Genomic DNA, 56,448 nt, shown 5'->3' on the forward strand with positions numbered 1-56,448 from the left:
CTGGGTCATCGGAACTTCCTTGTCAGGCCCTGCGGCACCGGCCCGCTCCCCCACCCGGCCACCCATAGAATACACTGTCGTTGGGTGGCCGGGTGGGGGAGTGGGCCCGTGCCGCAGCCGATCCAGTTTACTGGATCGATCAACTAAGGGACGCCGATTCAGGACAGAGACGAGCACTCGTGCCGATGAAGCTGCGCCCCGGCGGGCACAGCTTGCCCGCGGGTCAGGTCGTCAGTGTGACGACGCCTCGGTTAAGGGTTGCTGGCTTGCTCATGGCGCGGGGCATTAACCGATCTGGGCCGAACTCGAAAGGGTCGAAATCTGACGCCATGGGCGCGGGCGGCGCAGCACATGGTCCAGCGCGGTGCAGCCGTTGCCGCAGCGGTGCCGCTCGATCCGGGAGAACAGGGTCGCCGTGCGCCCCGCGACCAACTCCAGCGCCTCGACATATGCCCCGCTCGTGAGGAACCGGTCGGACGCGCGCACCCCATTGCCACGCCGTTCGAACAGGTCCGCCTGCGCCGCATCGGAGACCAGCCGGTAGACAGTGGAGCGCGAGATGCCGAGCATCCGCGCCAGATCGGCCATCGGGACGAACGCGCGTTCGGCCGCGTCCGGCACCGTATCGACCCGCGCAAAGGGGGCACTCCCCGGTGGCAATTCATTGAGATGCGCGACGCTCGCGGAACAAACGAAATGAACCAGGAGCAGTTCGGTGTAGCGTAGCCGAAAATGGTTCGACGTCCCCGCCATGATCAAAAACAGGTCGAGTGCGGCAAGCGTGCAGCTATTGTCGCACGATCCACGCTCGAGCGACATTGCATCGGTCGCACCCAGCGTTTCCATCGTCGCGGCGGCGCGGCGCAGCCTGCGCCCCAGATCGACGCACCATTCGGCCAGCGCACGCGGCATCGGTACGGGCAGCGAGACTCCGCCACCCGGACCGATTGCGAGCCAGCCCAGATCGGCCATGCGCTGCACATTGCGGCGCACCGTTTCAAACGGCAGGTCGAGCGAGGCGGCAATTGCGTTGATCGACGGGCCCCGTGCAACGATGGGACCACGCATCCTGCGATCGATCATGTCGCGCGTCGCCGAAATCAGGATCGGAATACAGACCATCCGCGCACGCGCGAGCTCAGTCGGGAGTTGGTTACCCAAATCGAGAGTCGCGGCGAAGACTTCTTCGCCAAGCACACGCGTGACGAGGCGGCAATTGAGACGCATACGGTCAAGTTGCGTCGACATTGGCACCCCCTTTCCACCAGGAGACGAGGCCTTGCTGGCTCCTGAACTTCCTGATCCTATTTTGAGTATAGGTATTTTCCGCTGCCGGGCACTCCGTGCAAATACGGGAGTATCGGCAGATTGCTGCGCGCGATCCGTGTTTCGGGCGCTGGCTACTTTGCGCGTCGGGCGGGGGATTCTGCGGTGCGCACGGGTCGCCTCCTAACTCCCTGTTAACCGTAGCGATGCCATGACCGTCGGGACGTGTGGGGGCGCCCGTGGACGATCTGTTACAGGAATTCATTGCCGAGACGCGGGAAACGCTGGAGGCGCTGTCAGGCGAGATCGTCGCCTGGGAGGCGTCGCCGCACGACCGTGAGCGGCTCGATGCGATCTTCCGCTTCGTCCATACGGTCAAGGGCAGCTGCGGCTTTCTCGATCTCCCCCGACTTGCGCGGCTGAGCCATGCGGCGGAGGACGTGCTGGCCGATGTGCGCGCGGGTGAGCGCATGCCCGATCGCGCGCTGGTCAATGCCGTGCTGGGCGTGGTCGACCGGATCGGTGAGATTGTTGAGGCAATCGATGCCGGCGCCGCGCTCGACGATACCGGTGAGGATCTGCTGATCGCCGCACTCGCGGGCGGAACCGCCGAAGTTGTGCAAGCAGCCGCGCCGGTCGCGCAGCGCGCACAGAGCCGCAGCGTGCGGCTGAACGTCGACCTGCTCGACCGGATGATGAGCGGCATGTCCGACATGGTGCTCGCGCGTAACGAACTGTCGCGTCGGCTGCGCAGTGCCGAGGTCGATCCGCAGGTCGAGGCGGCGCTGGAGCGGATGTCGGCGACCGTCGCCGACCTGCGCGACACGGTGACGCGCACGCGGATGCAGAAGATCGACGCATTGTTCTCTGCCTTGCCGCGCATGGTGCGCGATACGGCGGCGGGGCTGGGCAAGTCGGTGCTGCTCAATGTCGAAGGTGCCGAGGTCGAGCTCGATCGCGAAATGATCGAGGTGCTGCGCGATCCGCTGGTCCACATCATCCGCAATTCGATCGACCATGGCATCGAACATCCGGCCGAGCGGCGTGCGGCGGGCAAGCGCGAAAATGGCCGCCTGACCGTTTCCGCGCGCCAGTCGGGCAATCAGATCGTCGTCGAAGTCTCCGACGACGGACGCGGCATCGATGTCGAGCGAGTGATCCGCAAGCTCGCCGACAATGGCCGCGACGAGCGCGAACTGCGGTCGCTGGGCGAGCGCGCCAGGCTGGCGCTGATCTTCGAACCCGGCCTGTCGACCAAGGACGAAGTGACCGAGATTTCGGGGCGCGGCGTCGGCATGGACGTGGTGCGCGCCGCGATCGAACAGATTGGCGGGCGGGTCGAGCTGCACAATGATCCCGGCCGGGGACTGCGCATCCTGATCCATGTGCCGCTGACCCTGTCGATCATCCCGACCATCGTCGTCGGCGCGGGCGGCCAGTCCTTTGCGATCCCGCGCCAGGCGATCGAGGAGATTGTCAGCGAGCGCAGCGACGCGATCCGCGTCGATCGCATCGGCAGCGCGTGGGTGGTGACGCTGCGCGACCGGCGGCTGCCGATGATCGTGCTGGCCGACCAGCTTGGGCTGAAGCCGGTGGCGAGCAGCGGCTATCCGATGGTCGCGATCGTGAGCATGGGCGAGGGCAGCTACGCGCTGCGCGTCGACGATGTGCTCGACAATGAGGAATTGGTGATCAAGCCCGCGGCGCCCGCGATCATGGCAACGGGGATTTATGCCGGACAGACTCTGCCCGATAGCGGCTGTCCGATGCTGCTGCTCGATTGCGCGGGGCTGGCGCGGGACGCCGGTCTTCAGTTCGAGCGCGCGCGTGAGGCCGAGGTCGAAGAGGAAAGCGAGACGCTTGCTGATGGCGCGCTGGCGTTGGTGTTCGCCGACCTCGACGGCGCGCGTCGCGCGGTGCCGCTGGAGGTCGTCGACCGGATCGAGAAGGTCGGTGCGGGCGCGATCCATCGCAGCGCGGGTCGCCTGCGCCTGACCATCGACGATCGCATCGTGCCGGTTGCGGCGGTTGAGGGCGCCGATCCCAAGCGCACCGGATCGATCCTGCGCCTGCGCGACGGGATGACCGAGATTGCCTATGCCATCGCCGAACCGGCGGACATAGTCGCGATGCCGGCGGAGATGGCGCCGGCGACGACGCCCGGCCCGATCGCGGGCGTCGCGCTGATCGATGGCGAGCCGGTCGAGATGCTCGATCCTTTGTGGCTGTTCGGCGAACATGGCGAGGCGGATGCCGATGACGCGGTCGCGCCGGTATGCCTGCTCGGCGGTGGCGACACCGGCTGGTTAGGTACCTTCATCCAGCCGCTGCTCGAAAGCGCGGGCTATCGCGTGGTCAGCGCATTGGCCCCGGGCGAGGCGGCGCAAGTGGTGCTGACGCTCGACGCCGAGCCGGAGGGTGGGGCGGCCGCGCCGGTGGTGCGGCTGCGCAGCCGCAAGCGCGGCGGCAGCGACGGGACCATCTACCGCTATGACCGGGAGGCGCTGCTCGGCGCGATCGCCGCCGTGGCGCAGGGAGGCGGGCGATGAGCGAGCAACTCTTCCTGATCGCGCATATCGCCGGGCAATCGGTCGCGATCGACGCCAATCAGGTCGAATCGGTGGTCGATATCGGCAATATCGTCGCGGTGCCGCGCGCGCAGGGCCATGTTCGCGGGCTCGCAGCGCTGCGCAGCCGGGTGGTGACCGTGATCGACACCCGCGCCGCGCTGGGGCTGGAGCCGGGCGAGGCCGCTGGCGGTCGCGCGGTGATCACGCCGGTTGACGGTCATCATTATGCGATGCTGGTCGATGCGCTGGACGATGTCGCGGCGTTCGAGCCGCAGCCGCTGGCCTCGGGGGTGCCGCTGGCGGGGATGTGGCAACAGGCCGGGCGCGGGCTGATCGAGCGTGATGGCGAACCGATCCTGACGATCGACCTCGCGGCGCTCGTCCCCGGTGCAATTGCGCCCACCACATGACCGGCAATTAACGTCCTACTTACGTATTTCTTCCATAGTGAATGTCAGTTCCGCAGAACCGGGAAGCGTCTTGTATGAAAACCTGCCTCGTCGTCGATGACTCCAAGGTGATCCGTAAGGTCGCCCGGCACATCCTCGAGACGCTCAACTTCGAGGTGCGCGAGGCCGGCGACGGGCGCGAGGCGCTTGAGTCGTGCCTGGAGGCATCGCCCGATGTCGTCCTGCTCGACTGGAACATGCCGGTGATGAGCGGGATGGATTTCCTGCGCGCGCTCAAGGACAGCGGCATCGCCAACAAGCCCAAGGTCGTGTTTTGCACCACCGAAAACGGCATGGCCTATATCCGCGCCGCGATCGACGCGGGTGCCGACGAATATGTAATGAAGCCGTTCGACCGCGAAACGCTGGAGAGCAAGCTTCAGATCGTCGGCGTCGCTTAAGGAATAACGTCAATGTCTGGCAGCTCTTTGGCGGCCGGCATTCAGCCGGATCCGCGCGACGATGGCGTTCGCATCCTGATCGTCGATGATTCGGCCGTCGCCCGCGCGGTGCTGAGCCGGATGATCGAGGGGATGCGCGGCTTTGCCGTGGTCGGGGCAGTCAGCAATGTGCCGGGCGCGCTCGCCTTTCTGGCGTCAAATCGCGCGGATGTGATCCTGCTCGATCTCGAAATGCCCGGGGTACATGGCCTGACTGGCCTGCCTGATCTGCTGGTTGCGGGGCAGGGGGCAAAGATTCTGGTCGTGTCCTCTGCCGCCGAACGCGGTGCTGCGGCCGCCGTCCAGGCCCTGGCGCTGGGTGCCGCCGACACGCTGGTCAAACCGGGCGTGGGCAGCTTTGCGGGCAAGTTCGCCAATACGCTGGAAGAGCGGCTGAACCGTCTCACCGACCGCTCCCATGATGCGGTCGGGCCGAACCTGGTCCCGCTTCCGGTGCCGCAGGAATTCGATATTGTTGCGGTCGGGGCGTCGACCGGCGGCATCCATGCGCTCAGCCAGATGCTGCGCGCGATCCCGCCGAGCTTCGAGGTCCCGATCCTGGTGACCCAGCATCTGCCGGCATCGTTCATGAGCTATTTCGCGGCGCAGCTTGCGGTGCTTGCTGGGCGGCCGTGTGAGGTGGCCGAGGATCATATGCGGGTGCGCCCCGGCCGGATGCTGGTCGCGCCCGGCCATGCGCATCTCCGCTGCGTGCGCGCCACCGAGGGCGTCGCGATCCGGCTGTCGGACGAGCGCGTGGTCAGCGGGTGCATGCCCTCCGTCGACCCGATGCTCGAATCTGTGGCGGACGTGTTCGGCAAACGCGGTCTCGGCGTGATGCTATCAGGAATGGGCCGCGATGGATCGATCGGCGCGCGGAGCCTGATCGACGCGGGTGGCGCAATTCTGGCGCAGGATCGTGCGAGTTCGGTGGTTTGGGGTATGCCCGGCGCGGTCGCCGCGAGCGCCAGCGCGGTGCTGCCCCCCGACGAGATCGGGCGCATGGTCGCCAGCCAGCGGCGACCGCGCTGATGTCGGCCACCCAGCCCTTTGCTTCGTCCGGCGCGATCAACATTGTCGGCGCATTGCTGGAGCAGCGCACCGGCCAGCAGATCGCGGCGAACCGCGCCTGGCGGATCGAAACCGCACTGAAGACGGTGCTGCGCGCGCATGGCCTGGACAGCGTCGATGCGTTGATCGCGCGGCTCACCAGCGCTGCCCCCGGCCCGCTGGCCGATGCGGTGGTCGACGCCTTGCTCAACAACGAAACGTCCTTCTTCCGCGATCCGGGCGTGCTGGAGCTGGTGGTCGAGGCCGCGGCGGCGATGGTGGCGGAACAGCCGGGGCGGCGGTTGCGCATCTGGTCGGTCGGCTGCTCGACCGGGCAGGAACCCTATTCACTCGCGATGCTGTTCGAGGAGGCCTATGTCGCGCGCGGCCTGCCATTTCCGGAGATCGTCGCGACCGATGTCTCGGCAGCGACGGTGGATCGTGCGCGTTCGGGCCGCTTCTCGCAGTTCGAAATCCAGCGCGGCTTGCCGATCCGGCGCATGATGACCTGGTTCGATCAGGAGGGCACCGAGTGGGTGGTCCGCCCCGAGCTGGCCCGCCGCATTCAGTTTCGCCGCCACAATCTGGTGCAGGACTCAGCGCCGCCGGGCAAGTTCGACCTGATCCTGTGCCGCAACGTGCTGTTCTACTTCCCCCCGGCAATGCGCGCCCGTGCCTATCAGACGCTGCGCAGCGCGGTCCGCGATGGCGGGGCGCTGTTGCTGGGGGCCGGGGAGACCGTGATCGGCCAGACCGATGCATTCGTGCCGTGCGCGCGGATCCGCGGCCTGTATCGCGCCGACACCGCGCGCTGCGTCCCGCCGGTGAGCGCGTTCGGCTGACGCCGGGTTCAACCGGCTTGCGTTTCGGCGCGCGCCGCCGCATCCCTGCACCCCATGCAGGACCGGGCCGAGCTCAACATCATCGACGCGCCCTCGCCCAATTTCGGCGAGCGGCTGTTACCCGTCAGCATGATCGTGCTGCACTATACGGGCATGCGCAGTGCCGAAGAGGCGATCGAGCGGCTGCGCGATCCCGCCTTCGGGGTCTCCAGCCATTATCTGGTGGCCGAAGACGGCCAGGTCGTGCGGATGGTCGATGAGGCCAAGCGCGCCTGGCACGCGGGCGGGTCGCACTGGCGCGGCGTCACCGACGTCAATTCGGCGTCGGTCGGGATCGAGATCGTCAATCCCGGCCATGAATATGGCTATCGCCCGTTCCCCGACGAACAGATTGACGCGGTGATCCGCCTGGTTGCCGATATCAAGGATCGCTACGGCATCACGCGCGGCAATGTTGTAGGCCATTCGGATATTGCGCCAGCGCGCAAGCAGGATCCGGGCGAGCTGTTCCCCTGGGGCAAGCTAGCGCGACTGCGGTTGGCGCTGCCACGTCCGACCAAGAATCTCATGGATCCGGGCTGGACCGATGCCGGCTTCCTGCTCGCGCTCGAACGCTTCGGCTATGACGTGCGCGATCCGCTGGCCGCTACGGTGGCGTTTCAGCGGCGCTTTCGCCCCGAACTGATCGACGGAACTATCGACGCCGAATGCCGCATGCTGCTGCTCGCGCTGCTGCTGCCCAAACCTCAGGGCGACGACTGATGTTTTCGAGCGTGCCCGAAGGGGCGCCGGTGCTGACCGCCGCCGCGATGCGCGCTGCGGAGGAACGCGCGATTGCCGCCGGGTCGAGCGTCACCGAACTGATGGAGCGCGCGGGGACGGGTGTCGCCGAATGGGTCCATCGCCTCGCGGCGGGCAGCGAAGTGCTGATCCTGTGCGGGCCGGGCAATAATGGCGGCGACGGCTATGTCGCGGCACGGGTGCTAGCGCAGCGCGGGATGGCGGTGCGGGTGGCGGCGCTGGGGGAGCCGAAGACCGAGGCAGCGGCTGCGGCGCGGGCGGCGTGGGGCGGGGCGGTGCAACCCTTTCCTGACCTGCTCCCTTCCGAGGGTTACTATGCGCCGGTGCTGGTCGATGCGGTTTTTGGCACCGGGCTGACCCGCCCGCTCGATCCACCGGTTTCTGGCGCGATAGAAGCGCTGCGGGATCGTGCGCGACTGGCCATAGCGGTTGATCTGCCGAGCGGGGCGGAGACAGACACGGGCGGCAATTTCGGCTTCCCGCAGATCGCGAATTTCGATGTGACACTGGCTTTGGGTGCGCTGAAGCCTGCCCATGTGCTGCACCCGGCAGCGCAGAATTGCGGTGCTATCCGGCTGATCGACCTTGGTCTGGACGTGGGGCGGATCACCGTCCCGCCCGAGAATTTCAATGCTGTCGACACCGTCATGCGGCCTTGGATGATGCGGCCACAGCCTGCGTCGCATAAATACTCCCGCGGCATGGTCGCGGTCGTATCCGGCCCGATGCATGGCGCGTCGGAGCTGGCAGCGCGCGCGGCCTATCGTGCGGGGGCAGGCTATGTGCTGCTGCTGACCGGTGGGTTGCCGAGTCCGCCGCATGCGATCGTCCGCCAGCGCTGGAGTGCCGAGGCGCTGGACGACACGCGGATCGGCGCGGTGGTGATCGGGCCGGGGCTGGGACGTGATGACCGTGCTCAGGAAAAGCTGGACGCCGCGCTGGCGAGCGCGCGGCCGCTCGTGATCGACGGCGATGCACTCCACCTGCTCGACCTGGACACGCTCAGGACTCGCGCCGCGCCGACGGTGTTAACCCCCCATGCGGGCGAGTTCGATGCGCTGTTCGGCGCAGGAAGCGGCAGCAAGATCGAGCGGACTCAGGACGCTGCTGCGCGCTCGGGCGCGGTGGTGGTGTTCAAGGGGGCGGACACGGTGATCGCGCGACCCGATGGCTGGGCGAATGTCGCGACGATGGGCAGTCCGTGGCTGTCGGTCGCTGGGACCGGCGACGTGCTGGCCGGGGCCATTGCGGCAATGCTGACGAAGTGGAGTTGGGATCCGCTCAGCGCTGCCAGCGATGGCGTCTGGCTGCATGGCGAAGCCGCGCGGCTGCTGAACCGCTGTTTCCTCGCCGACGAACTGGCGGATGCGCTCCCGCTTGCCTATGAGCGCGCACGATGAGCGATGACGAAATGATCGTGCGGGTCGCCGCACGCGGGGATGGGGTGACGGCGGACGGACGGCATGCCGCACTGGCAGCGCCGGGCGACCGGCTGCGCGCCGATGGCAGCGTGGCGCGCGGGCCGCGTCATGTCGAGCCGCCGTGCCGCCACTTTCCCGAATGCGGGGGGTGCCAGCTCCAGCATCTCGACGATGCGGCCTATGGCGAATTCCTGACGATGCGAATCGCCGGTGCGTTGGCGCAGCATGGCCTGACCGCCGAGATCCGCGCGCCCATCCTATCGCCGCCGCGCACCCGCCGCCGCGCGACGCTGCATGCCGAGCGGCGCGGGCGGCAGGTGCATCTGGGCTTTACCGAACAGTCGAGCCACCGGCTGATCGATGTCCAGCAATGCGAGGTGCTGGATCCGTGGCTGTTTTCGCTGCTCCAGCCGCTGCGCGGGCTGCTCGCGGCGCATCTGCCAGCGAGCCGCCGGGTCAATGTCCACCTCGCGCTGACCGATCAGGGGCCTGATGTGTTGGTCGAGGGGCTGGTGACCGACAGCCTCAAGGCGGTGGAGGCCGTGACCGCGTTCGCGACGCGCCATGCGCTCGGGCGGCTGAGCGTCGATGACGGGATGGGGCCCGAAGCGCGCTGGGAGCCCGATCCGGTGACGGTCACGTTCGGCGGGGTGGCGGTGCCGTTCCCGGCAGCGAGCTTCCTGCAGGCAACGCCTGAGGGCGAGGCGGCGCTCGTCGCGGCCGTGCTTGAAGCGGTCGGTGGGGCGAAGACGATTGCCGACCTGTTCGCCGGGCTCGGCACCTTCACCTTTGCGATGGACCCCAAGGCGAAGGTCTATGCCGGCGAGGGCGCGCGCGACGCGATCCTGTCGCTCAAGGCTGCGGCGGGGCGCGGGCTGCGCCAGGTGTTCGCCGAGCATCGCGACCTGTTCCGCCGCCCGCTTACCGCGAAGGAACTCGCCCTGTTCGACGCGGTGATCCTCGATCCGCCGCGCGCTGGGGCGAAGGAACAGGCGGTCGAGCTGGCGGCGAGCAAGGCGCCGGTGATCGCTTATGTCTCGTGCAACCCCGCGACCTTCGCGCGCGATGCGGAGGCGCTGATCAAGGGCGGGTACAAGCTCGACTGGGTGCAGCCGGTGGGGCAATTCCGCTGGTCGACGCACGCCGAGCTGGCGGCGCGGTTCAGCCGCTAAGGGTAATCTGCCTTCACAAAATACAGCCCGTCCGACGGCGCGTTGAGGCCGAGGCGGGCGCGGTCCCGTGCCTCCAGCGCGGCGCGTAAGTCGTCGGCGGACCATTGCCCGCGCCCGACCATCGACAGGCACCCGACCATCGATCGCACCTGATGGTGCAGGAAGGACCGCGCCGAGGCGTGGATCGTGATCTCGTCGCCGTCGCGCACCACATCGAGCCGGTCGAGCGACTTGAGCGGGCTGGCCGATTGGCAATGGACAGAGCGGAAGGTGGTGAAGTCGTGCGTGCCGACCAGGATCTGCGCGGCCTCATGCATCGCATCGGCGTCCAACGCGTGGGGAACGCGCCATTTCAGCCCCTTGTCGAACGTCAGCGGCGCGCGGCGGGTGACGATGCGATAGACATAATGGCGCGCGATGCAGGAAAAGCGCGCGTGCCAGTCGTCTGGGACGATCTCGCACGCCAGAATCGCGACCGGCACCTTGCGGAGGTGCGCGTTGAGCGCCTCCATCAGCCGGAACGGGGCGATGTCCTTCTCGATCTCGGTATGCGCGCGCATGCCGAGCGCATGGACCCCGGCATCGGTGCGTCCGGCTGCGTGGACCAGCGCATCTTCCCCGGTGATGCCGTGCAGTGCATCCTCGATCGCGCCCTGCACGCTGGGGCCATGATCCTGAACTTGCCAGCCCATGAAGGGGCGACCGTCATATTCCACGGTGAGCGCAAAGCGGGTCACAGCTGGGTTCCGGGGGGAATCGGGAAGCCGTTGAGCAGTTCCCCGGTGGTGACGACGCCGCGTCCGGCGCGCTGGACGAGGGTGGGGCGGATCGCTCCGTCACGGCACTGGATCGTCAGTGCGTCGTCCAGCACCACGCCGTCGCCCCGGCGGAGGCCGGGGCCGCTCGTGGCTGAGGTCCCCGCGTCCCTCTGGCGATCCCGGCCTTCGCCGGGATGACGGGTGGCGGCGAGGACGCGGATGCGCTCGCCGGCAAACTCAAACCACGCGCCCGGCGGGTTGAAGGCGCGGATCTGACGCTCGACCGCGTCGGCGGGTTGGTCGAAGTCCAGCCGCGCCTCGGCCTTGTCGATCTTCGCCGCATAAGTGACGCCGTCCTCCGGCTGAGCCACCGCCGGATGCCCGTCGAAATCGGCCAGCACCTGCACCATCAGCCGCGCACCCATCTCTGCCAGTTCGGCGGTGAGTTCGCCGGCGGTCTTGCCGTCGATTGGCGTGCGCCCCTCCAGCCGCACCGGGCCGGTGTCGAGCCCCGCCTCCATCTGCATGATGCCCACGCCCGTCTCAGCATCGCCCGCCAGGATCGCGCGCTGCACCGGCGCCGCGCCGCGCCAGCGGGGGAGGAGCGAGCCATGGACGTTGAGGCAACCGAGGCGCGGGGCCTCCAGTACGCTGACCGGCAGGATCAGGCCATAGGCCGCGACCACCGCGACATCGGCATTGAGCGCGGTAAAGGCTGCGACCGCCTCGGCGTCCTTCTTGAACGACAGCGGCGTTCGCACCTCGATCCCCAGCTCCTCCGCGCGGGCATGGACGGGGGAGGGGGTCAGCGCCTTGCCGCGCCGCCCGCCGGGACGCGGCGGCTGGCTATACGCCGCGACGACGTCATGGCCCGCTTCGACCAGTGCATTGAGGGTCGGTACCGCGAAGTCGGGGGTGCCCATGAATATGATCCGCATGGGGTGGCCTCTAGCCCCGGGATGACGGATTGCCTACACCGCATCCATGGCATCCCCAGAGATCGAAACCCTGACCCAAGCCCTGTCGCGGCTCCCCGGCCTTGGCCCGCGTTCGGCGCGGCGGGCGGTGTTGCATCTGCTCAAGAAGCGCGAGACGGCGCTCGACCCGCTGCTGCGCGCGCTGGAGGCGGTGAGCGAACGGCTCGCGACCTGCTCGATCTGCGGCAATGTCGATACGTCGGACCCGTGCGCGATCTGCGCCGACCCGCGCCGCGACACGCGGCAGCTGTGCGTGGTTGAGGAAGTCGCCGACCTGTGGGCGCTGGAACGCTCGCGGCTGTTTCCGGGCAAATTCCATGTGCTCGGCGGAAAGCTCTCGGCGCTCGACGGGGTGCGGCCCGAGGATCTGGCGATCGACAGCCTCGTCACGCGGATCGCGGCGGGCGGGGTGGATGAGGTCGTGCTGGCAATGAACGCGACGCTGGAGGGGCAGACCACCGCGCATTACATTGCCGAGCGGCTGGAGGGCTATCCGGTGCGGCTGACCCAGCTTGCCCACGGCCTGCCGGTGGGCGGCGAGCTGGATTATCTCGATGAAGGCACGCTCGCACAGGCGCTGCGCGCGCGGCGGCCGGTTGCCTGATCACTCTGATCGGAAATCTGCGGTCTGCGCGTAATTGACCCCGCACGGGCCAACACCTAAATTGGCGCGATGGCTATTCTCCCGATTGTCGAAGTACCCGATCCGCGTCTCAAGACCGTCTCCACCCCTGTCGAGAAGGTCGACGACGAGCTGCGCGCGCTGATCGCCGACATGTTCGACACCATGTACGACGCCCCCGGCATCGGCCTTGCCGCGATTCAGGTCGGCGTGCCCAAGCGCGTCATCGTCATGGACTTGCAGGAGGAGGAAGACGAGGAAGGCAAGCCGATCAAGGCACCGCGCGTCTTCATCAACCCCGAAATCCTCGATCCCGCGGCGGAGATGAACACCTATACCGAGGGCTGCCTGTCGGTCCCCGACCAGTTCGCCGATGTCGACCGTCCCGCCACCTGCCGGGTCAAGTGGCTGGACGAGCAGGGTGTCGCGCATGACGAGGTGTTCACCGGCCTGCTCGCGACGTGCATCCAGCATGAGATGGATCACCTGGAGGGGATCGTGTTCCTCGATCACCTCTCGCGGCTCAAGCGCCAGATGCTGATGAAGAAGCTGGAAAAAGCGCGCCGTCTGGCGGCTTGAGGCGTTTTGGTTATCCGCTAAATTGGTCGTCACCCCGGACTTGGTCCGGGGTACACTTATCCACCAGCGTGGAGCGTGAGCCTCTTGCTTCGCACTTGCCGCCCGGTGGCGCCCGGAACAAGTCCGGGGTGACGACCGCGGAGGGTGAGGTCAGGCGCTCCACCCGCCATCTGACAGCCCCGCAATCCGCGCCTTGGCCGCGCGATACTCCGCGTCCAGCCGGTCGACGAACGCCGCCACCGGCTGCACCTCGCGCACCGCACCGATGCCTTGGCCCGAACCCCAGATGTCGCGCCACGCCTTGGCCTTGGAATTCCCGCCCGATCCGAAGTTCATCTTGCTCGGATCGCTCTCGGGCAGATTGTCGGGGTCGAGCCCCGCCGCCTCGATCGACTGGCGCAGATAATTGCCGTGCACGCCAGTAAACAGATTTGTATAGACAATATCGGACGCGCCGCCCGCGACGATGCCCGCCTTGTAGTCCGCCTCGGCATTCGCCTCCGCCGTCGCGATGAAGGGGGAGCCGATATAGGCCAGGTCCGCGCCCATCGCCTGTGCGGCGAGGATCGCGCCGCCATTGGCGATCGACCCCGACAGCGCGATCGGGCCGTCGAACCAGGCGCGCGTTTCCTGCACGAAGGCGAACGGGCTGAGCTGTCCGGCATGGCCGCCCGCGCCGGTGCAGACGAGGATCAGGCCGTCCGCGCCCTTCTCGATCGCCTTGTGCGCGAAGCGGTCATTGATGACGTCGTGCAGCGCGATGCCGCCCCAGCTGTGCACTGCTTGATTGAGCTGTTCCTGCGCGCCCAATGAGGTGATGACGATCGGCACCTGCCACTTGCCGCAGGTGGTCAGGTCTGCCTCAAGCCGGTCGTTCGAGCGATGCACGATCTGGTTGACCGCATAGGGCGCGGCCGGGCGATCCGGGTTGTCGCGGTTCCACGCGGCCAGCTCCTCGGTAATCTGGTGCAGCCATTCGTCGAGCTGGCTCTGCGGCCGCGCATTGAGCGCGGGGAAGGAGCCGACGATGCCCGCCTTGCACTGGGCGATGACCAGTTCGGGACCGGAGACGATGAAGAGCGGGGACCCGATGACGGGGAGCCGCAGGCGATCGAAGAGAGCGGGAAGGGCCATACCCGTTTCATAGACGAACCGAATTGCCTGTCCAGATGCTTTACGTAAACGGCAAGGGGCGGCGTACCGGAAATTCGAAACTGACGCCGGTTTTATCCTCCGCCGCCAGGGGGAGGTGGCGCCGAAGGCGACGGAGGGGAGGACGGCTGTGTCCTTTAGGCTCTCGCGCTTACCCTTCCTCCCCCTCCGTCACGCTGCGCGTGCCACCTCCCCCTTGCGGGGGAGGATTTGAATCAATCCAGCCGCCGCAACCCACTGCGAAACCGCCGTTGCCGCTCCGCATAATTCTGCGCCGAATATAGCAACCCCGCGCGGGTCGTCTCATCGACCTCGCGAATCGCGCGGGCAGGGCTGCCGACGATCAGGCTGCCGGGCGGGAATTCCTTGCCCTCGGTCACCAGCGCGCCCGCGCCGATCAGGCAATCGTCGCCGATCACCGCGCGGTTGAGGATGATCGCGCCCATGCCCACCAGCACGCGGTTGCCGATGGTGCAGCCGTGCAGGATTGCATGGTGGCCGATTGTGCAATCCTCCCCGATGGTCAGCGGCGCGCCGGGGTCGGAATGGAGCATCGCCCCCTCCTGCACATTGCTGCGCGCGCCCAGGATGATCGGCGTATTATCCGCACGGATCACCGCCCCGAACCACACGCTGGCGCCCGCAGCCAGCCGGGCGTCGCCGATCACATCGGCGCTGGGCGCGACCCAGGCGTCGGCATCGACCGTCGGCTGCAAGTCTTCAAAGGCATAGATCGGCATGTAACGCTCCCGGTCGTCCATAAAATCGGACGCAGGCGGAACGTCCGGCGATTTCAACCGTATTGCAAGTAACTCGACCGGGTCGAGACGGATATGGGAGACATCCAATGATCAACTTGATTGTACTGCTGATCGTAGGCGGTGTGCTTGGCTGGCTGGCCAGCATCGTGATGCGGACCGATGCCCAGCAGGGCATTTTCCTCAACATCGTCGTGGGCATCGTCGGCGCACTGCTCGCCGGCCTGATCATCACGCCGATGATCGGCGGCGCGTCGATCACCGACGGCTCGTTCAGCGCCACGTCGCTGCTGATTTCGTTCCTGGGCGCGGTTGTCCTGCTCGGGATCGTCAACCTGGTTCGTCGCGGATCGGTCCGCTAACGAACGCTTCATTCTACCCTTCCCAAGCCCTTGCGGGGTGACCATGCGGTCGCCCCGTTTTTTTATCCGGGAAGGGTGGGCAGGCCAGGCACCGACACGCCAAACAGCAGGGCAATGCCCACTGCGCCGCACAACACGGCGAGCGTGGAGGACATCGAGAACAAGCCCCAGCCCACAGCCGTCACCATCGCCGGATTGGGCCGCGCCGCGCGGCGATTCTGCTCGGCCGAAATCAGGACAAAGCCCGTCAACAGGCCATAGATGAACACGGAAAATTCAAGCATGCGTCTGTGATCCCGCCCCCGGAAACCGATCGCATGCTATCGATAATTGGTTAACGCTTCAACGCGTCGGCCCACGTATTTGCCGCAATGCAGCGTTCATTCGTCGCAATGCAGCGGAACAAAGTTGAAAGTCGGTTCAGGTTTGCTTGACCGCGCCGACCGCCCGCGACTATCGCCCGGATGACAGGGCTAGGAGAGACTCGCGGCGATGAACAAGCTGTACCCGACTGCCGAAGCGGCGCTTGAAGGCCTGCTGCACGACGGCATGACGATTTGCGCAGGCGGTTTCGGCCTGTGCGGCATCCCCGAACGGCTGATCGACGCGATCCGCGATAGCGGCGTCACCGGCCTGACCATCGCCAGCAACAATGCCGGCATCGACGGCGAGGGACTGGGCAAGCTGCTGCGCACGCGCCAGGTGCGCAAGATGATCTCGTCCTATGTCGGTGAGAACAAGGAGTTCGAACGGCAATATCTGGCGGGCGAGCTTGAGGTCGAATTCTGCCCCCAGGGCACGCTGGCCGAGCGCTGCCGCGCGGGCGGCGCGGGCATCCCCGGTTTCTACACCAAGACCGGCGTCGGCACGAAGGTGGCTGAGGGCAAGGAAGTGAAGGTGTTCGACGGGCAGGAGTATATCCTGGAACGCGGCATCCGCGCCGATCTCGCGATCATCAAGGGGTGGAAGGCGGACGAGGCGGGGAACCTGATTTTCCGCAAAACCGCGCGCAACTTCAATCAGCCGATGGCGACCGCGGCGAACATCTGCGTCGCCGAGGTCGAGGAAGTGGTGCCGGTCGGCAGCCTCGACCCCGATGCGATCCATCTGCCCGGCATCTATGTGAAGCGGATGATCGTCGGCGCACCATACGACAAAAAGATCGAGTTCCGCACGGTCCGTCAGCGGACCAGCGAGGCGGCGTGAGCCGGCTGCGCGCCCTGCTGACGCTCGGCGCGGCGGGGCTGCTGTGCGGCGGATGCGTCGCGGCGGCGATCCCGATCGTCGCGGGCGGATCGATGGCGGGCAAACAGATTTTCGGGGGCGACAAGAAGCCGGAATCCGAGCCTGAGCCGGTCGCTGCGGCGACACCGGCGCCAGCCGAGCCTGCGGGCGACCCGACCGCAACGCTGACCACGCCCGAGGCGCGCGCGCTGGCGCTGCGGCTGCAGGCGTCGGCGGCTGCCTCCAAGCCCGCCGCGCCCGCTTCGGCGGAGTCGGCGGCGGCGTCGCTTCAGGCCTATCAATCGCTCTGGGCCTATGTCGAACGCCAGGTCGCGGCGCGCAAGGCGGGAGAGGTGGTGCGATCGGTCGTGCTGGCCGAGGGCGCGACGCTCGACGCCCCGCGCTATGTGCCGTGCGACGCCAAGCCGTTCGCGATCCTGTTCGACCTGGATGAAAGCGCCGCGGGCAGCGATCCCGATGCGCGCTTCCGCCGCTGGATTGGCGATGGCAGCGATGAAGTGAGCGCGGTCCCGGGCGCGGTCGAGGGCGTCGATGCGCTGCGCCGCGAAGGCGTGCAGGCGATCTTTACCAGCGCGCGGCGTCCGTCCGGCAACAATGCTGCGGCGGCGATGCTAGCCAAGATCGGCTTTGGCGAATTCGTCCCCGGCAAGACGCTGATCCTGCGCGGCGGCGAGCCGCCGATTTCGGGCGATCAGGTGCGCCGCACCGTTGCCGCCAGCTACTGCGTCGTCGCGATCGTCGGCGATGCGCTGGGCGATTTCAGCGATACCTTCGATGCCGGGGACGCCGCGCGTCGCCCCGCCGCCGCGACCGAGACGATGGTCGCCCCGCTCTGGGGCGCAGGCTGGTTCCTGCTGCCCAACCCGGTGCGCAGCACCGCGACCCCGACAACCGAATTGCCCAAGGAGTAAGACGATGCCCTGGACCCGCGACGAAATGGCCGCGCGCGCCGCAAAGGAATTGCAGGACGGTTTCTACGTCAATCTCGGCATCGGCATCCCGACCCTGGTCGCCAACCACATCCCTGAGGGAGTGGAGGTGACGCTGCAGTCGGAAAATGGCATGCTCGGCATCGGCCCATTCCCGTTCGAGGGCGAGGAAGACCCCGACCTGATCAACGCCGGCAAGCAGACGATCAGCGAACTGCCGCAATCGGTCTATTTCAGCAGCTCGGACAGCTTTGCGATGATCCGCGGCGGGCATATCGACCTGACCGTGCTCGGCGCGATGGAGATCAGCGAGACGGGTGACATCGCCAACTGGATGATCCCGGGCAAGATGATCAAGGGCATGGGCGGCGCGATGGACCTGGTCGCCGGGGTCAAGAAGATCATCGTCGTGATGGAGCATAATGCCAAGGACGGCAGCCCCAAATTCATCCCGGAATGCACGCTGCCGCTGACCGGCAAGAATGTCGTCGACATGATCATCACCGACCTGGCGGTGTTCCAGCGCGTCGACCATGACTCGCCCTTCCGCCTGATCGAGCTCGCCCCCGGCGTGACCGAGGACGAGGTCGCGGCGAAGACCACGGCGCAGTATGAGGTCGCGCTGGCGATGGTGTGATCTGCCATTCCTCCCCCAGCTTGCTGGGGGAGGGGGACCGCCCGCGCAGCGGGTGGTCGAGGGGCGTCTGCGTAGACAGCCGTGACCAGCTCGGCAAAATTCCGCCCTCTGCGGGGCGGCCCCTCCGTCAGCGCTGCGCGCTGCCACCTCCCCTGCGGGGCAGGGGAGGAATTAGTCTATTGCCGCCCCGCCTGACGAAACAATGCGGCGGCAACCAGCCATAGCGCCCCGAAGAACAAGGTAACTCCGATCGGAAAGCCCTGACCGGTCGCCGAGATGTACAGCATCACGCCAAGCTGCGCCGCTGCCGCGGCCGCCGCAGCGACCGCCATGAAACGTGCCCGAAACCCGCCCAGCACCGACCCGGCAATCGCGGTGAGCGGGACCAGGAAGAACAGCGCGTTAATCGGGTTGTCCTCATTCCCGACAATCCCGACCGCCAGGTTGATCCAGACCGTCAGGAAGCACGCGGCGAGCACGATCCCCATGCCCGCGCGATAGGACCAGGCCGGGTTGGCGCGCACGGTCAGCTCGACCGCGAGCCCGACACTGCCGAGCATGAGGAACGCGAACAGGAAATCCCCGCCGGTCCAATTGACCTCGGTCGTAAACTGCATCGCCACCGCCGGCAGCAGCAGCAGACCCGCGATCCCACCCCATCCGATCAGCCGCCACGGGTTGCGCCACACGCCGCCAGTCTTTGCTTGTTCAACCACTTGCTTGCCTCCATGAATTGCCGATACCCCTCCCTGGCCCGGCCGGTGGGTGAGTGGCATGAGCAAGATCTGAGGCTTCGCTGAAATCGACATGGACCCGACGATCTATCGCTTTGGCGGCTTCGAGCTCGACAGCGCCGAGCGCCAGCTGCGCCGCGACGGGGCAGAGGTCGCGCTCAATGCGCGCTATCTCGACGCGCTGATCCTGCTGGTGCGTGAACGTGGGCAGCTGGTCACCAAGGACCGGTTCATGGACGCGGTGTGGCGCGGCATTCCGGTGACCGACGAAGCGCTGACCCAGTGCATCCGCACGCTGCGCAGGACATTGGGCGATGAGGCGGGCGATCCGCGCTTCATCGCGACCGTGCCCAAATTCGGGTACCGCTTTGTCGGCGCGATCGACGGCGAGGAGGCGAAGCCGCAACCGCCGCCTACGCCCCCAGCGCCGCAGCCGCAGGCCACGCACACCCTGACCTGGGACATGGGCTCTACGGGTACGGCGGGAGCGGTCGCGGCCGGCTTGGTTGGCGGGCTGACCTATGGCGTGCTCGGCGCGACGCTGGCGGTGCCCGCGCAGAGCGGGGCGCTGTCCTTCGTGCTGGTGCTGGCATGCCTCACCATCGTAGTCGCCGCGATCGGCGGCGGAGCGGTTGCATTCGGAGTCGCGGCAGCCGTGCAGCGCGGCGGAGCAGGGTCGCCGCTGGCGATCGTCGGTGGGGCGCTGGCCGGGCTGATCGTGGGCGCGGTGGCCAAGCTGCTCGGGATCGACGCATTTACATTGCTGCTCGGCCGTGCGCCCGAAGGGATTACCGGCGCGCCCGAGGGGTTGGCGTTGGGCACCGCAGTCGGGCTCGCCTATTGGATCGCGGCCCGACGCGCGGGCAGCACCAAACGTCACGCGGGATTGGCCGGGATGGCGCTTGGCGCGGCGGCAGGCCTGATCATCGCGCTGCTCGGCGGGCGGCTGCTCGCCGGGAGCATCGACGTGCTGACCCAGACGATGGAGGGCGCACGGCTGGACCTCGGCCGGATCGGCGGGCTGCTCGGCGAAACCGGATTTGGCCTGCGCAGCCGCATCGTGACGAGCATGGCGGAGGGGGCGCTGTTCGGCGGGTTTACGGCGGCGGGGCTGTGGCGGGGGAGTGCACGCTGATGCGCGTCCTCCTCACCGGGGCGTCAGGCTGGCTTGGCCGATTCCTCGCGCCAATGTTGCGTGCCGAAGGGCATACGGTCACCGGCCTCGACGTCGCGCCCGGTGCGGATACCGACGTCATCGCCAGCGTCGCCGACCGCGCGGCAATCGACCGCGTGTTTACTGAGCGCGGGATTGAGGCGGTGATCCATGGCGGCGCGCTGCACAAGCCCGATATCGTGCGCTATCCCAAACAGGCGTTCGTTGACGTCAACGTCACTGGCACGCTGAACCTGCTCGAAGCGGCGGTCGCCGCTGGGCATGACCGGTTCGTCTTCACCTCCACCACCTCCCTGATGATCAGCCAGGCGATCCGCGACGAGGCGGGGGATGCCGCGGTGTGGCTCGACGAGGACAGCGGCCCGATCGAACCGCGCAACATCTATGGCGCGACCAAATATGCCGCCGAACAGCTCTGCCGCCTGTGCCATGCCGAACATGGCCTCAGCTGCATCGTGCTGCGCACTGGACGCTTCTTCCCCGAAGATGACGACACCCACAGCCATCCGCCGGGGGAGAATCTCAAGGCGAACGAATTGCTCCACCGTCGCCTGACGGTTGAGGATGCCGCCCGCGCCCATGTCGCTGCGCTCGCCAAGGCGCCTGCAATCGGGTTCGGCACCTATATCGTATCTGCTCCCACGCCGTTCGCGCGGCAGGAAGCTGCCGAACTGAAGCGCGATGCCGCCGCCGTGATCTCGCGCCATTTCCCCGATGCGCCCGCGCTCTACGCCGCGCGCGGCTGGGAGCTGCCAACGCGGATCGGGCGGGTTTATGACAGCGCGCGGATTCAGCGCGAGCTGGGCTTTGCGTTCGACACCGGCTTCGCGCAGCTGCTCGATGCCTTGCGATGCGGCACGGCTTTGCCCTTCGCGCACGACGCAGCCTATGTGTCGCCGCAGGAGTTGGTGCGTCAGGGAGAGGTGTGATGCAACAGGTCGTGAGCAACTCGGGGAGCGGCTGGCTGATCGCTGCGGCTGTCCTGTCCGGCGCAGCGGCGCTGTTGCACCTCGGTTGCATCGTCGGCGGGCCGGACTGGTATCGCTTTTTCGGCGCGGGTGAGGGGATGGCGCGGGCGGCTGCGCGGGGCGACCTGCGGCCAACGCTGATCACGCTCGCCATCGCCACGGTGCTGGCGGTGTGGGCTGCCTATGCCGCGTCGGGCGCGGGGCTGATCCCGCGGCTGCCACTGCTGCGCACCGCGCTGGTTGCGATCACCGCCGTCTATCTGCTCCGTGCGATCGCATTCCTCCCGTTCCATTATTGGCGACCCCAGCATAGCGACGCATTTGCACTGTGGTCGTCGGCCATCGTGCTCGTCTATGGCGTCGTCCACCTGATCGGCGTGCTGCGCGCGTGGCGGCACCTCGCCCCCTGAAGCCCAGCTTCGCCTCAGAAAATGTCGCCTGCGCTTGCTCCCGCGCAACAAAGGCGTAAGGGGGCCGCATCATGGCCAGCAAACCGCTTACGCTTTACGAAAAGATCTGGGCCGCGCACGTCGTTGAACGGCGTGAGGACGGCACCTGTCTCATCTATATCGACCGCCACCTCGTCCATGAGGTGACCAGCCCGCAGGCGTTCGAGGGGCTTCGCGCCGCCGGTCGCCGCGTACGCCGCCCCGACCTGACGCTCGCCGTTCCGGACCATAACCTGCCCACCACCGCGCGCGTCGATGCGGCTGGCAACCGGCTGCCGATCGCCGATCATGAGAGCGCGCAGCAGCTCGCCGCGCTCGAACGCAACGTCGCCGAATTCGGCATCGACTATTTCGGTGCGACTGCGCCGGAGCAGGGCATCGTGCATGTCGTCGGGCCGGAACAGGGCTTCACCCTGCCGGGCACGACCCTGGTGTGCGGGGACAGCCATACGTCGGCGCATGGCGCGCTGGGCGCGCTCGCCTTCGGCATCGGGACGAGCGAGGTCGAGCATGTGCTGGCGACCCAGACCTTGCTGCTCAGCCAGTCCAAGACGATGGAAATCCGCGTCGACGGGACGCTCGGCTATGGCGTGTCGGCGAAGGACGTGATCCTCGCGATCATCGGCAAGACCGGGGCGGCGGGTGGCACCGGCTATGTGGTCGAATATACCGGCGACGTGATCCGTGGCCTGTCGGTCGAGGGGCGGCTGACGATTAGCAACATGTCGATCGAGGGCGGCGCACGCTCCGGCCTGATCGCGCCCGACGAGACGACCTATGCCTATCTCAAGGGCCGCCCAATGGCGCCCAAGGGGGAGCAGTGGGAACAGGCGCTCGAATGGTGGCGCAGCCTGCCGACCGATCCGGGCGCGGTCTATGATCGCGTGGTGACGCTGCAGGGCAGCGATATCGCCCCCTCGCTCACCTGGGGCACCAGCCCCGAAGATGTCGTGCCCATCACCGGCGTGGTGCCCGATCCGGAGAGCTTCACCGATGCCTCGAAGCGGGTCGCGGCGCAGAAATCGCTCGACTATATGGGCCTCACCCCCGGCACGCGGATGCAGGACATACCGGTCGAGAATATCTTCATCGGCAGCTGCACCAACAGCCGGATCGAGGATCTGCGCGCCGCCGCCGCCGTCGTGAACGGGCGCAAGGTCGCGGACGGCGTGCGGCAAGCGCTGATCGTCCCCGGCTCGGGGCTGGTCAAGCGGCAGGCCGAGGCCGAGGGGCTGGACCGCATCTTCACCGCGGCGGGCTTTGAATGGCGCGAGCCGGGCTGTTCGATGTGTCTCGCAATGAACCCGGACAAAGTGCCGCCGGGCGAGAGATGTGCTTCCACTTCCAACAGAAATTTCGTAGGACGCCAGGGTCCGGGTGCCCGGACGCATCTCGTTTCGCCCGCAATGGCGGCGGCGGCGGCGGTGACCGGGCGGTTGACGGACGTGCGGGACCTGATGGGGGCCCAGGCGGGGGGATGACCGGTGAAGCGCGTATTGGTGGCATTGATCACGGGCACGATCCTCAGCGGCGCGGCGGCGGTCTATGCGACCTCTACCGTCACGGCGGGCGAGGCACGCGCCAGCGCGCAGGTGACCGCGCCGGTGCGCTGAGCGCGCTACACGGCGATTTCGTATCGATCGGGCGGGCAACCGGGCGGCGCAGCAGCGCGGCCCACTTCGTCGCGCACCGTCAACAGATCCGGAGCTGAACATGGACCCCGTCCGCAAGGTCGAAGGGCGCGCCTATCCGTGGGGCGCCAAGAATATCGACACCGACATCATCATTCCCGCCCACTGGCTCAAGACGATCAGCCGTGAGGGCCTTGGCAAGGGCGCGTTCGAAACGGTGCGCGCGCAGCCGGGCAACATCTTCGACGACCCCGCTTATGCCGGATCGCCGATCCTGATCGCGGGCGACAATTTCGGATGCGGGTCGAGCCGCGAACACGCCGCCTGGGCGCTCAAGGACATGGGCATCACCGCCGTGATCGCGCCCAGCTATTCGGACATCTTCTCGGGCAATGCGTTCAAGAACGGGATCGTCGCGGTGGTGCTCCCGCAAGAGGCAATCGATCGGCTGATCGAGGTGGCAAAGACCGATCCGGTCACCATCGACCTTGAGACGATGACCGTCACCACGCCGTTCCAGGATCGCTTCGGCTTCGAGATGGACCCCTTCCGCCGCGATTGCCTGATGCAGGGGCTGGACGAGGTCGGGCTGACACTGGCAAGAGATACCGCAATTTCGAAATATGAGTCGATGGTCGCCGACGCGCGGCCCTGGCTCAAGAGGGAGAGCGGTGATGCGGGCGTTGTTGTCGAAGGAAGTGGGCGGACCTGAAACTCTAACCATGGGCGAGCTGCCGGATCCGGTGGCAAAACCCGGTGAGGTGGTGGTCGCGGTCAAGGCCTGTGCGATCAACTTCCCCGATGTCATCATCATCGAGGACAAATACCAGTTCAAACCCCCGCGCCCGTTCGCGCCGGGCGGCGAAATCGCCGGCGTGGTGGAGTCGGTGGGGGAGGGTGTCACCGACCTCAAGCCCGGCGACCGCGTGCTCGGATCGACCGGGTGGAACGGCCTCGCCGAAAAGGTCGTGGTCGAACGCCGCCGCCTCTACCCACTGCCCGACAGCAAGAGCTTCGAACAGGGCGCAGCGCTGCTGATGACCTATGGCACCAGCATCCACGCGCTGCTCGATCGCGGGCATTTGAAGGCCGGCGACACGCTGCTGATCCTGGGCGCGGCGGGCGGCATCGGCCTGTCGGCGATCGAACTCGGCAAGGCGTTTGGCGCGCGCGTCGTCGCGGCGGTGTCGAGTGAAGAGAAGGCGGCGGCGGCCAAGGCGGCGGGCGCGGACGAAACGGTCGTTTATGGCCGCGCCCCGTTCGACAAGGACGCGTCCAAGGCGCTGGCGGAGCAGTTCAAGGCGGCGGTCGGGCCGGACGGCGCGAACGTCATCTATGATCCCGTCGGCGGCGACTATGCCGAACCGGCGCTCCGCTCGATCGGATGGGAAGGGCGCTACCTCGTCGTCGGCTTCCCGGCCGGCATCCCCAAGCTGCCGCTCAACCTGACCCTGCTCAAGAGCTGCGACGTCTGCGGCGTCTTCTGGGGCGCCTTCGCCGCGCGCGATCCCAAGGCCAACGCCGCGCATGTCGACCACCTCTTCCGCTTGTGGGAGGAGGGCAAGATCAACCCGCATGTCAGCGAGGTGTTCGCGTTCGAGGATGGCGGCAAGGCCATCGCCAAACTCGCCGACCGCGGCGCAATCGGCAAGCTGGTGGTGCGGGTGGCGGACTAACCCTGCGGCGTCTGCCCGCTTACTTCCCCTGTTGCCGCCGCGCCATGAACGCCAGCCGTTCGAACAGCATCACATCCTGCTCGTTCTTCAGCAGCGCGCCGTGGAGCGGTGGGATCGCCTTGCTCGGGTCGCGCGACTGGAGGACGTCGAGCGGCATGTCTTCGTGCAGCAGCAGCTTGAGCCAGTCGAGCAGCTCACTGGTGCTCGGCTTTTTCTTCAGGCCCGGCACCTCGCGGATGTCGTAGAAGATATCCATCGCCTTGCTCACCAGGATCTTCTGGATGCCGGGGAAGTGCACGTCGATGATCGCCTGCATCGTGCCGCGATCGGGGAATTTGATGTAATGGAAGAAGCAGCGGCGCAGGAAGGCGTCGGGCAGTTCCTTCTCATTGTTCGACGTGATCACCACGATTGGGCGCTCGGCCGCGCGGACCGTCTCGCCGGTCTCACAGACATGGAATTCCATGCGATCGAGTTCGTGGAGCAGGTCGTTGGGGAACTCGATATCGGCCTTGTCGATCTCGTCGATCAGCAGCACGGGCAGCTGGGGCGAGGTAAACGCCTCCCACAATTTCCCCTTGCGGATGTAATTGGAGATTTCATGCACACGCGGGTCGCCAAGCTGACCGTCGCGCAGCCGCGCCACCGCGTCATATTCATACAGGCCCTGATGCGCCTTGGTCGTCGATTTGACGTTCCATTCGATCAGCGGCGCGCCGACCGCCTTGGCGATCTCATAGGCCAGGACGGTCTTGCCCGTCCCCGGCTCACCCTTGACCAGCAGCGGGCGGCGCAGTGTGACCGCGGCGTTGACCGCGACTTTCAGATCGTCGGTTGCGACATAATCCTGCGTGCCTTCGAAGCGCATTCCCGTCCCCGGTCAAATTGGAAGATCGGGTATGGACTAGCGGGGAAAGGCGGCGGGGCGCAAGTCGCTTAGTGGTCGGAACGGGCCGAGGCGCGGGCTTCGAGCAGGTCGATCAGGCCGCGATGCTGGGCCAGCATCTGCTGCGCACCGAACACCATCGCGCGCTCGACCGACAGCGTGCCGGCAAGGGCGTCGATCATGGTCGCGGTCTCGAACGCCGGCGGCAACTGGCTCGCGGGCGGATCGATCCCCAGGCGACCGGCCAGCAGGTCCAGCACCGACCGGATCCCTGGCCAGTCCAGCGCCAGCGCAATCGCGGTGCCGTCCGCACAGCCATTGCGGTCGGATTGCGCGAGCATGTCGAGCGCGTGGCGCTGTGCGGCGACGGCGGCTTCGGACGCGGCCTGCCCCGGCGTGCTCGGCATCGGCCCGGCGGCGGCGACGATGCGGACGAGATAGGCGCGCTCGGCGGCGAACGCGCGAACCGATTCCGCCAGCCACTCGGCCGCCGCGGGCTGACGCGACTGGGCGGCGGCCTGTTCGAACAAGTCGGGATGGCGCGCGTGGAGCAGACAGATCTGATGGGCCAGGTCGCCCAAGTCGCGCAGCGGCACGACCCCGCTGGTCAGGCGCGACAGATAGGGGTGCGTCGCGCTGCCATCGGCGGCGACAAGCGCGGTCAGCGTGCCCGACGCACCGCTCAGCCCTGCGCTCCGAACCGTTTCGAGTGGCATATGACCCCGCCAAAGCAACCGCGCCGGCCCATCCGGCATCGCTGAAAAACTGCTTTGCCCCACAGGTTTATACCGAAGCGCGTAAAGACGTGGTTGACCGCGCGTTAAGGGATCGTTCGGACCTCGACAGATGCGGAAGGGGGCCGGTGCGCATGGCACCGGCCCCGATCCAGCGACTAAATCCGGGCTCAGCTCTGCGCTGCCGGTGCCGCCGCAGCTGCATCGTCGGGCAAGCCACCAAGCTCACGCACCAGCTTGGTATAGGCATCGAGATAGGCGAGCACGATGACCTGGCCGATATCGGTATTCTGATAGCCGGTCCCACCGGCCGCCGCGAATCCGCCCCACCAGCCGCTCGCCGCGCCACCGCCAAAGCCGATATCGGTCTTGCGCGCATAGCCCTCGGTCATCGCCTTTTCCTCGGTGGTGCGGGCGTCGACGATCGACAGGGTGACGCTGGCCTCCTTTTTCTTGATGCTGATGCCCCCGGCAACCGCGCCGATGCCACCCAGCAGACCGCCGCGTCGCCCGAGCAATCCACCAACGGCACCGCCCACGCCGCCGCCGCCCGAATCCTTGTTCGAGGAGACGATGTCGGGCTGAAGGAAATAGTCGGCGGTGCGGACCTGGCCCTTGCCGATATTCTGTCCGTCCTGCGTTTCGCCTTGTTCCTGCAGCGCGCGCTCCATCGCGCGGCTCTGCATCGCGCGACCGCGATTGACGATGGTGAAGCAGCCCGATTGCTGGATGAAGACCTTCAAGATCGCCTCGGGGCTGCCCAGGTTCATCTCGCGCCACCATTGCTTGTCCGGCTCGACAATAGCGATGGTGCCCAGGCTCTTGGTGCAGCGCGGGATTTCGCGCACGCCGCGTTCCTGCGCGCGTCGTCCGGACGATGCGCCCTTCGTCGTCCCGTCCTGATAGGTTTTGCCCGAGGCGCTGGTGGCGGTCTGAGCGGATGCGGCGATCGGGCCGGTTGCCATTGCGGTCAGCGCGACGGCGGCGATCAGGTTGCGGATGATGCGCATGGGTGGCTCCTCGAAATTCCGGGGCGCGCTGCCCCGATGGCTGAGGCGACCATGCTGCGCAGCGCGCCACGCGGCCACTGACGGGTTCTGACGGCGCGATCCGGGTGCCGCGCACACGTCCGCGCGCTCGGATCGTTGCGGTGGCAGCATTGCTGGGGTATTTTTCGGTTCGGCAGGCCGATTCGGCACGCCCTGTATGCTTCCGATCCGCACCGATCCGACCCGACGCCTCTGCCTGCCAGAGCGCGGCGATGTGGTGCGCAATCTCACCATAGAAAATCGAACCGACCGGCAGTTACTGAGACTGTCGCGCTGTTCCTTGCGAAGTGTTCGGTGGTTGGCGCCGCCAATCTGTAACAATATGTCGTTTCGGATCAAATCGATGCCGACCGCGCAATTGTCAGTCGATTCAGCCTTAAAACTGGTTTAGCCGTAGCGAATCGCTTCGACCCGGGGGAGGCTATGAAGTTCTTCGCGTATATTGTGTCGGCCATCGCGTTTCTCGCGATTTCGCCCGTCAATGCTCAGCAACGTGCCGTGCCGCAGGCGCAGGTGCGCAAGCCGATCGTCGGCGTGAAGGAAATGAAGGATCTGGCCAATACCGGTCAGTCCGAAGCCTTTTCGACGATGATCCTCACCGCGATCACAAACGGGAACCGCTTTCGCGTGATCGAGCGCCAGCTCGGCAATCTCGCCGATGAGCGGGCCCTGCAGAAGAGCGGGGCAGTGACCAGCCGCAATCCGGGCCAGCGCGCGCTGGCCGAGGGTGTGGATTTCCTGATCTACGGCACCATCACTCAGGGCCAGACCAAGACCAAGGCCGATGTCGGCAGCACGCTCGGCATGGCGGTGCTCGGCGGCTTTCTCGGCGCGCGTAACACGCCGACCTGTGCGATTGCGATCGCCAGCCTCGAGATCGACATCCGCATCGTCGACACCGGCACCGGCCAGGTGCGCTGGGCCGATACGATCCGCCATGACCAGCGGTCGGGCACGACCTGCGGCCCCAATGGCACCATCGACTATATGTCGCTGTTCCGCACCGCAGCGCAGAAGATTTCGAGCGGCCTGACCCTCGCGCTCTATCCCATGAAGGTGGCGGGCGTGCAGCCGGACGGGCTGGTCCTGCTCAACTATGGCGAGGATACGCTGAAGGTCGGCGACACGCTCAAGATCTTCAGCGACACGGGCGGTGCCTGCGCTGCGGTCGATCCGGACTCGGGTGAGTGTCTCTCCAAGGGTGAGGGGACCGAGATCGGCATGGTCCAGGTGACCGAAGTGATGCCGCGCTTCTCGCGCGCCCAGATGATCACCCAGTTTGCCGCCGCGCCAGCGACCGGATCGGTCGCGCGCTTTGCGCCACCGCCGCCGCCGCCGTCCAAGAAGAAGGGTCGCCGCTGATGCGTAACGTCTATCGCCTCGCTTTGCTGACGCCGCTGGCGCTGGTTTCGCTCGGAGCCCCGGATGCCAGCGCGCAGAGCGGCCTGATCCCTGTCGTCATCGGCAGCTTCACCACCGAGAAAAAGTGCACGCTCTATGCCGTGACCTCCGGGTCCGAAGCGGCTTATGGCCGCAGCAGCAGCGCCGGCTATGCCGGCTGGGGCGGCGCCGGCTATGCCAGCAGTGCGGCATTTGCCTATGCTCGCGCATGGCGGACCGAACTGGTGCGCGATTGCGTCAGCAACTTCTCGGCGCTGCGCCAGTCGATGGAGGCGGCGATCGCCTCGTCGGGCAAGTTCCGCGTGGTCCGGGCCGGTACGCCCGGCGCCTATACGCTAACCGGCGCGATGTCGGAGGTTGGCGCGAGCGGCAGCAGCGTCTCGACGCCGGACATGGATCAGAAGCGGATCGACGCGAAGATCAGCGTGCAGTTCTCGCTGAAGGATGCTCGCGGCCGCGCGATCCATGGCAACATGATCACCAAAACGATCGAGATTGGCTCCACCACGGCTGGCGAAACGACCACCGCGGTCACCGCCGACACCGGCCGCACCATCTACACCCAGCTGCAGCGTGAGGTCGCCTTCGCGGTTGCGCGCTCGGCGGCGTTCAAGCTGGTCCCGCTGCGCGTCGACGAAGTGACCGACCGCCGGGTCAAGCTCAACTATGGCACGCCGTTGCTGACCCGCGGCGCGGTCGTCCTGCTCGAAGGGCCGGGCGGTGAAGAGATCAAGTGCACGATCGGCCTGGCTGGCAACGGCTATGCCTGGGCCGAAACGCGCGGCACCGGCGATATCGGCGGCGTCGAGCCGGGCAGCGTCGCGGTGTATGCCGAAGCGGATAGCCCGGAGGCGAACAGCCCAACCTTCGAACGGGTCGATCTGCCCTTCTAATACCGCTCGGTAAGGCAAATGCGGATCGCGGACGATCAGGGGGCGATCGTCACGCGATCCGTTTTGCCATCGGCAACCGTCCACACGTCACCGAAATCCTCGTGCTTGAGGTCGGCTGGACGCGCGCCGCCCAGCTGCGCGACGATATCGGGAACGGTATTGCTGTGCCCGACGATCAGCACCGGGCAGGGCGATGCCTTGGCGCGGGCGACCACGCCGGCGGTATCGGCGGCGTCATAGCTTTGCAGCGCGATGCCCCGGCTGGCGGCGAGCGGAGCGACGGTCTGTCGCGTGCGCTGATACTGCGTCACCAGAATCGCGCACAACCGCTTCCCCCGAAACCAGCGCGCCAGCGCCTCGGCCCGGGCCGCGCCTTGGGGTAGCAGGTTCGGGTCCTTCTCCCCCTTCGGCGTATCGAAATGGCGGACGACATAGGTCGTCGGCTCCGCCGCTGCTGCGGGGAGCGCGAGCGAACAGGCAAGGGCAAGGAGAATGGCGCGCATGCCGACAGGCTGGCGCTCCAACCTGGGCGTTGCAAGCGGATTCGGCGGCTGGCGTCGGCGCGTCCGGCTGGCTAGGCTGCATGCCGCCTTGGGGGAGTGAAGCCTTGGCCGAACCGTTTACGCTTGCCTATGTCGCTGCCATTTGCGTCTCGGGGCTGATCGGCAATCGCGCCGATGCCACGGCGGTCGCCGGCTCGCGCAAGCTGCTGCGCGTGCTGGCGGAAACCCAGACCCCGCAAAATCATGACGTGCTGCGCGCCACCCATGACGCCTGGCTTAAATCGGTTCAGGTCATGGCGCGCCTGGCCGAGGGGGCGACCACCCGGTTCGACGATCACCCAGCGCTGGCGGCGCTGAAAAAGGCCGTTCGCGATCCGGCGCTGACCGAATTCCGCTTCGATGGCGGCAATTTCTCCGACGCGGAACTGGAGCGGCTGGTCCGGGACATCTATCGGGCGGATGCCGATCCCGATGCAGTGGCGGTGGAGGCGGTGATCGCTCGGGTTGAGGGCGTGATGGGCCAACCCCTCACCGAAGGCCTGCGCGCCGTGTTCCGCACCGGCCACGCCGGCAAGCGCGGCTGGGCGGCGACGTTCCAGCTATTCTTTGCGCAGGCGGTCAAGGACAATGACCCCGCATTCCGCATCCTGACGTTCGAGCGGCTGAACGAGGTGGTCGCGTTTGCCGGGGCACAGGCGGCGGCGCTGGTGGGGCTGGAGCACGACCTCAACAGCTTTCGCGCCGAGATGCACGATCGCTTTGATGCTGTGAACGCAAAACTGGATGCGGTCACCGCGATTCTTGACCAGGTCCGCGCCCATCAGGGGACGGGCAAGCCGGCGTCGATCGAACTGCTGCGCGCGCTGGCACAGGGCTATGCGGAACAGCATCACGCCGACGATCTGGAAGGGCTGCAATCCTATCTGCACGCCAAGATCGACCAGTGGCGCGACTATCGCGCGCGGATCGAGGAACTTGAGGCAGAGGGCAACCGCGACGCCGCGCTACTCGCCGACGCAAAGGCGGCCACCGATCGGGGCGATTTCGCAACCGCCGACGCCCTGCTGGCCGACGCCGTCGACGCGCTGGACGAGAAAATCGCCCCCCTGCTGATCGCCAAATCCGCCCGAATTGCGCTGCGCGGCGAGAATGCGCGGGTGGCGGGTGATTATGCGACCGCTGTGCGATTCCATGACGAGGCAGCCGCGATTTTGCCGCCGCAGGCTCAGGATGAGCGATTGATTCAGCTATGGCAGGCCGCCGATACTCAGCAGGAATGGGGCGAAAGATTCGGCGATCCCGCGCTGTTGCCCGAAGCTATACGGCGACGGCGGAGTATTGTTGAGGCGTGTCCTCGCGGCCATGACCGTGACAATTGGGCTAGCGCGCAGGACAATCTAGGCAACGCACTCTCGATGCTGGGCGAATGAGAAAGCGGGACGGCGCGACTTGAGGAGGCAGTCAAGATTTATCGGCTGGCTCTGGAGGAACGAACGCGTGAAAACGCACCGCTCAGCTGGGCAGCGACACAAAATAACCTGGCTAATGCGCTACAGGGGCTGGGTAAACGGGAGGGTGGCGCGGCACGGCTGGAGGAGGCGGTGGCTGCCTATCGTCTGGCGCTGGAGGAGCGGACGCGCGAGCGTGATCCACTCGACTGGGCCTCGACGCAAAATAATCTGGGTAATGCGCTTCAAGCGCTAGGTGAGCGGGAAAATGGGCCGGTGCGACTAGAAGAGGCGGTAGCAGCCTATAGTCTTGCGCTTGAGGAAAGAACGCGTGAACGCGTACCGCTAGACTGGGCAATGACATTAAATAATCTGGGGAATGCACTGGGGATACTGGGCGAACGGGAAAGTGGGACGGCGCGGCTAGAGATGGCAGTGATTGCCTATCGTCTTGCGCTGGAGGAGTGGACGCGCAAACGAGTTCCTCTCGATTGGGCGATGATTCAACATAATCTGGGCAACGCGCTTCAAGCGCTGGGCGAAAGAGAGAGCGGGACGGCAAGGCTCAACGATGCGGTGGCGGCGTATCGTCTAGCGCTCGGTGAACGGACGCGTGATCGGGTTCCGTTCAAGTGGGCGATGACGCAGAATAGCTTGGGCAACGCTCTTTTGAAGCTTGGCTTAAGAAATAGAGGGTCGGCGTGGCTTGAGGAGGCGGCGGCGGCCTATCGTCTGGCGCTGGCAGAGAGAACTCTGGAGCAGGCACCACTAGACTGGGCAGTAACCACCCTATCATTTTGCCTTGCTCTTGCGTTTTTGACGGAATGCCGCAGCCAATCTGTTGATCTAAGCGCTTTGACCGTCCAAGCAAAATCCGCCCGCGCGGTTTTGATAAAGGGCGGCCATGATGTCTTGGCTTCCTATGCCAACCACGTCATCGCCGAAATCGACCGCATCATCGCCGCGCAGTCCCACTGATCCCCCTTCGCAAGCCCGTCGCCCCCTGCTACGCGCGCGGGTTATGGCAACCGACATTTCCCGTATCCGCAATTTTTCGATCATCGCGCATATCGACCATGGCAAGTCGACCCTGGCCGATCGCCTCATCCAACGCACCGGCGGTCTGACCGCGCGTGAGATGTCCGAGCAGGTGCTCGACAATATGGAGATCGAGAAGGAGCGCGGCATCACGATCAAGGCGCAGACCGTGCGCCTCGACTGGAAGGCGGCCGACGGCAAGGACTATGTCCTCAACCTGATGGACACGCCGGGCCATGTCGACTTCGCCTATGAAGTGAGCCGGTCGCTGGCCGCGTGCGAGGGCGCGCTGCTGGTGGTCGACGCGGCGCAGGGCGTCGAGGCGCAGACGCTCGCCAACGTCTATCAGTCGATCGAGCACGACCATGAAATCGTGCCGGTCATCAACAAGATCGACCTGCCCAGCGCCGAACCCGAAAAGGTCCGCAACGAGATCGAGGAAGTGATCGGCATCGACGCGTCGGGCGCGGTGCTCGCCTCGGCCAAGTCGGGCATCGGCATCGACGAAATCCTGAACGCCGTGTGCGAGCGCATCCCCTCGCCTAAGGGCGATCCCGACGCGCCCTTGAAGGCGATGCTGGTCGACAGCTGGTATGACCCCTATCTCGGCGTCGTCATCCTGATCCGCGTCATCGACGGCACGATCAAAAAGGGCCAGCAGGTCAAGTTCATGCAGAGTGGCACCACGCATCTGGTGGATCGCGTCGGCTGTTTCCGGCCCAAGATCGAGCAGCTCGCCGACCTCGGCCCCGGCGAGATCGGCTTCATCACCGCACAGATCAAGGAAGTGGCGCAGGCACGCGTCGGCGACACGCTGACCGATGCCAAGCGCCCCGCCACCGAAGCACTGCCGGGCTTCAAGGAAGTCCAGTCGGTGGTGTTCTGCGGCCTGTTCCCGGTCGACGCCAACGACTTCGAGAAATTGCGGGAGAGCATCAGCAAGCTGCGCCTCAACGACGCCAGCTTCTCCTTCGAGATGGAAACCAGCGCCGCGCTCGGCTTCGGTTTCCGCTGCGGCTTCCTTGGCCTCTTGCATCTGGAGATCATCCAGGAACGGCTGATGCGCGAGTACGATCTCGACCTCATCACCACCGCGCCGTCGGTGGTGTACCAGATCGAGCTGACCCATGGCGGCGGCCATATCGAGCTGCACAACCCCGCCGACATGCCCGATCCCAACAAGATCGAGAGCATCGCCGAACCGTGGATTCAGGCGGTGATCTATGTCCCCGACGAATATCTCGGGTCGATCCTGAAACTGTGTCAGGACCGCCGCGGCATCCAGAAGAACCTGACCTATGTCGGCGGCCGCGCGCAGGTGACCTACGAACTGCCGCTCAACGAAGTCGTGTTCGATTTCTACGATCGCCTCAAATCGCTGTCGAAGGGCTATGCCAGCTTCGACTATGAGCAGATCGGCTATCGCGAGGGCGATCTGGTCAAGATGGGCATCCTCGTCAACGAAGAGCCGGTCGACGCGCTCAGCATGATCGTCCACCGCTCCACCGCCGAAGCGCGCGGGCGCGGCATGTGCGAGCGCTTGAAGGAACTGATCCCGCGCCATCTGTTCAAGATCCCGATCCAGGCCGCAATCGGCGGCAAGGTGATCGCGCGCGAAACGATCAGCGCGATGCGCAAGGACGTGACCGCCAAATGCTATGGCGGCGACGCCACCCGCAAGCGCAAGCTGCTGGACAAGCAGAAAAAGGGCAAGGCGAAGATGCGCGAGTACGGCTCGGTCAGCATCCCGCAGGAAGCCTTCATCGCCGCGCTGCGGATGGGCGAGGAATAAGAAAATGGGCCACCCGGCAATGCGTCGGGCGGCCCTTTCTCTATCCGGTGGTCACTTCCCGGCCGGTCGCTCCAGCCACCCGCCCCTGAACCCCGCACGCTCCAGCCCGCGGCGGATATGCGGGTTCTTGCGCATTGTCTTCCACACCAGGCCGCTGCGGTGGTTCTCCAGCATCGCCAGGATCGGTCCCTGATCGATGCCCAGATAATCGCGGGCGAACCAGCCATGCTTCGCATCGACCACGCCATCGCGGCTGCCGACATCGGTGAAGGTATAGCTCGGGTTGAATGCGTCCTTGAAGCCGTAACGCTGATACAGCTTGTCGCCATATTTCGCACGCATCGCCATCAGCGCGGGGAGGGCGATTTCGGGCGCAAACGCGACCGATCCGCCCGCCGCCGTCGGCACGATCGTGCCATCATCGACGATGCGATAGCTGCTCACGCCACGTGCGGAATAGCCCTGAAACTCACGCGGCTCGCCATTGACGACCCGCCCATTGGCCGCGCCTCCGGGACCGTCCGACGCGGTCCAGCCCCAGATATCGCCCGAATATCCGGTCCATTTACCCGGATTGTCGACGCCATAGGCGCGCTGGGCCAGCGTCGCGCGGCGGCTATTCTCGAAATAATCGATGCCCTTGCCGGCCATGAACGCATCCTGGATGCCGCGGAAATCGACCCACACATGGCTGTACTGGTGGCCGAACAGCGGCTCGAACTGCAGATGCTCCTGCCCGTAATAGGTGCCCCAGCTCTTGCCGAGCTTGCCCGACCAGCCGGTGTCCCACGCGTCCTTGCCTACGGCATGCGTCGGCGACCCGAGCGCGAGGATATAGACCAGCATCCCCTCGTCATAGCCGACCCAGTCATGCGTCCCGAAATCGCCGCCGTTGCCGCGCTCGGGATACCATCCCATCGCGATCGCCTTGCCGCCTTTGCTGTTCGCCGAGGGGATTGTGCTGCGCTCGCGCTGAACAAAGGTCCAGTCGACGCGGCCATAAATCTTCTCTGCCAGATCGCGGATCGCCGCCTCGGTCGGATTGTCGCGGTCGAAATAGCTTTGCGCGAACAGCACGCCGCCCAGCAGCAGCGTGGTGTCGACCGTCGACAGCTCGGTATTGCGATAGCGCGTGCCGTCGCCATTCTTCAGGAAATGGTAGAAGAAACCCTTATGCCCCGCGGTGCCGCTGACCGCCGGGCCCTGCGGCGCGTTCCAGTAGAATTCCATGCACTTGCGCGTCCGCTCTGCGGCGGCCTCGCGCGTCACATAGCCGCGCTCGGCGCCAATGCCGTACGCGGTCAGCGCAAAGCCCGTCGCGGCGATGCTGGAAAAGGGGTTGGACGGCCAGCGGTCCGGCGCGAGGCAGGTCTCGACGCTGGTCGTCTCCCAGAAATAGTCGAAGGTGCGGCGCGAGAGATCCTCGGCAAACGCCGCCTGACCGGCGACGGGCGCGGGGGCAGGGGGGCTGACCGCTGCCGGCGTGGTCGAACAGGCGGCCGCAAGTGGCAGCATGGCAAGGCCGAGCGAAGGCAGGCGAAAGCCCATGGGATACTCCTTTACACATAAAAAAAGGCGCGCGGACGGGGGAATCCGTCCGCGCGCCGTAACCGAAACCGGGATTAGAAGTTGAACCCGGTCGAGACCTTCACCGTGCGCGGCGGGCCGTCGATGTTGTAGTTGTTGTAGTCGCGTCGACCCGTGGTCGAGTTGAACCCGTTATAGTTGCGGTCATTCATCAGGTTGATGATGTCGATGCGGAACCACACGCGGGTGTTGTCATTGATGAAGCCGAGCTTGAACTCCTTCGTCGCCGACAGGTCGAGCTGACGATAGCCCCACTTGTCGCCATTGCCGTCCGCTTCGATCGCGACGATGTCCTTGGTTCCCGGCACGCCCACGCCCGGTGTGGTCGCGAAGCGCTTGAGCCAGACCGGCGACGCGATCTGGAACTTGGTCGCCAGCGTGATGCCGTACGGGATGTCGACCGTGCCGGCCATCACGAAGCGATGGCTGCGCACGCCCGCCGACGGACGGAACGGATATTCGTCGATGCTGGAGTAATCGAGCGAGAACACTTCACCGAACTGACGATTCTCGTTCGCCTTGGTGTAGGTGTAGGTCGCGTCGATGCTCCACGGCGACGTCTTGGTGTAACGCTTGATCAGCTTGATGAAGCCGGTGTCGGCGTTGGTCTCAAGTCCGTTGTCGCCGATGATGATCGACCCGAACGGCGACGGCGGGAAGCCGAACGGCGCATCGGGGTTGCCGGTCGCCGGGAAGAACAGCCCGCCCGGACGACGGTTGCCGAGCAGATAGACGAACCCGTCGCGGCTTTCGACGTGCGAATACCCGATCTCGGCATTGAGCAGCCCGAAATCGCCGCGCAGGCCGATGCTGTACTGGTCCGAATACGGCGTCTTCAGGTCGTTCTTGATGAAGCGCAGCTCACGTCCCGCACCCGCCGGCAGCCCGGCGATCAGCGCCGCGCGACCCGCTTCGGTCTGATAGATCGGGTTGTAGGGGATGCAGGTCACGCTCGGCGTGCAGACGTTGACCGTATCGCCGGGGACGATGAAGTTGAACGTCCGGCCCGCTGCCGACCCCTGAGCCAGCTCCTGCTGGATAAAGTCGAACTGAGTGCGGTCATAGGAGCGACCAAACCCGCCGAAGATCGCGAAACGACCCGCTTCGTCGATCTTGTAGTTGAAGCCGAAGCGCGGCTGGAACGCACCGGTGAACGCCTTACGCTCGCTGCCAGTCGAGATGTAATCGTTGATATTGTAGTTGGCGCCGACCAGGTTCGGATAATTCGCCGGCTGGACCGCCGCGACCTGTGCCGCCGAATGGACATAGTTCAGGAACGCCGGGGTCTCTTCATAGTCCCAGCGCAGGCCCAGATTGACCGTCAGGCGATCGGTCACATCCCAATCGTCCTGAATATACAGGCCGAGCTGGAAGTTCTTCGACCGCAGCTGCGCGTCGGTGAAGCCGCCGGCCAGCGCCTGGAAGCTCATCTGATACGGCGTCGTGGTGTTGAGCGTGGTCGCACCCAGCGGGGTGAAATAGCGAAACACCGGGTTGAAGCCGTTCAGCTGCAGCGAGTTGAGCGTGACCCACTTCGCCTTCACGCCCGCCTTGAAAGTGTGACCTTCAAGACCGGTATAGGTGAAGTCGTTGGAGATCTGCCAACCCTTCTGCCCCTTGTCCTGGAAATTGGTGCCGCCACCGGTTTCCAGCACGTTGCCGTCCAGATTCTGCGCCGGATTGGCCGGGTTGGGAATGCGAATGCGATAGACGTTGCGGTTGGCCTCCGTCGCCGGACGCGGGTTCCACGTCACGTCTTCATACGCGACCTTGAAGTCGTTGACCCAGTTTTCGGCGGTATGTTCCCACCGGGCAAGGCCACGGATTTCCTTCACGCGGGCCAGCGTGCGGGTTTCAAACGCGGCGATGCCGCTGTTGAACTGCTCGCCGGTTTCGTCGCGATACTTGCCCGAAACTTCGAACAGGTCGCTATCGGTCGGGGTGAAGGTGAGCTTGCCGAAATACAGGTTCTCGTTGAACTCTTCGTTGAACTGACCGTAATTCGCAGCGAGCGCCGCCGGAACCAGCGACAGGCCCGAGCTCAGCGACGACGGGAAGGTCACCGACCGCGGGGTAATGCGGCGCTTGCCTTCGTAGCTGGCAAAGAAGTGCAGCATGTCCTTGATGATCGGACCGCCCAGCGTGCCGCCGAACTGCAGATCCTTGGTGCGGATCTTGCCGGTCGCGCCGGGTCGGAGGATTTCGTTCGGGGTCGGATCGCGCAGGTCCTGGTTCGTGAAGTCGACAAAGCCCGACCCCTCGAACTGGTTGGTGCCCGACTTGGTCACCGCGGTGATCGCGACCGAGCTGACCTGGTCGAACTCGGCCTTGTAGTTCGAGCTGATCACGCGATATTCGGCGATCGCCGACTGCGGGAACGGGTTGCCCTGGGTCGAATCCTGGCCGGTGATGCCGTTCTTGAGGACGTAATCCTTCTGGCCGACGCCATCGATGAAGATGTTGACGGTGTTGGAGTTCTGCGCACCGCCCTGCAGGCGCGACTGGTCGCTGCCGTTGGTGATGAACTGAACACCCGGCGCCAAGTCGGCGAACGCGAGGAAGTTGCGGTTGTTCTGCGGCAGCTGCTCGATCAGGCGCGGGCTGATCGTCGTGCCGACTTCGCCGCCCTGCATCGAACGGATACGACCGCCGGTGATGATGATCTCGTCGCCGCCATCGGCGGACGCCACCTGCGGCGTCGAGAGGTCGAAATCGAACACGGCGTTCTGCGCGACCGCCAGGCGGAACTCGTCCGTGCGACGTACGCCGCTGGGGGTGGTCACCTCAAGCCGGTACGTGCCGGGGGGGAGCGATGCGAACTGGTAGCTGCCATCGGCGCTCGGCGTGCTGGTGCGCGTGAAGCCGGTATCGACGTTGACCGCCGTCACCTGGCTGACACCGCCCTCGGCCGTGACCTTGCCGCGCAGCGACGAGGAGACCTGAGCCTGCGCCGGTACCGCGAGGCCGATGGCCAGCACCGTCCCCGCGCTCGACCATGCGAGTGCAGCAGCAGCGGCGCGCAAGCGCGAACCGCGAATAAGTCCGTTAGTTGCGGAATGTGAAGCCTTCACAGCATCCCCCCTGGAGGTTTGACAACGTTTACCCTGAACCGCCGCGTGCGCATGATGCGCGACTCGACGGCCCGCCTATTATGTTCTTTGCGCCAAAACTGTAACCGGTTTCATGACAGCTGTATAGAAAAAGTTCGGGCGCGCATTTTGGGTATGGTGCGCGCCGCCGCACCGGCTTGCGTCAGAGTCTGACCGTGGTTCGATCGCCGCATCCGCCGCATACAGCCGGTGTGCGGAGACGCATTTTTCCCCTCCTGAACTCGACGGGGCGCCCGGCCAGTCCGCGGCGCCCCATTTTTTTAGGGCAAGTCCCGGAGCCGATGGGGAACGCGGCGTTAACCCTTTTACCTCGCCTTAACCCGCACCGCGTACGCGGGATGCAAGTGGAAGAGGGGACTTGGCCTTGCGCATTCTGATCGTGGACGATGAAGCCGGGATGCACGAATCCTATCGCCAATGCTTCAAGGGCAGCGGTATCGGGGCGGCGCAGGGCGCTGCGCTCGACGCGATGGCCGCAGAACTGTTCGGCGATGACGAGGTCGCGACCGCACCCGTCGGCGATCTGCCGGAATTCGAGACGGTCCATTGCATGCAGGGACTGGACGGCGTCGAGGCCGTGGCAAAGGCAAAGGCCAGCGGCAACCCGTTCCCGGTCGCCTTCATTGACGTGCGCATGCCGCCGGGCATCGACGGCAAGGAGACCGCCAAGCGCATCCGTGCGATCGATCCCGATATCAACATCGTCATCGTCACCGGCTATTCCGATTTCTCCCCGCTCGAAATCAGCCGCGCCGCCGGTCCCGCCGACAAGATCTTCTACATTGCCAAGCCCTTCCAGGTGGAAGAAGTTGTCCAGACCGCAACCGCGCTGGGCAAGCGCTGGGAAGTCGATCAGCAGCTCGCGCGCGCCATGGCGCTGCTGGAAGAGCAGAAGGCAGAGCTCGCCGCGAATGAGAGCAAGGCCAGCCACCTCGCCAATCACGACAGCCTGACCGACGCGCCCAACCGGCTCGCCTTCATGCGCGCGCTGACCGACCATGTGCGCGGTCCCGACACCTTCGCGATGGCGATGATGGACCTCGACCGGTTCAAGCTGGTCAACGACACGTTCGGCCATCTTGCCGGGGACGAGCTCATCCGGATGGTCTGCGCGACGATCGAAGGGGCGGTGCCGCCGGGCGGCTTTGTCGCGCGGCTGGGCGGCGACGAGTTCGCGGTGCTGATGAAAGTCGCGGGCGAGGGCGATGCGATTGCCGCAGTCGAGCGCCTGCTGCTCGCCTGTACCAAGACCTTCACCGTGTTCGGCCATTCGGTGCAGGGCTCCGCGTCCGCGGGGCTGGTCATCGTCGAGCCGGGCATGAAGCATGATCCGATCGACGTGATGCGCCGCGCCGACCTGTCGCTCAACGAAAGCAAGCGCGCGGGCCGCGGCGTCGTGCGCGTGTTCGACGAGAGCATGGACGAATCGATCCGCTTCCGCCGCCAGATCGAAGGCGGCCTCAGCCAGGCCATCGCCAATGGCGAGCTGCGGCTGGTCTATCAGCCGATCGTCGCGCGCGACCGGCTGGAGATCGTCGCGTTCGAAGCATTGCTGCGCTGGAACAGCCCCGAATATGGCCCGATCTCACCCGGCATGTTCATCCCGATCGCCGAGGAATCGAACCTGATCCACGAGCTGGGCGACTGGGTGCTCGATGAATCGCTCAAGATGCTGCAGCAATGGCCGGGCCAATATGTCTCGGTCAATTTCTCGCCGCGCCAGTTCCGCCGGCAGAATTTCGTCGGCCATGTCGTGGAACGCGTCCAGCGCGCCGGGATCGAGCCGCGCCGCGTGCAGATCGAGATCACCGAAACCGCCATCTTCGACAATGCCGAGCGCGCCGCCGACACCCTCTATCGCCTGCGCCAGATGGGCTTCCGCATCGCGCTCGACGATTTCGGCACCGGCTATTCCTCGCTCTACAATATCCGCAAATTCGCGCTCGATTGCCTGAAGATCGACCGCAGCTTCATCGACGGCATGGGCCGCGAGCGCGAAAGCGCCGCGATCGTCCACTCGATCATCCATCTCGGCCGCGCGCTGGGGCTGGAAGTGGTGGCCGAAGGCGTCGAGACCGAAGCGCATCTCCAGGCGCTTCGCGTCGCCGGGTGCAGCCATGTCCAGGGCTATTATCTCGCCCGCCCGCTTGAGGCCGATGTCGCGATCCGCGCCGCGCATGAACGCTTCATGGGCGACGAGGAGGAGTCCACTCCGGCACCGGCCACCGGCACCTACGGGTGACGGCGCCGCGAACCATGTTCGACCGCATCCGTTCCCGCATTCCACGTTCGCTCGGGGCCAAGCTTGTCGCGATCCTGACCGGGGTCGCGCTGCTTGGTGCCGCCAGCATCACGCTGCTGCTCGCACTCGTCATCACCCCCAGCTTCGACCGGCTCGAAGCACAGGCGATCGACGGCCATGTCGAACGCACCCGCGCCGCGCTGACCGAATATGCGTCCAAGGTCGAGGCATCGGTGCGCGACTATGGCGACTGGAACGAGAGCTACGACTATATGGGCGCGCCCAACCGCGCGTTTGAGGAGGACAGCTTCGCCACCTCCGCGATGGTCAATCTCGGCGTCAACGGCATGGCCTATGTCCGCCCGGACGGCGGCATCGTGATCGCGCGCTGGATCGACCTGGAGACCGGCAAGGATTCGCCCCAGCTGCGCGCGCAACTGCTCGCCGAAATCCGCCGCATCGATTTCCGCCGCGCGCTGGCGAAGGATAACAGCGCCAGCTTCTACGCGCGGCTCGGCGACCGCATCGCCGCAATCGGCATCGCGCAGGTCCGCCGCACCGACGGCACCGGCGATCCGCGCGGCCATGTCGTGATGGCGCGCATGATCACCTCGCAGCAGCTCGGCAATCTGCTCCAGCTTCGCGCAGGTCTTGCGCTCAATGCGCCCGTGTCCGCGCCGCGCCTCGACCTGGGCGAGCGGGACATCGCCGTCGCCGTACCGGTTCCGGGGGAGGGCGGGGACAGCATCGCCAGCGCCACCTTCCGCGTCCCCCGCGACCTGTCCCGGCTCGGCCGCAACATGCTGCAACTCGCCGTCGTCGGCACCACCGCGCTGATGCTGCTGGTGATGGCGGTGCTCAGCGTGATGATCGGCCGATTGGTGCTGCGCCCGCTCAACCGCGTCGAACAGCATATGGGCGTGGTGCGTGGATCGGGGAACCTCGTACCCCTCACCGAAGCGCCGCGCCGCGACGAGATCGGCAGCCTGGTCGACAGCTTCAACGCGATGCTGGTCCAGCTCAAGGATCTGCGCGAACAGGTCGAGGCGCAGTCGTTCAAGCTCGGCCAGTCCGAAAGCGCCGTTGCGGTCATGCACAATGTCCGCAATGCGCTGAACCCGATCAGCACCGTGCTCAGCCAGGGGCTGGGCGAGGCACCCGCGACCGACCGCGCCTTGCTCGACCGTGCGCTCAGCGAGCTGGCCGATGACAGCATCCCCCCCGCGCGCCGCCAGAAACTGGTCGCCTTCGTCGCCGCCGCGCTGTCCAGCGAAGCCCAAGCGCGGGAAGCGCGCAAGGAACAGCTCGGCATCGGCCGCGATGCGCTGCATAACGTCCTCGAAATCATCGGGCGTCAGCAGGAACAGGCGCATGAGCGCCCGCCGCTCGAAACCTGCGACGTCACCGACATCGTCGCGCGCAACGCCACGATCGCGCGCTATTCGGGCGCCAGCTCGATCGCCTTCCACTTCCCCTCGACCCCGCACTGGGTGCTGGCGAACCGCGTGCTGCTGAGCCAGGTGATCGGCAACCTCTTCTCCAACGCCGCCGAGGCCATTGCCGCGACCGGTCGCGACGGGGGCAGCATCGCCGTGTCGATCCGCGAAATCGGCGACCGCATGGAAATCCGCATCACCGACGATGGCGAAGGCTTCGACCCGGCGAACGCGCCCCAGCTGTTCCAGCGCGGCTATTCGACCCGCGTCAACAAGTCCGGCGGGCTCGGCCTGCACTGGTGCGCGAACACGATGGTCGCGATGGGCGGCAGCCTGACCTTGGTCAGCGAAGGCGTCGGCATCGGCGCCAGCGCGGTGCTCGAACTCGCCGCATCGGATCTGGTGCGGGAGGATGTCGCGGCCTGAGGATCGCGACTGGTTTTGTCCCTCGCTATCACTGACGCGCTGCGACAGGGTTGGGCGATGCGCAGCTTCTTCCTCGCACTAGCACTGCTTGCCGCACCCGCCGCCCATGCGTGCAGCGTCGCACCCGGCTACCGCGTCCCGACGACGCTGGAGCTGGCCGCGCAGGCCGACGCCATCATCGTTGCTCAGCCATTCGACCAGCGGACAGGCGCTAATGGCGAGCCGGAAATCCTGTTCGCATCACTCGTCATCCTCAAAGGGGCACCCGGTCGGGAGGTCAAAGACGATCGGATCGTGGCCTATGCGCCTGGAGTGCTAGAACCTGAGACCGCGGCCGCCCGGCCCAGCGACCCCCGCGAACTCGTCCGCGCCCATCCAGAGGCGTATGACGGCGGCTGCGTCCGCACGACATTCCACCCCAAACAATGGGTCGTGTTGTTTCTGAAGCGCGAGGGCGATGACTATCGCGTCATCTCCTACCCATTCGCGCGCACTGCCGAGGATACCGCCCTGCCGGACTCGCGCTGGCTCAAGGCGGTGCGCGAATATATCGCCATCGCGGCACTGCCCCCCGCGGCACGACGCGCACGGATGGAGGTGCGCCGCGACCTGCTGAAGGCCCGCGGCGACGCGGACTCGCTGGCCATCGCTGCCGATATCGCGCGCGAGCTGGCTGGTCCGCGCAAACCGCTGCGCGAACCCCTGCCGCCGGTCAAATAATCAGCTCGCCCGCCGCACCGGCGTCACCGCGTCCTTGCGCCGCAGATAGGGCGCGACCAGGTTGCGCGCGCGGAAAAACTCCTGCCGCTCGGGGCTCAGCGTGTCGAAATTGCCGATCACGCGGCGGCACTCGGGCGACCGGCACTGGCAGATCATGTGCCAGTTGGATTGCGCGAGCGTGGTCGAGTAATCCCAGCTGATCTCCTCGCCCGACACGATGTCGCGCAGCGCGACGAGGATCACGCCATCGTCGGTGAAGCGCAGCCCGGCATTGGGGTCACAGCTATGGTTGACCAGATCGTCGAGCTGCCCCGACGGCCCCATATAATGGTCGGGCGTCACCTGCACGAAGCGGTCGTCGCTCCCGCGCATCAGGCTGGGGATATCGTCGACATGAAACCGCCGGCCGGTGAAGCGCATCAGCTCCGCGCCCTCGGCAAAGCGACACGTGGCATAGACCGCCTTGCCCAGATGATTCTCGCCGACCGTGAACAGGTTGCGCGGATGGCGATAGCGGTCGAGCACCACCAGGCCCCCGCGCGCCCAGCCGAACGAGCGCAGCGGGTTGATCGTCGCCAGCCCGATCATGAACCAGATGCTGGCATGGCAGGCGAGCTCAACGAAGATATAGGCGAATTCATCCGGCCCCGACCCGCCCGCGCGCACCGCGACCAGCAGGGTGGCGAGGTCGCCAAAGGTCCACAGCCCCCAGGCCGGCGAGCGTTCGGCGCTGCGGTCCTTCCACACGCTGACCCAGGTCGGCCAGAAGCTGACCGGCACCGCCGCGACCACCAGCATATGCGCCCAATAGGCCTCACGAAACGCCACCCAGATCAGCAATGCGCTGAGGCACGCGGCCATGCAAAACGCTTCGATCGTCGTCGGCGGCGCCCAGTTCGATCCGCGCCACAATGCGGCGGTGACGATCAGGCAACAGACGGCGGACAGGATGAACACCCATCCCTGCGGCGATCCCGGGTTCACCGCGGCATAGGTCAACGCTTCGGCGGCGGCGGACGCGCTCCAGATCAGCCAGGAGGCGCGGTTGGGCCGCACGGTCGCACGGCGCAGGCCCAGCAGATACGCGCCATAGGCGGCAAAGCTGGCGCTCATCGCGATCAAAAACCAGACATCGCCCGCCATGAAACCCCCTTGCGAAGGGATTCATTTACCCTGTTCCGACTCGCACGTCAAAGCACGACTCGCGCTGACTCCACGAGTCGCGGTGATTCGCGACAAGCTTGGCGAAGGACTGAGCGGGGGGAGTCAAGCCGCCGTCGCTGTGGATTTGTTGCATGACGACACAGGCTCGGTCGCGCGATCGACAGTTTCGCATCCAGAACGGATCAGAAAAATAAAGGCCGCAATCCCAGTGGGATGGCGGCCGCTATTCAGGAAATCAGCCCGGGCGGGTCGAGGGTGAAGGACCATCCATCACGCCGCCGGCCCGGGCCGGAAAAGGGTTACCAGGGGCGCAGAGTTTCGCCGCCGGTGTCCCGGAACAAGAGTGCAAACATGTCTTTTCTCCCATTGTGCGCACGTGGCGCACCCATTTTGGTTATCTCAAAATTCATCCTGAATCAATTGTTAGGGATTATAGGGAATCTACCTAGATCGGTGATCGCGCCGGGCCGGGTTCCTTAAAACTTCCTTCAGCACTGGCTGTTAGGCCGGACGGCATGTCTGACCGTTTCGACCCCGCCGGTTTTCACGGTTCGCCTTTCGAGGCGGGGCGTATCGCCATGAATGACGGTCCGGAGGTCGGGGGCGACGCGCCCGGCCACCAATCGGAAACGGTGGTCGCGCGCGGTGCCGGCGGTCCAGCCTGCACCCGCTGGCGCGTGCTGGCGCTGTGCGAGATCGCCAATTTTCAATCGCTGCGCCGCCATTTGGGTCGGCCGCGCGCCGATACGCTGATCCACGACCTCGCCGATCGCATGAGCGGTCTTGAGCCGGGCGTGCGCAGCGTGACCGCCGGCCGGTCGCTGATCGAACTCGGCTATGAGGCGGACAGCCCGGTCGGTGCGCGGGCGCTGGTCGAGCGGCTTGCAGCCAGTTTCGCCCGCTCGGTCGATCTCGACGGGGAACGCCATCTGATCCAGCTGGTCTGGGGCATCGCCGTCGCGCCCTTTGGCGATGACGATGAAGTGCGCCTGACCGAAGGCGCTGAAGCCGCGCTCGAACAGGCGCGCACCGACGCGGGGATCGTCTCGATCGACCTTTCGCAGAGCCATGCCGCGTTCGACGGCGCGGCACTGGTGCGCGAACTGCCGCGCGCCATCGCCGCCGGCCAGCTGTTCCTGCAATATCAGCCCAAGGTGAATGTCCGTCGTGAAGCCGTGACCGGTGCCGAGGCGCTGGTGCGCTGGCATCATCCGGTGCGCGGCCTGATCCTGCCGGGCGAGTTCATCAACGCCGCCGAAGACGGTGGCGAAATCGTCGGCCTGACCTTGTGGACGCTGCGCCAGGTAATCGCCGACCAGCAGGTGATGCTGGCCCACGGCCATGACATGCCGGTGTTCATCAACATTTCCGGGGTGTTGCTGGCGGACGAGGCGTTCGTCGAAGAAGCCTGCCGCATCGTCAGCGAGTCCGGGGCCAAGATCGGTTTCGAGATTACCGAAACGGCGGTGATCCGCGACCCGGACAGCGCGATCCGCCATTTGCAGCGCTTCGCCGCGATCGGCATTCCGCTCGCGATCGACGATTATGGCGCCGGCCTCTCCTCGCTCGCATATTTGAAGCAGCTCCCGGCGACCGAGCTCAAGATCGACAAGATGTTCGTGATGCAGCTGACCAGCAGCAATCGCGATCCGCTGATCGTGCGTTCGACCATCGATCTGGCGCACGCGCTGGAGATGGAGGTTACGGCAGAAGGCGTCGAAACGCCGGCTGCGCTCGCGCTGCTCAGCGTGATGGGCTGCGACATGGTCCAGGGCTATCTGATCAGCCGCCCGATCGCGCTCGACGCGTTCGTCCGCTATCTCGACGAAGAAGGCTTCAAGTCGGTCGCGACGCTGCGGCCGAGCTTCGGGCGCACCGAGAATTTCTGGCGCAAGAGCGGGTGATGCCGAGGGGTCTCGCCCTCCTTCTCTGCTGGCTCGCACTGGCGTTCGCTGCCCCTGCTGCCGCGCAGCAGCGCGCAACGGAAGCGTTGTTTGAAAGCGCCAAGAGCGCGATGGTCAGCGACCCGCAGGCCGCGCTCGCTGCCGCCGAGCAGGCCCAGCGCCATGCCGCCGCGATCCCCGAACCCGGCCCGCGTGCAACTGCTGAAGCGACGGCCTTGTGGTTACAGAGCGAGGCGCTGATCCGCACCCGCAAGCCCGGAGAGGCAGCGCCGCGCATCGCGCGTGCCCTGCGCCTGATCAGTGGGGACCAGGCACCAACGAAACTGCGCGGAGACCTGTTGGTCGCACGGGCCGGCGTGCAGGAGTCGCAGTCGCGCTATGCCGAAGCGCTCGCCTCGCTTCAGGAAGCGCATAATATTTTCGCCAAGCTGGGCGAAAAGCGCAACCAGTCGATCGCGCTGCAATTGATCGCCACCCTCTACAACAGCGCGCAGGACCTGCGCAGCGCTGACAAATATTTCAAGCAGGCCGCCGAGGTATATACCGGCGATCCGCGCCTGCAGATGTTCCTGCTCAACAACCGCGGCGCCGTCCTGCTTCAGATGGAGGAGCCGCGTCAGGCTGAAGCCGAATATCGCAAGGCGCTGGCGGTAGCGCAGGCGGAGAAGTCGACCAACCTCTTGCCCAATATCCACGTCAACATCGCGCGGTCGCTGCTCGATCAGAAGCGCTATCGCGAAGCCGACGCCGCGCTGGCCGAAGCGGCCCGCATCATCCAGCGCGACCCCGCGCATCAGGGTGAAAGCCGCTTGCTCGCCGTCTCCGCCGAATCCGCGCGGCTTCAGGGCAAGATCGGTGAGGCACGCACGCTGATCGAGCGCGCGTTTACCGGCATCGACCTTGCGGGCACGACCTACGTCATGCGCGACGCGCATTTTACCGCCTACTCGATCTATCGCGCGCTTGACCGCGATCGCGACGCGCTGCGGCATCTCGAGCGGCTGCGCACGCTCAATGACGAGGCGACCGAACTGGCCACCTCGACCAGCACCGCGCTGATGGCGGCGCGGTTCGACTATGCGAACCAGGAACTGCGCATCGCCAATCTGCAGGCGCAGGAATTGCGGCGCGAGGCGGAGTTTCAGCGCACGCTCTTCATCGGTCTTGGCGGCGCGTTCGTCGTCATCGTGACGCTGCTCAGCATCGGCCTGTTCACCATCCGCCGCAGCCGCAATCAGGTGCGGGAGGCCAATGCGGTGCTGGAATGCACCAATGTCGCGCTCGAAAAGGCGCTGAAGGCCAAGACCGAATTCCTCGCGACCACCAGCCACGAAATTCGCACCCCGCTCAACGGCATCCTCGGCATGACTCAGATCATGCTGCGCGACGCCTCGGTCCCGGCCGAAACGCGCGACCGGATCAACATCGTCCATGGCGCGGGCATGACGATGCGCGCGCTGGTCGACGACATCCTCGATGTCGCCAAGATGGAGACCGGCAACCTCACGGTCGAACTCACCGCCACCGACCTCCATACGATGCTGCGCGATGTCACGCGCATGTGGGAGGAGCAGGCGCGCGCCAAGGGGCTCGACTTCACCCTAAGCTATGCCGACACGCCGCGCTGGATCGAAACCGATCCCGGCCGGCTGCGCCAGATCGTGTTCAACCTGCTGTCCAACGCGGTGAAGTTCACCGAGCGCGGTGGCCTTTCGGTCACCGTCACGGCAGCGGGCGATCGGCTGCGGCTCGCGATCGGCGACACCGGCATCGGCATCCCCGCCGACAAGTTCGGCGAGGTGTTCGAATCCTTCAAGCAGGTCGATGCCGGCACCACGCGCCAATTCGGCGGAACCGGCCTCGGCCTCGCGATCGTCCGCAATCTCGCCCAGGCGCTGGATGGCAGCGTAACGGTTGCCAGCGTGGTGGGGGAGGGGTCGACCTTCACCGTCGATCTCCCGCTGCGCCTCGCCGATGCGCCCGATTCGGCGGTCGAGCCACCGAAGGACGGCGAACATCTCGTCGTGCTCGACCGCAACCCGATCGTGCGCGGCATGCTGCGCACTTTGCTGACGCCGCACTTCGCAACGGTCCAGTTTGCCGCGACGCTTGACGAAGCCATGACGCTTGCCGCGAACGTCGCCCCGGTAATGATCCTGGCGGATGAGGCGACACTTGCCGCCGCCGAGGGCGATCCTGTTGAAAAGCTGAAAGAACTTGCCGCCGCTGCCCCGGCCGGAGCACGCGTCGCGGCGCTGTGGAGCACGCCTGCGCCGGACATCGAGCAGCGGCTGCTTGACACCGGTATCGACAAAATCATCGTTAAGCCCGTGAAAGGACCCGCACTGGTGGCCGCACTCACGGCAGAACGAAGCGAAATTTGTGAGACATCCCGTCGCACGACGCTTGTATCGCAAGCGGCTTAGGGTGATAGCACGCCTATGATTTCCCCGGTCCAGACCGCCGCCACCCATGGGATGGTCGCGCAATGAACATCCTCTTTATCGAGGACGATCCGATGAATCGCCGCGTAGTGCGCGACATGCTCAATGTCGCCGGCGCCACGATGGCCGAAGCTGCGCATGCCGAAGAGGGCCTCGCCATGATCGGTGCGGGCGAGTATGACGTGGTGCTGGTCGACCTGCGCATGCCGGGCATGGACGGGATCGAGGCGATCGAGCGCATCCGCGCGCGGGGCGATGCCAAGGCCGAACTGCCCGTCATCGTCGTCACGGCAGACACTGCGGTCGACCTGCGCGAACGCTGCCTCGCCGCGGGTGCGGACGAGGTGCTGTTCAAGCCGGTGGCGATGGATGCGCTGTTCGACACGATCGGCCGCGTGCTCGCGCTCCGCAGCGGCGACGACATGATCCTCTAGCCCCCAATATCCCCCTCCGGTTCAGTGAGGGGGATCGGATCAATAGGTCTGCACCGGCGTGTGGATCCACGCATGCTCGCGAAACCATTTGGTGATGATGTATTTGACGCCTTTCACCACCGGCGTCCCCTCGTGCAGCGTGCCGATATTGGGCGACCCATCGGGCTTCATATTGTTCCACGCCAGCAGCAACCCGCGCTTCGGTGCAACGCGCACCCCGGCCTGCGGGAACCAGGTCGCGCCGCCTTCCTCCACGTCATTAAGGTAGATCATCGCGGTCCAGGTCCGCTGGCCGCCCGACGCCTTCATCGCCGGCCAGTAGTCCTGCTGTTCGTTGAACCAGTCATAATGCGCGCGGAACTGCTGCCCCGGCGCATAGCGCTGCCCCTGCATCGTCTCGCCATTTTCGGGCGGGATGCCGAGCAAGGCCGCCATCCGCTCGTCGATCGGCTGCACATCCGGCGACCAGCGGTCGAGGTCGCAGCTTTCGCTCGTCCGGAAATTGGGGTCCTGCGACTGCGACAACAATGTGGAGGGGCGGCGATTGGCGTCGATCAGGCGGATCAGCTTGTCGCACTCGGCATCGTTCAGGAAACCGGGATGGTAATAGACCTGCGCGGCATCGACCTTGGCCCGGCGCATCGCCGGATTGGCCTCGACCCGCGCGGTAACCTCCTGGCCCAGGCGGGCGCGACTGACCGATCCGGCGGGGGTTTTGGAACGCGAAAAGAATTTCATGCCCGCAATTTGCCGCTGAGCCCACGAAACGCAAGAGGCCCGACCGTTGCCGGCCGGGCCTCCCTGCGTGACGCGTGCGTCGCTTACCAGAAGATGTCGTGGATCACGTCGACGACATAGCCGGACCGGACATCGACGAGCAGCGCGTCATTGTAATAGCGCACCCAGCGATACGGGCCATAGGCCGGCGGCAGGCGGTAGTAGAACGGATCGTTGATCCAGTAATCCGGCGCGAACAGCATCGACCCGATGGTGATGCCGATCGAGAACCGGCGATAGCCGTAGTTGTAACCACGCGGCGCGTAATAGCGCGGCAGGCGATAGACGTGCCGGTTGGTCGCGCGATACTGATTCCAGTTGTAGCGGCGGTCGCCGCGCCAGCTGCGGTTCCAGTTGCGGTTGTCGTCCCAGCTGCGGCGATCCGCCCGCGTGTCGCGCCAGTCGCCATAGCGGCGGTCCTGACGATAATCGCGGCGATCGTCCCGGCGGTCATCGCGCCAGTCGCGCCGGTCGTCCCGACGGTCGTCGCGATAGTCACGCCGGTCATCGCGGCGATCTTCGCGATAGTCGCGGCGGTCGTCACGGCGCTCGTCGCGCGTCTGCGACCCCATGATCGCCCCGCGCAGGTCGCGGCGGTCCTCGCGGCGCTCCCCGCGGAAGTCGCGGCGGTCGTCGCGACGCTCTTCACGGAAGTCGCGGCGCTGTTCCCGGACCTGCGGGGCAGGGGCGGCCGCCGGTGCCGGCGCCGGGCGCGGCTGGACCTGCGGGCGCTCGGGGCGCTGGAACTGCGGGCGCTCCTGCCGCTGCTCGCGCTGCTCCTGGCGCTGCTGCTGCCATTGCTGGCGCTGTTCGCGGAACTGCTCGCCGCGGCTTTCACGCGCCTGGCCACCACCGCGGCCTTCACGTCCGCCCCGGTCCTGCGCAGTCGCAGCAGCGGGGGTCAAAATGGTCGCGCCGATCAGCGCTGCCAAGATCATCTTCTTCATATTATCCTCCGCTCCCCGACAAAGCGCCGGCGTTCAGACTAACGCGCTTTTACGTCGAGTCGGCTGACACACTTCTGAATTGGACTGACAGCCAATTGAAAGCTTTCTTATTCTTCCCCGGTCTCGACCGGAATGCCGCGATCGATCGTAATCTCTTCATCGCCCCGCGCCACCCGCGCCGCGCGCCCGATCGCCTCGATCAAGCGCGGATAGATGCCGCAGCGGCACAGGTTCGTGATCGCCCCCATGATGTCCTCGTCCGACGGGTTGCGGTTCTTGCGCAGCAGTGCCGCGGCATTCATCACGATACCGGGGATGCAGTATCCGCACTGAACGACATTCTCGGCGATCAGCGCCTGTTGCACCGGGTGGTTGCCCTCGGCCGTCAGCCCTTCGATCGTGGTGACGAACGTCCCCTCGACTCCGCCGATCGTCACCTGGCACGACCGCACCGCCGTCCCGTCGATATCGACCATGCACGCGCCGCACTCGCCGGTGCCACAGCCATATTTGGTCCCGGTCAGGTTCGACGCATCGCGCAGCGCCCACAGCAACGGCGTGGCCGGATCGAGCTTGTAGGAAACCGGCTGGTTGTTGACGGTGAACTTGGTCATGTCACCGGCTTAGCATGCAACAGCGCGCTGCGCAGGCAGGTGCACACCGTCTCGTCGCGCTGGTTGAGCATCACATGGCGAAAGGTGACGACCCCCTGACCCGGCCGCGACTTGGACGGGCGCAGCGCCACCACCTCGGTCTCGGCGCGCAGCGTGTCGCCGATGAACACCGGGCTCGGCATCCGCACCTCGTCATAGCCCAGATTGGCGACCAGCGTGCCCAGCGTCGTATCCCCCACCGAAATCCCGACCATCAGCGCAAAGGTGAAGGTGCCATTGACCAGGATCCGCCCAAACTCGCTCGCCCCCGCCGCCTCCGCGTCGAGGTGCAGCGGCTGGGGATTATGGGTGAGGGTGGAGATGAGCAGATTATCGGTCTCGGTCACCGTGCGGCGCAGCTCATGGACGATTCGGTCGCCCACCTGCCATTCGTCGAAATAGCGTCCCGCCATCACCGTCTCCCTTTGCGCCTCACTTAACGCGCGAGGCCGGTTTGTCAGTCCCCCAAAATAATCCTCCCCGGAACGGGGAGGGGGACCATGCGCAGCATGGTGGAGGGGGCCCGAGGCACAGGATACGGTCGTCGTTATATAGCAAAAGCACCTAGGCGGTTACGGGTGTCCTCACCCGCAACGCAGGTGTCTTTCTAAAAGGTGCTCTGAGCGAAAGGGCTTAGGGCGTGCTATCGACGATCTATGTCCTCAAGCGGACGGTCATAAGATGGGTCGTCATGATCCAGAATATCGTTGGGATGGATGCTAGCCCGCCACCCGGGTTCCATCTTTTCAAATCCCATTACGAAGATACGTTTCTTGCCGGGAGACACCGCCGTCAGAAACTCGATATACCCATAAACCGCCCCACTTTCAGGAATGTAAAACTGGAATGGATCCTTGAGAGGAAGCTTTTCTCCGCTCGCTATAATGCGGCTATAAGTTCTACTTTCATCGCCTTGAACACATACGTCTATAATTATCGCTGGACTTCTACCAATGTTACGAACAACAAGATAGGCCAGCACCATCGGCCTGCCGTTATGATACAAAACGCTGTATTCACTAAAATCAATATCTATCATGGGGCTTTCGAATTTAACGAAAGCGTCGTAACTTCTTACCGCAGCATTGGTGCTGCGCCGGGTCTCTCTAAATGTGGTCCAGACAAGTACAATGCCGATAAGGCTCACAATGAGGCCGATGCTCGCCGCGCCGCCCGCGATCATGGTCCATCGCGCGGCCTGCTGCTGAGCTACGAGATCATATTCTTCGCGCTGGCTTTCGCGGGAGGATTTTACTGCCTCGGTTACGCACACGAGCTGTGCCTCCGCTTTGAGACTGAGGCATCGATCCCTTATCTTTTTATCGGCGCTTGCGGCGTAGTCGTCGGCGGCGTCGGCGGCCTTTACCCGTTGTTCGGTTCTTAGCGCAGATTCGTGCCAGACAAAATTGAAGGCACCGAATAGCACAAACAGCGCTACGGCTACTCCGATACCTTTATGAACTGCGCGCCAATTGCCTCTAGGCATTGCAACAAGAACACCGCTGTAAAATTGCCCCGGCTGATCTTGTCCCTGATAATCGGTTCAAAGTCCATTACGCCTATCTCGTCAAGCTTGCGGATCAGCTCGCATAGGAGATCTCTTTGCGCGCCTGCTCCGCTTTCAGGAGCCGCTTGCCTGTCGCCGACAGCGCCACCTTCCCTGATGCAGGTTGATAACTATCCCCCAAACACCCCCCGCACCGCGTCCCCAACCGCCGCCATCCCCTCGCGCGCATCCTCCCCCCGCACCAGCACCAGCGTCCGCCGCAAGTCGAACCCGATCAGCGCCGGATTGGCCACCCCGGCATGCCGGTGCGACGCCGGCACTACCGTCGCGCCCAGCCCCGCCGCGACCATCGCCAGCGCGCGGTCGTCGTTGGGCGTGCGCAGCGCAAAACTCGGGCGGATGCCTCGCCGCGTGAAATAACGGCTGGTCTCCGGCAGCGCCTCGCAGCTGCGCCGCACGATCATCGTCTCGCCCGCCAGCGCCTCGCCGGGCAGCGCGGCTTCCCCGGCCAGCCGATGCCCGACCGGCAGGGCGAGCAGATAGGGTTCGCTGCGCAACGCCTCGCCATCGCCCTGCACCGCGGTCAGCGCCAGGTCGACCCGCCCGCGCGCGATATGCTGCGCCAGCACCGTCGCATTCCCCTCGACCAGCTCGACCGCCAGCCCGGGCGCATCCGCCGCGATCCGCGCGACCAGTGCCGCCAGCTCCGCGCTGGCAATCGTCGTCAGCACTCCCAGCCGCAATGTCGCGGGCTGCGCGATCCCGCCCACCGCCGCTGCCGCCAGGTTGAACTCGCGCTCGATCCGCCGCGCATGCACCGCAAATTGCGACCCCGCCTCGGTCAGCTCGATCCGCTGGCTCGACCGGCGCAGCAGCTTCGCGCCCACCTCGCGCTCCAGCTTGGCGATCCCCGCGGACAGCGTCGGTTGCGACACCGCCATCTGCGCGGCGGCGGCGGTGAACGTCCCGCTATCGATGACGGCGAGGAAATAGCGCAGCAAATAGCGTTCGATCATAGACACCGTCTATGCTGTCCCGCGCGGCCTTTCAATTTCTCAGCGGGCGCGCGGCGCGCTAGGATGGCGCAAAACAAGTTCAGGAGAGCGCCATGAGCCTGCCCCAGATGGATTTCGCACTCGGCGAAACCGCGGACATGATCCGTGAGACCACCGAACGCTTCGCGCGCGAACAGATCGCGCCGCTCGCGGCAAAGATCGACGCCGACGACTGGTTTCCGCGCGACGAGCTCTGGGCACCGATGGGCGAACTCGGCCTGCACGGCATCACCATCGCGGAGGAGGATGGCGGCCTCGGCCTCGGCTATCTCGAACATGTCATCGCATGTGAGGAAGTGTCGCGCGCCTCGGCCTCGATCGGGCTCAGCTACGGCGCGCACTCCAACCTCTGCGTCAACCAGATCGGCCGCTGGGCGAACGCGGAGCAGAAGGCGAAATACCTGCCCAAGCTGATCAGCGGCGAACATGTCGGCAGCCTCGCCATGTCCGAAGCCGGCGCGGGCAGCGATGTCGTCAGCATGAAGCTGCGCGCCGAGCATAAGGGCGACCGCTACATCCTCAACGGCACCAAATTCTGGATCACCAACGCCGCCTATGCCGATGTGCTGGTCGTCTATGCCAAGACTGGCGAGGGATCGCGCGGCATCACCACCTTCATCATCGAACGCGGCATGAAGGGGTTCGAGATCGGGCAAAAGATCGACAAGATGGGGATGCGCGGATCGCCCACCGCCGAACTCGTCTTCACCGATTGCGAAGTGCCGGAAGAAAACGTGATGGGCCCGCTCAACGGCGGCGTCGGTGTGCTGATGAGCGGCCTCGACTATGAACGCACCGTGCTGGCGGGCATTCAGCTCGGCATCATGCAGGCCTGCCTCGACGTCGTGCTGCCGTACCTGCGTGAACGCAAGCAGTTCGGCCAGGCGATCGGCAGCTTCCAGCTGATGCAGGCCAAGGTCGCCGACATGTATGTCGCGCTCAATTCCGCCCGCGCCTATGTCTATGCCGTCGCCCGGGCATGCGACGCGGGCAAGACCACCCGCTTCGACGCCGCCGGCGCGATCCTGCTCGCCTCCGAAAACGCCTTCAAGGTCGCGGGGGAGGCGGTGCAGGCGCTCGGCGGCGCGGGTTATACCAAGGACTGGCCGGTCGAACGCTTCCTGCGCGACGCCAAGCTGCTGGACATCGGCGCGGGGACGAATGAAATTCGCCGCATGCTGATCGGACGGGAGCTTGTCGGAGCCGTATGACTGAAATCGCCGCACCATCGGATGAGGTAAGCCGCCGCCAGCGCGGTTTCCTGGGCTTTGTCGAGCGGGCGGGCAATCTGCTGCCCGAACCGACGATGATCTTCGTCTATCTGATCATCGCGCTGATGGCCGTCAGCGCGATCGGCGACTGGGCCGGATGGTCGGCATCACTCCCCTATACCGGTGACGAAGCACCGACCGGTGCGACGCTGGAGGGCGGGGTGCTCACCTACACCGCGTCCAGCCTGTTCTCCGAAGCCAATATCGGTCGCCTGCTGGTCGACATGCCGCGCACGATGAGCGGCTTTGCGCCATTGGGCCTGATCCTCGTGATCATGCTCGGCGCGGCAGTGGCGGAGCGGTCGGGCATGTTCTCCGCCCTCATTCGCGCCAGCCTCGCCAATGCTCCGCGCGCGATCCTGACC

55 protein-coding genes (1 of these 55 only partly in view) are annotated in these 56,448 nt (G+C 65.8%); 34 read left to right on the plus strand and 21 right to left on the minus strand.

The window, feature by feature from the left end:
* Positions 1 to 285: 285 nt before the first annotated feature.
* A complete protein-coding gene (locus KYX69_RS15570) occupies positions 286 to 1,248 on the minus strand; it encodes a hypothetical protein (protein ID WP_300498798.1) in 963 nt (320 codons plus the stop codon).
* Between the two features lie 257 nt (positions 1,249 to 1,505).
* On the opposite strand from KYX69_RS15570, the gene KYX69_RS15575 reads away from it, so the two are divergent.
* From KYX69_RS15575 to KYX69_RS15610, 8 genes are all read left to right on the plus strand, one after another.
* Positions 1,506 to 3,815, plus strand: coding sequence for a chemotaxis protein CheA (locus KYX69_RS15575; protein ID WP_300498800.1), 2,310 nt, complete (start codon positions 1,506 to 1,508; stop codon positions 3,813 to 3,815).
* Entirely contained in the window at positions 3,812 to 4,246 is a 435-nt protein-coding gene (locus KYX69_RS15580; protein ID WP_300498801.1) for a chemotaxis protein CheW, read from the plus strand. Before KYX69_RS15575 ends, KYX69_RS15580 begins: the two co-directional genes overlap by 4 nt.
* 74 nt (positions 4,247 to 4,320) lie before the next feature.
* Positions 4,321 to 4,686 carry a response regulator gene (locus KYX69_RS15585; protein ID WP_300498803.1) on the plus strand — a complete coding sequence of 122 codons (366 nt, stop codon included), beginning with the start codon at positions 4,321 to 4,323 and terminating at the stop codon, positions 4,684 to 4,686.
* A gap of 12 nt (positions 4,687 to 4,698) precedes the next feature.
* Positions 4,699 to 5,757, plus strand: a complete 1,059-nt coding sequence (locus KYX69_RS15590; RefSeq protein ID WP_300498805.1) for a chemotaxis protein CheB — start codon at positions 4,699 to 4,701, stop codon at positions 5,755 to 5,757.
* Positions 5,757 to 6,617, plus strand: coding sequence for a protein-glutamate O-methyltransferase CheR (locus KYX69_RS15595; RefSeq protein ID WP_300498806.1), 861 nt, complete (start codon positions 5,757 to 5,759; stop codon positions 6,615 to 6,617). The genes KYX69_RS15590 and KYX69_RS15595 overlap by 1 nt, the downstream gene beginning before the upstream one ends.
* A gap of 54 nt (positions 6,618 to 6,671) precedes the next feature.
* Positions 6,672 to 7,379 (plus strand): N-acetylmuramoyl-L-alanine amidase, encoded by a 708-nt coding sequence (locus KYX69_RS15600; protein WP_300498807.1) that lies wholly within the window; start codon positions 6,672 to 6,674, stop codon positions 7,377 to 7,379.
* The gene (locus KYX69_RS15605) at positions 7,379 to 8,818 is read left to right on the plus strand and encodes an NAD(P)H-hydrate dehydratase (protein WP_300498809.1); all 1,440 of its coding nucleotides are present in this window, start codon (positions 7,379 to 7,381) and stop codon (positions 8,816 to 8,818) included. Before KYX69_RS15600 ends, KYX69_RS15605 begins: the two co-directional genes overlap by 1 nt.
* On the plus strand, positions 8,815 to 10,011 hold the full coding sequence (locus KYX69_RS15610) for a class I SAM-dependent RNA methyltransferase (protein WP_300498811.1): 1,197 nt from the start codon (positions 8,815 to 8,817) through the stop codon (positions 10,009 to 10,011). The genes KYX69_RS15605 and KYX69_RS15610 overlap by 4 nt, the downstream gene beginning before the upstream one ends.
* Here the strand turns inward: KYX69_RS15610 and truA are convergent.
* The gene (gene truA / locus KYX69_RS15615) at positions 10,008 to 10,748 is read right to left on the minus strand and encodes a tRNA pseudouridine(38-40) synthase TruA (RefSeq protein ID WP_300498812.1); all 741 of its coding nucleotides are present in this window, start codon (positions 10,746 to 10,748) and stop codon (positions 10,008 to 10,010) included. The two genes, KYX69_RS15610 and truA, sit on opposite strands and share 4 nt — an antisense overlap.
* Complete coding sequence (gene fmt, locus KYX69_RS15620; protein ID WP_300498814.1) at positions 10,745 to 11,707, minus strand: methionyl-tRNA formyltransferase; 963 nt, start codon at positions 11,705 to 11,707, stop codon at positions 10,745 to 10,747. The genes truA and fmt overlap by 4 nt, the downstream gene beginning before the upstream one ends.
* A 46-nt stretch (positions 11,708 to 11,753) precedes the next feature.
* On the opposite strand from fmt, the gene recR reads away from it, so the two are divergent.
* Together recR and def are read left to right on the plus strand one after the other, a co-directional pair.
* Positions 11,754 to 12,350 (plus strand): recombination mediator RecR, encoded by a 597-nt coding sequence (gene recR / locus KYX69_RS15625; RefSeq protein WP_300498816.1) that lies wholly within the window; start codon positions 11,754 to 11,756, stop codon positions 12,348 to 12,350.
* Between the two features lie 69 nt (positions 12,351 to 12,419).
* Positions 12,420 to 12,947 carry a peptide deformylase gene (gene def, locus KYX69_RS15630; RefSeq protein WP_300498817.1) on the plus strand — a complete coding sequence of 176 codons (528 nt, stop codon included), beginning with the start codon at positions 12,420 to 12,422 and terminating at the stop codon, positions 12,945 to 12,947.
* Positions 12,948 to 13,097: 150 nt separating this feature from the next.
* Here the strand turns inward: def and KYX69_RS15635 are convergent, their stop codons facing one another.
* Together KYX69_RS15635 and KYX69_RS15640 are read right to left on the minus strand one after the other, a co-directional pair.
* A complete protein-coding gene (locus KYX69_RS15635; protein WP_300498819.1) occupies positions 13,098 to 14,081 on the minus strand; it encodes a nitronate monooxygenase family protein in 984 nt (327 codons plus the stop codon).
* Between the two features lie 233 nt (positions 14,082 to 14,314).
* Positions 14,315 to 14,839 carry a gamma carbonic anhydrase family protein gene (locus KYX69_RS15640; RefSeq protein ID WP_300498956.1) on the minus strand — a complete coding sequence of 175 codons (525 nt, stop codon included), beginning with the start codon at positions 14,837 to 14,839 and terminating at the stop codon, positions 14,315 to 14,317.
* 110 nt (positions 14,840 to 14,949) lie between these two features.
* On the opposite strand from KYX69_RS15640, the gene KYX69_RS15645 reads away from it, so the two are divergent.
* Positions 14,950 to 15,219, plus strand: a complete 270-nt coding sequence (locus KYX69_RS15645; protein ID WP_300498958.1) for a GlsB/YeaQ/YmgE family stress response membrane protein — start codon at positions 14,950 to 14,952, stop codon at positions 15,217 to 15,219.
* A 62-nt stretch (positions 15,220 to 15,281) separates the two neighbouring features.
* Here the strand turns inward: KYX69_RS15645 and KYX69_RS15650 are convergent, their stop codons facing one another.
* The gene (locus KYX69_RS15650) at positions 15,282 to 15,503 is read right to left on the minus strand and encodes a hypothetical protein (RefSeq protein ID WP_300498821.1); all 222 of its coding nucleotides are present in this window, start codon (positions 15,501 to 15,503) and stop codon (positions 15,282 to 15,284) included.
* 208 nt (positions 15,504 to 15,711) lie between these two features.
* On the opposite strand from KYX69_RS15650, the gene KYX69_RS15655 reads away from it, so the two are divergent.
* Genes KYX69_RS15655 through KYX69_RS15665 form a run of 3 tightly spaced genes read left to right on the plus strand, consistent with a single transcriptional unit; the run spans position 15,712 to position 18,030 of the window.
* The gene (locus KYX69_RS15655; protein ID WP_300498823.1) at positions 15,712 to 16,425 is read left to right on the plus strand and encodes a CoA transferase subunit A; all 714 of its coding nucleotides are present in this window, start codon (positions 15,712 to 15,714) and stop codon (positions 16,423 to 16,425) included.
* Positions 16,422 to 17,375 carry an HAD family acid phosphatase gene (locus tag KYX69_RS15660; RefSeq protein ID WP_300498825.1) on the plus strand — a complete coding sequence of 318 codons (954 nt, stop codon included), beginning with the start codon at positions 16,422 to 16,424 and terminating at the stop codon, positions 17,373 to 17,375. The genes KYX69_RS15655 and KYX69_RS15660 overlap by 4 nt, the downstream gene beginning before the upstream one ends.
* 4 nt (positions 17,376 to 17,379) lie before the next feature.
* Positions 17,380 to 18,030 (plus strand): CoA transferase subunit B, encoded by a 651-nt coding sequence (locus tag KYX69_RS15665; protein WP_300498827.1) that lies wholly within the window; start codon positions 17,380 to 17,382, stop codon positions 18,028 to 18,030.
* 176 nt (positions 18,031 to 18,206) lie between these two features.
* Here the strand turns inward: KYX69_RS15665 and KYX69_RS15670 are convergent, their stop codons facing one another.
* Positions 18,207 to 18,746, minus strand: a complete 540-nt coding sequence (locus tag KYX69_RS15670) for a hypothetical protein (protein ID WP_300498828.1) — start codon at positions 18,744 to 18,746, stop codon at positions 18,207 to 18,209.
* A 91-nt stretch (positions 18,747 to 18,837) separates the two neighbouring features.
* Between KYX69_RS15670 and KYX69_RS15675 the strand changes: the two genes are divergently transcribed.
* The 7 genes from KYX69_RS15675 to KYX69_RS15705 all read left to right on the plus strand — a co-directional run bounded on the left by KYX69_RS15675 (position 18,838) and on the right by KYX69_RS15705 (position 24,662).
* On the plus strand, positions 18,838 to 19,899 hold the full coding sequence (locus KYX69_RS15675; RefSeq protein ID WP_300498829.1) for a transcriptional regulator: 1,062 nt from the start codon (positions 18,838 to 18,840) through the stop codon (positions 19,897 to 19,899).
* Positions 19,899 to 20,867 (plus strand): NAD(P)-dependent oxidoreductase, encoded by a 969-nt coding sequence (locus tag KYX69_RS15680; RefSeq protein WP_300498830.1) that lies wholly within the window; start codon positions 19,899 to 19,901, stop codon positions 20,865 to 20,867. Before KYX69_RS15675 ends, KYX69_RS15680 begins: the two co-directional genes overlap by 1 nt.
* Positions 20,867 to 21,316, plus strand: coding sequence for a hypothetical protein (locus KYX69_RS15685; RefSeq protein ID WP_300498832.1), 450 nt, complete (start codon positions 20,867 to 20,869; stop codon positions 21,314 to 21,316). Before KYX69_RS15680 ends, KYX69_RS15685 begins: the two co-directional genes overlap by 1 nt.
* A 71-nt stretch (positions 21,317 to 21,387) precedes the next feature.
* A complete protein-coding gene (leuC, locus tag KYX69_RS15690; protein WP_300498833.1) occupies positions 21,388 to 22,836 on the plus strand; it encodes a 3-isopropylmalate dehydratase large subunit in 1,449 nt (482 codons plus the stop codon).
* Between the two features lie 3 nt (positions 22,837 to 22,839).
* Positions 22,840 to 22,968 (plus strand): hypothetical protein, encoded by a 129-nt coding sequence (locus KYX69_RS15695; protein WP_300498834.1) that lies wholly within the window; start codon positions 22,840 to 22,842, stop codon positions 22,966 to 22,968.
* A 100-nt stretch (positions 22,969 to 23,068) separates the two neighbouring features.
* Complete coding sequence (gene leuD / locus KYX69_RS15700; protein WP_300498836.1) at positions 23,069 to 23,698, plus strand: 3-isopropylmalate dehydratase small subunit; 630 nt, start codon at positions 23,069 to 23,071, stop codon at positions 23,696 to 23,698.
* Entirely contained in the window at positions 23,661 to 24,662 is a 1,002-nt protein-coding gene (locus tag KYX69_RS15705; RefSeq protein WP_300498838.1) for an NADPH:quinone oxidoreductase family protein, read from the plus strand. The genes leuD and KYX69_RS15705 overlap by 38 nt, the downstream gene beginning before the upstream one ends.
* Before the next feature lie 19 nt (positions 24,663 to 24,681).
* On the opposite strand, the gene KYX69_RS15710 is transcribed toward KYX69_RS15705, so the two are convergent.
* The 3 genes from KYX69_RS15710 to KYX69_RS15720 all read right to left on the minus strand — a co-directional run bounded on the left by KYX69_RS15710 (position 24,682) and on the right by KYX69_RS15720 (position 27,292).
* A complete protein-coding gene (locus KYX69_RS15710) occupies positions 24,682 to 25,530 on the minus strand; it encodes a MoxR family ATPase (protein WP_300498840.1) in 849 nt (282 codons plus the stop codon).
* A gap of 68 nt (positions 25,531 to 25,598) precedes the next feature.
* Positions 25,599 to 26,264: a hypothetical protein gene (locus KYX69_RS15715; protein ID WP_300498841.1), complete on the minus strand. Its 666-nt coding sequence runs from the start codon at positions 26,262 to 26,264 to the stop codon at positions 25,599 to 25,601.
* Positions 26,265 to 26,452: 188 nt separating this feature from the next.
* Positions 26,453 to 27,292 (minus strand): penicillin-binding protein activator LpoB, encoded by an 840-nt coding sequence (locus tag KYX69_RS15720; RefSeq protein WP_300498842.1) that lies wholly within the window; start codon positions 27,290 to 27,292, stop codon positions 26,453 to 26,455.
* Between the two features lie 462 nt (positions 27,293 to 27,754).
* On the opposite strand from KYX69_RS15720, the gene KYX69_RS15725 reads away from it, so the two are divergent.
* Complete coding sequence (locus KYX69_RS15725) at positions 27,755 to 28,693, plus strand: CsgG/HfaB family protein (RefSeq protein ID WP_300498843.1); 939 nt, start codon at positions 27,755 to 27,757, stop codon at positions 28,691 to 28,693.
* Complete coding sequence (locus KYX69_RS15730; RefSeq protein ID WP_300498845.1) at positions 28,693 to 29,625, plus strand: hypothetical protein; 933 nt, start codon at positions 28,693 to 28,695, stop codon at positions 29,623 to 29,625. The genes KYX69_RS15725 and KYX69_RS15730 overlap by 1 nt, the downstream gene beginning before the upstream one ends.
* A gap of 35 nt (positions 29,626 to 29,660) precedes the next feature.
* On the opposite strand, the gene KYX69_RS15735 is transcribed toward KYX69_RS15730, so the two are convergent.
* Positions 29,661 to 30,128, minus strand: coding sequence for a histidine phosphatase family protein (locus KYX69_RS15735; protein WP_300498847.1), 468 nt, complete (start codon positions 30,126 to 30,128; stop codon positions 29,661 to 29,663).
* 104 nt (positions 30,129 to 30,232) lie between these two features.
* Here KYX69_RS15735 and KYX69_RS15740 point away from each other — a divergent pair, with 104 nt between their 5' ends.
* Genes KYX69_RS15740 through lepA form a run of 3 tightly spaced genes read left to right on the plus strand, consistent with a single transcriptional unit; the run spans position 30,233 to position 34,406 of the window.
* Positions 30,233 to 31,558, plus strand: coding sequence for a hypothetical protein (locus tag KYX69_RS15740; RefSeq protein WP_300498848.1), 1,326 nt, complete (start codon positions 30,233 to 30,235; stop codon positions 31,556 to 31,558).
* Positions 31,559 to 31,609: 51 nt separating this feature from the next.
* Positions 31,610 to 32,554 (plus strand): tetratricopeptide repeat protein, encoded by a 945-nt coding sequence (locus tag KYX69_RS15745; RefSeq protein ID WP_300498960.1) that lies wholly within the window; start codon positions 31,610 to 31,612, stop codon positions 32,552 to 32,554.
* A gap of 43 nt (positions 32,555 to 32,597) precedes the next feature.
* Entirely contained in the window at positions 32,598 to 34,406 is a 1,809-nt protein-coding gene (lepA, locus tag KYX69_RS15750) for a translation elongation factor 4 (protein WP_300498849.1), read from the plus strand.
* 51 nt (positions 34,407 to 34,457) lie between these two features.
* On the opposite strand, the gene KYX69_RS15755 is transcribed toward lepA, so the two are convergent.
* Together KYX69_RS15755 and KYX69_RS15760 are read right to left on the minus strand one after the other, a co-directional pair.
* Positions 34,458 to 35,954, minus strand: a complete 1,497-nt coding sequence (locus tag KYX69_RS15755; protein WP_300498851.1) for a glucoamylase family protein — start codon at positions 35,952 to 35,954, stop codon at positions 34,458 to 34,460.
* Positions 35,955 to 36,028: 74 nt separating this feature from the next.
* Complete coding sequence (locus KYX69_RS15760) at positions 36,029 to 39,016, minus strand: TonB-dependent receptor (RefSeq protein ID WP_300498853.1); 2,988 nt, start codon at positions 39,014 to 39,016, stop codon at positions 36,029 to 36,031.
* A gap of 451 nt (positions 39,017 to 39,467) precedes the next feature.
* Between KYX69_RS15760 and KYX69_RS15765 the strand changes: the two genes are divergently transcribed.
* The 3 genes from KYX69_RS15765 to KYX69_RS15775 are packed head-to-tail and all read left to right on the plus strand — an operon-like array spanning position 39,468 to position 43,927.
* On the plus strand, positions 39,468 to 41,345 hold the full coding sequence (locus KYX69_RS15765) for an EAL domain-containing protein (RefSeq protein ID WP_300498855.1): 1,878 nt from the start codon (positions 39,468 to 39,470) through the stop codon (positions 41,343 to 41,345).
* A 14-nt stretch (positions 41,346 to 41,359) separates the two neighbouring features.
* Positions 41,360 to 43,207, plus strand: a complete 1,848-nt coding sequence (locus KYX69_RS15770) for a CHASE4 domain-containing protein (protein ID WP_300498857.1) — start codon at positions 41,360 to 41,362, stop codon at positions 43,205 to 43,207.
* A 57-nt stretch (positions 43,208 to 43,264) separates the two neighbouring features.
* Entirely contained in the window at positions 43,265 to 43,927 is a 663-nt protein-coding gene (locus tag KYX69_RS15775; RefSeq protein ID WP_300498859.1) for a hypothetical protein, read from the plus strand.
* Here the strand turns inward: KYX69_RS15775 and KYX69_RS15780 are convergent, their stop codons facing one another.
* Positions 43,928 to 45,070, minus strand: coding sequence for an SET domain-containing protein (locus tag KYX69_RS15780; RefSeq protein WP_300498860.1), 1,143 nt, complete (start codon positions 45,068 to 45,070; stop codon positions 43,928 to 43,930).
* A gap of 536 nt (positions 45,071 to 45,606) precedes the next feature.
* On the opposite strand from KYX69_RS15780, the gene KYX69_RS15785 reads away from it, so the two are divergent.
* The 3 genes from KYX69_RS15785 (at position 45,607) to KYX69_RS15795 (ending at position 49,873) form a co-directional block, all read left to right on the plus strand.
* Positions 45,607 to 46,995 (plus strand): GGDEF domain-containing phosphodiesterase, encoded by a 1,389-nt coding sequence (locus KYX69_RS15785; RefSeq protein WP_300498861.1) that lies wholly within the window; start codon positions 45,607 to 45,609, stop codon positions 46,993 to 46,995.
* Positions 46,995 to 49,421: an ATP-binding protein gene (locus tag KYX69_RS15790; RefSeq protein WP_300498863.1), complete on the plus strand. Its 2,427-nt coding sequence runs from the start codon at positions 46,995 to 46,997 to the stop codon at positions 49,419 to 49,421. Before KYX69_RS15785 ends, KYX69_RS15790 begins: the two co-directional genes overlap by 1 nt.
* Before the next feature lie 62 nt (positions 49,422 to 49,483).
* Positions 49,484 to 49,873, plus strand: a complete 390-nt coding sequence (locus tag KYX69_RS15795) for a response regulator (RefSeq protein WP_300498865.1) — start codon at positions 49,484 to 49,486, stop codon at positions 49,871 to 49,873.
* Between the two features lie 39 nt (positions 49,874 to 49,912).
* Here KYX69_RS15795 and KYX69_RS15800 read toward each other — a convergent pair whose 3' ends face one another.
* The 7 genes from KYX69_RS15800 to KYX69_RS15825 form a co-directional block, all read right to left on the minus strand.
* Positions 49,913 to 50,611 (minus strand): 2OG-Fe(II) oxygenase, encoded by a 699-nt coding sequence (locus tag KYX69_RS15800; protein WP_300498867.1) that lies wholly within the window; start codon positions 50,609 to 50,611, stop codon positions 49,913 to 49,915.
* Between the two features lie 83 nt (positions 50,612 to 50,694).
* Positions 50,695 to 51,597 (minus strand): RcnB family protein, encoded by a 903-nt coding sequence (locus tag KYX69_RS15805; RefSeq protein WP_300498869.1) that lies wholly within the window; start codon positions 51,595 to 51,597, stop codon positions 50,695 to 50,697.
* 107 nt (positions 51,598 to 51,704) lie between these two features.
* On the minus strand, positions 51,705 to 52,211 hold the full coding sequence (locus tag KYX69_RS15810; RefSeq protein WP_300498871.1) for a (2Fe-2S)-binding protein: 507 nt from the start codon (positions 52,209 to 52,211) through the stop codon (positions 51,705 to 51,707).
* The gene (locus tag KYX69_RS15815; RefSeq protein ID WP_300498873.1) at positions 52,208 to 52,663 is read right to left on the minus strand and encodes a MaoC family dehydratase; all 456 of its coding nucleotides are present in this window, start codon (positions 52,661 to 52,663) and stop codon (positions 52,208 to 52,210) included. The genes KYX69_RS15810 and KYX69_RS15815 overlap by 4 nt, the downstream gene beginning before the upstream one ends.
* Before the next feature lie 230 nt (positions 52,664 to 52,893).
* Positions 52,894 to 53,676 carry a hypothetical protein gene (locus KYX69_RS15820; protein WP_300498874.1) on the minus strand — a complete coding sequence of 261 codons (783 nt, stop codon included), beginning with the start codon at positions 53,674 to 53,676 and terminating at the stop codon, positions 52,894 to 52,896.
* Positions 53,677 to 53,690: 14 nt separating this feature from the next.
* Entirely contained in the window at positions 53,691 to 53,915 is a 225-nt protein-coding gene (locus KYX69_RS23220) for a DUF6471 domain-containing protein (RefSeq protein ID WP_367280212.1), read from the minus strand.
* A 12-nt stretch (positions 53,916 to 53,927) separates the two neighbouring features.
* Entirely contained in the window at positions 53,928 to 54,773 is an 846-nt protein-coding gene (locus KYX69_RS15825; RefSeq protein WP_300498875.1) for a LysR substrate-binding domain-containing protein, read from the minus strand.
* Between the two features lie 98 nt (positions 54,774 to 54,871).
* On the opposite strand from KYX69_RS15825, the gene KYX69_RS15830 reads away from it, so the two are divergent.
* Positions 54,872 to 56,023, plus strand: coding sequence for an isovaleryl-CoA dehydrogenase (locus KYX69_RS15830; RefSeq protein ID WP_300498961.1), 1,152 nt, complete (start codon positions 54,872 to 54,874; stop codon positions 56,021 to 56,023).
* Positions 56,020 to 56,448, plus strand: partial view of an AbgT family transporter gene (locus KYX69_RS15835; protein ID WP_300498876.1) — the beginning only. It continues 1,191 nt past the right edge of the window; the window shows 429 of its 1,620 coding nt (coding positions 1-429); the start codon lies at positions 56,020 to 56,022; the stop codon falls past the right edge of the window. The genes KYX69_RS15830 and KYX69_RS15835 overlap by 4 nt, the downstream gene beginning before the upstream one ends.

The sequence above is a fragment of the Sphingomonas sp. genome (assembly GCF_030145815.1).
In the GTDB taxonomy this organism is placed as follows: Bacteria; Pseudomonadota; Alphaproteobacteria; order Sphingomonadales; family Sphingomonadaceae; genus Sphingomonas.

Bases quoted from the DNA above. Each gene is read 5' to 3' on its own strand.
- KYX69_RS15795 (WP_300498865.1), top strand. From the start codon at position 49,484: ATGAACATCCTCTTTATCGAGGACGATCCGATGAATCGCCGCGTAGTG.
- KYX69_RS15780 (WP_300498860.1), bottom strand. From the start codon at position 45,070: ATGGCGGGCGATGTCTGGTTTTTGATCGCGATGAGCGCCAGCTTTGCC.
- KYX69_RS15785 (WP_300498861.1), top strand. From the start codon at position 45,607: ATGTCTGACCGTTTCGACCCCGCCGGTTTTCACGGTTCGCCTTTCGAG.
- KYX69_RS15715 (WP_300498841.1), bottom strand. From the start codon at position 26,264: ATGCCACTCGAAACGGTTCGGAGCGCAGGGCTGAGCGGTGCGTCGGGC.
- lepA (WP_300498849.1), top strand. From the start codon at position 32,598: ATGGCAACCGACATTTCCCGTATCCGCAATTTTTCGATCATCGCGCAT.
- KYX69_RS15655 (WP_300498823.1), top strand. From the start codon at position 15,712: ATGAACAAGCTGTACCCGACTGCCGAAGCGGCGCTTGAAGGCCTGCTG.
- KYX69_RS15640 (WP_300498956.1), bottom strand. From the start codon at position 14,839: ATGCCGATCTATGCCTTTGAAGACTTGCAGCCGACGGTCGATGCCGAC.
- KYX69_RS15800 (WP_300498867.1), bottom strand. From the start codon at position 50,611: ATGAAATTCTTTTCGCGTTCCAAAACCCCCGCCGGATCGGTCAGTCGC.
- KYX69_RS15735 (WP_300498847.1), bottom strand. From the start codon at position 30,128: ATGCGCGCCATTCTCCTTGCCCTTGCCTGTTCGCTCGCGCTCCCCGCA.
- KYX69_RS15665 (WP_300498827.1), top strand. From the start codon at position 17,380: ATGCCCTGGACCCGCGACGAAATGGCCGCGCGCGCCGCAAAGGAATTG.
- KYX69_RS15605 (WP_300498809.1), top strand. From the start codon at position 7,379: ATGTTTTCGAGCGTGCCCGAAGGGGCGCCGGTGCTGACCGCCGCCGCG.
- KYX69_RS15710 (WP_300498840.1), bottom strand. From the start codon at position 25,530: ATGCGCTTCGAAGGCACGCAGGATTATGTCGCAACCGACGATCTGAAA.
- KYX69_RS15730 (WP_300498845.1), top strand. From the start codon at position 28,693: ATGCGTAACGTCTATCGCCTCGCTTTGCTGACGCCGCTGGCGCTGGTT.
- KYX69_RS15675 (WP_300498829.1), top strand. From the start codon at position 18,838: ATGGACCCGACGATCTATCGCTTTGGCGGCTTCGAGCTCGACAGCGCC.
- KYX69_RS15595 (WP_300498806.1), top strand. From the start codon at position 5,757: ATGTCGGCCACCCAGCCCTTTGCTTCGTCCGGCGCGATCAACATTGTC.
- KYX69_RS15825 (WP_300498875.1), bottom strand. From the start codon at position 54,773: ATGATCGAACGCTATTTGCTGCGCTATTTCCTCGCCGTCATCGATAGC.
- KYX69_RS15815 (WP_300498873.1), bottom strand. From the start codon at position 52,663: ATGGCGGGACGCTATTTCGACGAATGGCAGGTGGGCGACCGAATCGTC.
- leuD (WP_300498836.1), top strand. From the start codon at position 23,069: ATGGACCCCGTCCGCAAGGTCGAAGGGCGCGCCTATCCGTGGGGCGCC.
- KYX69_RS15720 (WP_300498842.1), bottom strand. From the start codon at position 27,292: ATGCGCATCATCCGCAACCTGATCGCCGCCGTCGCGCTGACCGCAATG.
- recR (WP_300498816.1), top strand. From the start codon at position 11,754: ATGGCATCCCCAGAGATCGAAACCCTGACCCAAGCCCTGTCGCGGCTC.
- KYX69_RS15650 (WP_300498821.1), bottom strand. From the start codon at position 15,503: ATGCTTGAATTTTCCGTGTTCATCTATGGCCTGTTGACGGGCTTTGTC.
- KYX69_RS15725 (WP_300498843.1), top strand. From the start codon at position 27,755: ATGAAGTTCTTCGCGTATATTGTGTCGGCCATCGCGTTTCTCGCGATT.
- KYX69_RS15680 (WP_300498830.1), top strand. From the start codon at position 19,899: ATGCGCGTCCTCCTCACCGGGGCGTCAGGCTGGCTTGGCCGATTCCTC.
- KYX69_RS15600 (WP_300498807.1), top strand. From the start codon at position 6,672: ATGCAGGACCGGGCCGAGCTCAACATCATCGACGCGCCCTCGCCCAAT.
- KYX69_RS15755 (WP_300498851.1), bottom strand. From the start codon at position 35,954: ATGGGCTTTCGCCTGCCTTCGCTCGGCCTTGCCATGCTGCCACTTGCG.
- leuC (WP_300498833.1), top strand. From the start codon at position 21,388: ATGGCCAGCAAACCGCTTACGCTTTACGAAAAGATCTGGGCCGCGCAC.
- KYX69_RS15805 (WP_300498869.1), bottom strand. From the start codon at position 51,597: ATGAAGAAGATGATCTTGGCAGCGCTGATCGGCGCGACCATTTTGACC.
- KYX69_RS15570 (WP_300498798.1), bottom strand. From the start codon at position 1,248: ATGTCGACGCAACTTGACCGTATGCGTCTCAATTGCCGCCTCGTCACG.
- KYX69_RS15685 (WP_300498832.1), top strand. From the start codon at position 20,867: ATGCAACAGGTCGTGAGCAACTCGGGGAGCGGCTGGCTGATCGCTGCG.
- KYX69_RS15635 (WP_300498819.1), bottom strand. From the start codon at position 14,081: ATGGCCCTTCCCGCTCTCTTCGATCGCCTGCGGCTCCCCGTCATCGGG.
- KYX69_RS15775 (WP_300498859.1), top strand. From the start codon at position 43,265: ATGCGCAGCTTCTTCCTCGCACTAGCACTGCTTGCCGCACCCGCCGCC.
- KYX69_RS15705 (WP_300498838.1), top strand. From the start codon at position 23,661: ATGCGGGCGTTGTTGTCGAAGGAAGTGGGCGGACCTGAAACTCTAACC.
- KYX69_RS15810 (WP_300498871.1), bottom strand. From the start codon at position 52,211: ATGACCAAGTTCACCGTCAACAACCAGCCGGTTTCCTACAAGCTCGAT.
- fmt (WP_300498814.1), bottom strand. From the start codon at position 11,707: ATGCGGATCATATTCATGGGCACCCCCGACTTCGCGGTACCGACCCTC.
- KYX69_RS15770 (WP_300498857.1), top strand. From the start codon at position 41,360: ATGTTCGACCGCATCCGTTCCCGCATTCCACGTTCGCTCGGGGCCAAG.
- def (WP_300498817.1), top strand. From the start codon at position 12,420: ATGGCTATTCTCCCGATTGTCGAAGTACCCGATCCGCGTCTCAAGACC.
- KYX69_RS15610 (WP_300498811.1), top strand. From the start codon at position 8,815: ATGAGCGATGACGAAATGATCGTGCGGGTCGCCGCACGCGGGGATGGG.
- KYX69_RS15580 (WP_300498801.1), top strand. From the start codon at position 3,812: ATGAGCGAGCAACTCTTCCTGATCGCGCATATCGCCGGGCAATCGGTC.
- KYX69_RS15790 (WP_300498863.1), top strand. From the start codon at position 46,995: ATGCCGAGGGGTCTCGCCCTCCTTCTCTGCTGGCTCGCACTGGCGTTC.
- KYX69_RS15590 (WP_300498805.1), top strand. From the start codon at position 4,699: ATGTCTGGCAGCTCTTTGGCGGCCGGCATTCAGCCGGATCCGCGCGAC.
- KYX69_RS15585 (WP_300498803.1), top strand. From the start codon at position 4,321: ATGAAAACCTGCCTCGTCGTCGATGACTCCAAGGTGATCCGTAAGGTC.